This is a genomic window from Allobosea sp. (assembly GCF_035944895.1).
Taxonomy (GTDB): Bacteria; Pseudomonadota; Alphaproteobacteria; order Rhizobiales; family Beijerinckiaceae; genus Allobosea.
The window spans coordinates 1,237,220-1,292,042 of record NZ_DASZAT010000005.1 but is presented as its reverse complement, the minus strand read 5'-3'; the positions used below and the strand labels follow the sequence as shown (position 1 = coordinate 1,292,042).

At 67.4% G+C, this 54,823-nt stretch carries 56 protein-coding genes (2 of these 56 cut by a window edge); 33 read left to right on the top strand and 23 right to left on the bottom strand.

From position 1 onward, the window contains the following. Both VGV58_RS08495 and VGV58_RS08490 read left to right on the top strand, forming a co-directional pair. On the top strand, positions 1–213 hold the 3' end of the coding sequence (locus VGV58_RS08495) for a UDP-glucose dehydrogenase family protein (protein WP_326873531.1). Its footprint begins 1,092 nt before the window's first position; only the last 213 of its 1,305 coding nucleotides appear in the window; the start codon falls outside the window, past its left edge; it ends in the stop codon at positions 211–213. Positions 214–334: 121 nt separating this feature from the next. Then, positions 335–1,126, top strand: coding sequence for a DUF2076 domain-containing protein (locus VGV58_RS08490; protein ID WP_326873530.1), 792 nt, complete (start codon positions 335–337; stop codon positions 1,124–1,126). Between the two features lie 108 nt (positions 1,127–1,234). Here VGV58_RS08490 and VGV58_RS08485 read toward each other — a convergent pair whose 3' ends face one another. After that, positions 1,235–1,630 (bottom strand): nuclear transport factor 2 family protein, encoded by a 396-nt coding sequence (locus VGV58_RS08485; RefSeq protein WP_326873529.1) that lies wholly within the window; start codon positions 1,628–1,630, stop codon positions 1,235–1,237. 112 nt (positions 1,631–1,742) lie between these two features. Between VGV58_RS08485 and VGV58_RS08480 the strand changes: the two genes are divergently transcribed. Next, positions 1,743–2,735: a LysR family transcriptional regulator gene (locus VGV58_RS08480; RefSeq protein ID WP_326873528.1), complete on the top strand. Its 993-nt coding sequence runs from the start codon at positions 1,743–1,745 to the stop codon at positions 2,733–2,735. A gap of 82 nt (positions 2,736–2,817) precedes the next feature. Here the strand turns inward: VGV58_RS08480 and VGV58_RS08475 are convergent, their stop codons facing one another. Together VGV58_RS08475 and VGV58_RS08470 are read right to left on the bottom strand one after the other, a co-directional pair. Further along, complete coding sequence (locus VGV58_RS08475) at positions 2,818–3,630, bottom strand: L,D-transpeptidase (protein ID WP_414643904.1); 813 nt, start codon at positions 3,628–3,630, stop codon at positions 2,818–2,820. A gap of 168 nt (positions 3,631–3,798) precedes the next feature. Further along, on the bottom strand, positions 3,799–5,223 hold the full coding sequence (locus VGV58_RS08470) for a lipopolysaccharide biosynthesis protein (protein ID WP_326873527.1): 1,425 nt from the start codon (positions 5,221–5,223) through the stop codon (positions 3,799–3,801). A gap of 137 nt (positions 5,224–5,360) precedes the next feature. Here VGV58_RS08470 and VGV58_RS08465 point away from each other — a divergent pair, with 137 nt between their 5' ends. The 4 genes from VGV58_RS08465 (at position 5,361) to VGV58_RS08450 (ending at position 8,329) form a co-directional block, all read left to right on the top strand. Then, the gene (locus VGV58_RS08465; RefSeq protein ID WP_326873526.1) at positions 5,361–6,125 is read left to right on the top strand and encodes a sulfite exporter TauE/SafE family protein; all 765 of its coding nucleotides are present in this window, start codon (positions 5,361–5,363) and stop codon (positions 6,123–6,125) included. 65 nt (positions 6,126–6,190) lie between these two features. Then, positions 6,191–6,691: a GNAT family N-acetyltransferase gene (locus VGV58_RS08460; protein ID WP_326873525.1), complete on the top strand. Its 501-nt coding sequence runs from the start codon at positions 6,191–6,193 to the stop codon at positions 6,689–6,691. Then, positions 6,688–7,530, top strand: coding sequence for a DMT family transporter (locus tag VGV58_RS08455; protein WP_326873524.1), 843 nt, complete (start codon positions 6,688–6,690; stop codon positions 7,528–7,530). The genes VGV58_RS08460 and VGV58_RS08455 overlap by 4 nt, the downstream gene beginning before the upstream one ends. Positions 7,531–7,636: 106 nt before the next feature. Then, positions 7,637–8,329: a DUF930 domain-containing protein gene (locus VGV58_RS08450; protein ID WP_326873523.1), complete on the top strand. Its 693-nt coding sequence runs from the start codon at positions 7,637–7,639 to the stop codon at positions 8,327–8,329. 16 nt (positions 8,330–8,345) lie between these two features. Here the strand turns inward: VGV58_RS08450 and VGV58_RS08445 are convergent, their stop codons facing one another. Further along, positions 8,346–8,723 carry a VOC family protein gene (locus tag VGV58_RS08445; protein ID WP_326873522.1) on the bottom strand — a complete coding sequence of 126 codons (378 nt, stop codon included), beginning with the start codon at positions 8,721–8,723 and terminating at the stop codon, positions 8,346–8,348. 17 nt (positions 8,724–8,740) lie between these two features. Continuing rightward, on the bottom strand, positions 8,741–9,241 hold the full coding sequence (locus VGV58_RS08440; RefSeq protein ID WP_326873521.1) for a hypothetical protein: 501 nt from the start codon (positions 9,239–9,241) through the stop codon (positions 8,741–8,743). 84 nt (positions 9,242–9,325) lie between these two features. On the opposite strand from VGV58_RS08440, the gene VGV58_RS08435 reads away from it, so the two are divergent. Then, a complete protein-coding gene (locus VGV58_RS08435; protein ID WP_326873520.1) occupies positions 9,326–10,165 on the top strand; it encodes an AraC family transcriptional regulator in 840 nt (279 codons plus the stop codon). On the opposite strand, the gene VGV58_RS08430 is transcribed toward VGV58_RS08435, so the two are convergent. The 3 genes from VGV58_RS08430 to VGV58_RS08420 all read right to left on the bottom strand — a co-directional run bounded on the left by VGV58_RS08430 (position 10,144) and on the right by VGV58_RS08420 (position 11,617). Then, positions 10,144–10,563 (bottom strand): DUF1801 domain-containing protein, encoded by a 420-nt coding sequence (locus VGV58_RS08430; protein ID WP_326873519.1) that lies wholly within the window; start codon positions 10,561–10,563, stop codon positions 10,144–10,146. The two genes, VGV58_RS08435 and VGV58_RS08430, sit on opposite strands and share 22 nt — an antisense overlap. Positions 10,564–10,599: 36 nt before the next feature. Beyond that, a complete protein-coding gene (locus tag VGV58_RS08425; RefSeq protein ID WP_326873518.1) occupies positions 10,600–11,085 on the bottom strand; it encodes a PaaI family thioesterase in 486 nt (161 codons plus the stop codon). Positions 11,086–11,161: 76 nt separating this feature from the next. Then, positions 11,162–11,617 (bottom strand): MarR family winged helix-turn-helix transcriptional regulator, encoded by a 456-nt coding sequence (locus VGV58_RS08420; protein WP_326873517.1) that lies wholly within the window; start codon positions 11,615–11,617, stop codon positions 11,162–11,164. Positions 11,618–11,834: 217 nt separating this feature from the next. Here VGV58_RS08420 and groES point away from each other — a divergent pair, with 217 nt between their 5' ends. The 4 genes from groES to VGV58_RS08400 all read left to right on the top strand — a co-directional run bounded on the left by groES (position 11,835) and on the right by VGV58_RS08400 (position 16,656). Next, complete coding sequence (groES, locus tag VGV58_RS08415) at positions 11,835–12,122, top strand: co-chaperone GroES (RefSeq protein WP_137883337.1); 288 nt, start codon at positions 11,835–11,837, stop codon at positions 12,120–12,122. Between the two features lie 47 nt (positions 12,123–12,169). Beyond that, positions 12,170–13,807 (top strand): chaperonin GroEL, encoded by a 1,638-nt coding sequence (gene groL, locus VGV58_RS08410; protein ID WP_326873516.1) that lies wholly within the window; start codon positions 12,170–12,172, stop codon positions 13,805–13,807. A 183-nt stretch (positions 13,808–13,990) separates the two neighbouring features. Next, complete coding sequence (locus tag VGV58_RS08405; RefSeq protein ID WP_326873515.1) at positions 13,991–14,374, top strand: DoxX family protein; 384 nt, start codon at positions 13,991–13,993, stop codon at positions 14,372–14,374. A 392-nt stretch (positions 14,375–14,766) separates the two neighbouring features. Beyond that, complete coding sequence (locus tag VGV58_RS08400) at positions 14,767–16,656, top strand: ABC transporter ATP-binding protein/permease (protein WP_326873514.1); 1,890 nt, start codon at positions 14,767–14,769, stop codon at positions 16,654–16,656. 168 nt (positions 16,657–16,824) lie between these two features. On the opposite strand, the gene VGV58_RS08395 is transcribed toward VGV58_RS08400, so the two are convergent. The 5 genes from VGV58_RS08395 to VGV58_RS08375 form a co-directional block, all read right to left on the bottom strand. Continuing rightward, complete coding sequence (locus VGV58_RS08395; protein WP_326873513.1) at positions 16,825–17,307, bottom strand: META domain-containing protein; 483 nt, start codon at positions 17,305–17,307, stop codon at positions 16,825–16,827. Between the two features lie 176 nt (positions 17,308–17,483). Continuing rightward, a complete protein-coding gene (hisG, locus tag VGV58_RS08390; RefSeq protein WP_326873512.1) occupies positions 17,484–18,473 on the bottom strand; it encodes an ATP phosphoribosyltransferase in 990 nt (329 codons plus the stop codon). Further along, positions 18,470–19,576 carry an ATP phosphoribosyltransferase regulatory subunit gene (locus VGV58_RS08385; RefSeq protein ID WP_326873511.1) on the bottom strand — a complete coding sequence of 369 codons (1,107 nt, stop codon included), beginning with the start codon at positions 19,574–19,576 and terminating at the stop codon, positions 18,470–18,472. Before VGV58_RS08385 ends, hisG begins: the two co-directional genes overlap by 4 nt. Positions 19,577–19,668: 92 nt before the next feature. Continuing rightward, entirely contained in the window at positions 19,669–21,297 is a 1,629-nt protein-coding gene (gene hisS / locus VGV58_RS08380; protein WP_326873510.1) for a histidine--tRNA ligase, read from the bottom strand. 104 nt (positions 21,298–21,401) lie between these two features. Continuing rightward, on the bottom strand, positions 21,402–22,307 hold the full coding sequence (locus VGV58_RS08375; protein ID WP_326873509.1) for a LysR family transcriptional regulator: 906 nt from the start codon (positions 22,305–22,307) through the stop codon (positions 21,402–21,404). Positions 22,308–22,474: 167 nt separating this feature from the next. On the opposite strand from VGV58_RS08375, the gene VGV58_RS08370 reads away from it, so the two are divergent. The 5 genes from VGV58_RS08370 (at position 22,475) to VGV58_RS08350 (ending at position 28,019) form a co-directional block, all read left to right on the top strand. Beyond that, complete coding sequence (locus VGV58_RS08370) at positions 22,475–23,911, top strand: FAD-linked oxidase C-terminal domain-containing protein (RefSeq protein WP_326873508.1); 1,437 nt, start codon at positions 22,475–22,477, stop codon at positions 23,909–23,911. A 59-nt stretch (positions 23,912–23,970) separates the two neighbouring features. Then, positions 23,971–24,255 carry a GIY-YIG nuclease family protein gene (locus tag VGV58_RS08365; RefSeq protein ID WP_092163337.1) on the top strand — a complete coding sequence of 95 codons (285 nt, stop codon included), beginning with the start codon at positions 23,971–23,973 and terminating at the stop codon, positions 24,253–24,255. A gap of 69 nt (positions 24,256–24,324) precedes the next feature. After that, complete coding sequence (locus tag VGV58_RS08360; RefSeq protein WP_326873594.1) at positions 24,325–25,512, top strand: FAD-binding protein; 1,188 nt, start codon at positions 24,325–24,327, stop codon at positions 25,510–25,512. A gap of 9 nt (positions 25,513–25,521) precedes the next feature. Next, on the top strand, positions 25,522–26,889 hold the full coding sequence (gene glcF / locus VGV58_RS08355; RefSeq protein WP_326873506.1) for a glycolate oxidase subunit GlcF: 1,368 nt from the start codon (positions 25,522–25,524) through the stop codon (positions 26,887–26,889). 200 nt (positions 26,890–27,089) lie between these two features. Next, on the top strand, positions 27,090–28,019 hold the full coding sequence (locus VGV58_RS08350) for an SMP-30/gluconolactonase/LRE family protein (RefSeq protein ID WP_326873505.1): 930 nt from the start codon (positions 27,090–27,092) through the stop codon (positions 28,017–28,019). A 3-nt stretch (positions 28,020–28,022) separates the two neighbouring features. Here VGV58_RS08350 and VGV58_RS08345 read toward each other — a convergent pair whose 3' ends face one another. The 4 genes from VGV58_RS08345 to VGV58_RS08330 form a co-directional block, all read right to left on the bottom strand. Next, the gene (locus VGV58_RS08345; RefSeq protein ID WP_326873504.1) at positions 28,023–29,096 is read right to left on the bottom strand and encodes an AbrB family transcriptional regulator; all 1,074 of its coding nucleotides are present in this window, start codon (positions 29,094–29,096) and stop codon (positions 28,023–28,025) included. 165 nt (positions 29,097–29,261) lie between these two features. Next, the gene (locus tag VGV58_RS08340) at positions 29,262–30,452 is read right to left on the bottom strand and encodes a pyridoxal phosphate-dependent aminotransferase (protein WP_326873503.1); all 1,191 of its coding nucleotides are present in this window, start codon (positions 30,450–30,452) and stop codon (positions 29,262–29,264) included. A gap of 152 nt (positions 30,453–30,604) precedes the next feature. Continuing rightward, complete coding sequence (gene mscL / locus VGV58_RS08335; protein WP_326873502.1) at positions 30,605–31,024, bottom strand: large conductance mechanosensitive channel protein MscL; 420 nt, start codon at positions 31,022–31,024, stop codon at positions 30,605–30,607. 232 nt (positions 31,025–31,256) lie between these two features. Continuing rightward, a complete protein-coding gene (locus tag VGV58_RS08330; RefSeq protein ID WP_326873501.1) occupies positions 31,257–32,270 on the bottom strand; it encodes a zinc-binding alcohol dehydrogenase family protein in 1,014 nt (337 codons plus the stop codon). Between the two features lie 96 nt (positions 32,271–32,366). Here VGV58_RS08330 and VGV58_RS08325 point away from each other — a divergent pair, with 96 nt between their 5' ends. Both VGV58_RS08325 and VGV58_RS08320 read left to right on the top strand, forming a co-directional pair. Beyond that, on the top strand, positions 32,367–32,723 hold the full coding sequence (locus VGV58_RS08325) for a winged helix-turn-helix transcriptional regulator (protein WP_326873500.1): 357 nt from the start codon (positions 32,367–32,369) through the stop codon (positions 32,721–32,723). A 78-nt stretch (positions 32,724–32,801) separates the two neighbouring features. Continuing rightward, complete coding sequence (locus VGV58_RS08320; RefSeq protein ID WP_326873499.1) at positions 32,802–36,377, top strand: hybrid sensor histidine kinase/response regulator; 3,576 nt, start codon at positions 32,802–32,804, stop codon at positions 36,375–36,377. Positions 36,378–36,535: 158 nt separating this feature from the next. On the opposite strand, the gene VGV58_RS08315 is transcribed toward VGV58_RS08320, so the two are convergent. Then, positions 36,536–37,120 (bottom strand): thioesterase family protein, encoded by a 585-nt coding sequence (locus tag VGV58_RS08315; RefSeq protein WP_326873498.1) that lies wholly within the window; start codon positions 37,118–37,120, stop codon positions 36,536–36,538. A 289-nt stretch (positions 37,121–37,409) separates the two neighbouring features. On the opposite strand from VGV58_RS08315, the gene VGV58_RS08310 reads away from it, so the two are divergent. The 4 genes from VGV58_RS08310 to VGV58_RS08295 all read left to right on the top strand — a co-directional run bounded on the left by VGV58_RS08310 (position 37,410) and on the right by VGV58_RS08295 (position 40,037). After that, positions 37,410–37,874: an Lrp/AsnC family transcriptional regulator gene (locus VGV58_RS08310; protein WP_193219601.1), complete on the top strand. Its 465-nt coding sequence runs from the start codon at positions 37,410–37,412 to the stop codon at positions 37,872–37,874. Between the two features lie 62 nt (positions 37,875–37,936). Then, a complete protein-coding gene (locus VGV58_RS08305; protein WP_326873497.1) occupies positions 37,937–38,194 on the top strand; it encodes an exodeoxyribonuclease VII small subunit in 258 nt (85 codons plus the stop codon). Positions 38,195–38,217: 23 nt separating this feature from the next. Next, a complete protein-coding gene (locus tag VGV58_RS08300; RefSeq protein WP_326873496.1) occupies positions 38,218–39,471 on the top strand; it encodes a YcxB family protein in 1,254 nt (417 codons plus the stop codon). Next, positions 39,468–40,037 (top strand): hypothetical protein, encoded by a 570-nt coding sequence (locus tag VGV58_RS08295; RefSeq protein ID WP_326873495.1) that lies wholly within the window; start codon positions 39,468–39,470, stop codon positions 40,035–40,037. Before VGV58_RS08300 ends, VGV58_RS08295 begins: the two co-directional genes overlap by 4 nt. Here the strand turns inward: VGV58_RS08295 and VGV58_RS08290 are convergent. After that, entirely contained in the window at positions 40,021–40,941 is a 921-nt protein-coding gene (locus VGV58_RS08290) for a LysR family transcriptional regulator (protein ID WP_326873494.1), read from the bottom strand. The two genes, VGV58_RS08295 and VGV58_RS08290, sit on opposite strands and share 17 nt — an antisense overlap. A gap of 44 nt (positions 40,942–40,985) precedes the next feature. On the opposite strand from VGV58_RS08290, the gene VGV58_RS08285 reads away from it, so the two are divergent. Beyond that, a complete protein-coding gene (locus VGV58_RS08285; RefSeq protein WP_326873493.1) occupies positions 40,986–41,576 on the top strand; it encodes an NAD(P)H-dependent oxidoreductase in 591 nt (196 codons plus the stop codon). A 20-nt stretch (positions 41,577–41,596) separates the two neighbouring features. Here the strand turns inward: VGV58_RS08285 and VGV58_RS08280 are convergent, their stop codons facing one another. Both VGV58_RS08280 and VGV58_RS08275 read right to left on the bottom strand, forming a co-directional pair. Beyond that, positions 41,597–42,187, bottom strand: coding sequence for a biotin transporter BioY (locus VGV58_RS08280; protein WP_326873492.1), 591 nt, complete (start codon positions 42,185–42,187; stop codon positions 41,597–41,599). Positions 42,188–42,352: 165 nt separating this feature from the next. Further along, positions 42,353–43,021 carry a GntR family transcriptional regulator gene (locus VGV58_RS08275; protein ID WP_326873491.1) on the bottom strand — a complete coding sequence of 223 codons (669 nt, stop codon included), beginning with the start codon at positions 43,019–43,021 and terminating at the stop codon, positions 42,353–42,355. A gap of 112 nt (positions 43,022–43,133) precedes the next feature. Here VGV58_RS08275 and VGV58_RS08270 point away from each other — a divergent pair, with 112 nt between their 5' ends. The 4 genes from VGV58_RS08270 to VGV58_RS08255 all read left to right on the top strand — a co-directional run bounded on the left by VGV58_RS08270 (position 43,134) and on the right by VGV58_RS08255 (position 46,848). After that, a complete protein-coding gene (locus VGV58_RS08270) occupies positions 43,134–44,054 on the top strand; it encodes a pirin family protein (RefSeq protein WP_326873490.1) in 921 nt (306 codons plus the stop codon). A gap of 10 nt (positions 44,055–44,064) precedes the next feature. Further along, the gene (locus VGV58_RS08265; RefSeq protein WP_326873489.1) at positions 44,065–45,006 is read left to right on the top strand and encodes a DMT family transporter; all 942 of its coding nucleotides are present in this window, start codon (positions 44,065–44,067) and stop codon (positions 45,004–45,006) included. A gap of 67 nt (positions 45,007–45,073) precedes the next feature. Next, complete coding sequence (locus VGV58_RS08260) at positions 45,074–46,369, top strand: SDR family oxidoreductase (protein ID WP_326873488.1); 1,296 nt, start codon at positions 45,074–45,076, stop codon at positions 46,367–46,369. After that, positions 46,369–46,848 carry a DUF2269 family protein gene (locus VGV58_RS08255; protein WP_326873487.1) on the top strand — a complete coding sequence of 160 codons (480 nt, stop codon included), beginning with the start codon at positions 46,369–46,371 and terminating at the stop codon, positions 46,846–46,848. Before VGV58_RS08260 ends, VGV58_RS08255 begins: the two co-directional genes overlap by 1 nt. A 14-nt stretch (positions 46,849–46,862) precedes the next feature. On the opposite strand, the gene VGV58_RS08250 is transcribed toward VGV58_RS08255, so the two are convergent. Beyond that, a complete protein-coding gene (locus tag VGV58_RS08250; protein ID WP_326873486.1) occupies positions 46,863–48,092 on the bottom strand; it encodes an MFS transporter in 1,230 nt (409 codons plus the stop codon). Positions 48,093–48,275: 183 nt separating this feature from the next. On the opposite strand from VGV58_RS08250, the gene dxs reads away from it, so the two are divergent. Both dxs and VGV58_RS08240 read left to right on the top strand, forming a co-directional pair. Then, positions 48,276–50,186 carry a 1-deoxy-D-xylulose-5-phosphate synthase gene (gene dxs, locus VGV58_RS08245; protein ID WP_326873485.1) on the top strand — a complete coding sequence of 637 codons (1,911 nt, stop codon included), beginning with the start codon at positions 48,276–48,278 and terminating at the stop codon, positions 50,184–50,186. Between the two features lie 3 nt (positions 50,187–50,189). Then, positions 50,190–50,936 (top strand): TlyA family RNA methyltransferase, encoded by a 747-nt coding sequence (locus VGV58_RS08240; RefSeq protein WP_326873484.1) that lies wholly within the window; start codon positions 50,190–50,192, stop codon positions 50,934–50,936. Here VGV58_RS08240 and VGV58_RS08235 read toward each other — a convergent pair. Next, positions 50,933–51,418, bottom strand: a complete 486-nt coding sequence (locus VGV58_RS08235; protein WP_326873483.1) for a hypothetical protein — start codon at positions 51,416–51,418, stop codon at positions 50,933–50,935. The two genes, VGV58_RS08240 and VGV58_RS08235, sit on opposite strands and share 4 nt — an antisense overlap. 87 nt (positions 51,419–51,505) lie before the next feature. On the opposite strand from VGV58_RS08235, the gene VGV58_RS08230 reads away from it, so the two are divergent. From VGV58_RS08230 to VGV58_RS08220, 3 genes are all read left to right on the top strand, one after another. Beyond that, on the top strand, positions 51,506–52,264 hold the full coding sequence (locus tag VGV58_RS08230) for an SOS response-associated peptidase (protein ID WP_326873482.1): 759 nt from the start codon (positions 51,506–51,508) through the stop codon (positions 52,262–52,264). A gap of 62 nt (positions 52,265–52,326) precedes the next feature. Then, positions 52,327–53,934, top strand: a complete 1,608-nt coding sequence (locus VGV58_RS08225) for a gamma-glutamyltransferase family protein (RefSeq protein ID WP_326873481.1) — start codon at positions 52,327–52,329, stop codon at positions 53,932–53,934. A gap of 116 nt (positions 53,935–54,050) precedes the next feature. Beyond that, positions 54,051–54,823 carry the 5' portion of an AGE family epimerase/isomerase gene (locus VGV58_RS08220; RefSeq protein ID WP_326873480.1) on the top strand. The gene runs 373 nt beyond the window's last position, so only the first 773 of its 1,146 coding nucleotides appear in the window; its start codon is at positions 54,051–54,053; the stop codon falls past the right edge of the window.

The following is a 54,823-nucleotide window of genomic DNA, read 5'->3' as shown; positions in this document are numbered from 1 at the left end:
CCAGAGATCGCCTATGCACCCGACGCCTATTCCTGCCTCGACGGGGCGGATGCGCTGGTGATCGTCACGGAATGGGATGCCTTCCGAGCGCTCGATCTCGACCGGGTCAAGGCGGCGCTGCGGCATCCCGTCGTGATCGACCTGCGCAACATCTACCGCTCCAGCGAGATGCGCGAGCGCGGCTTCACCTATGTCAATGTCGGCAACGCCTGAAGTGCCCCGCCTGCCGACGCGACAGAAAGGCGCCAGGTCGTCGCCTTGATAGCGTCATAAGCCGTCACCACCTTTCGGGACGACAGGGCGACCGCCCTGTCCAACATGAGAGGAGATGACGATGACGCCGCAAGAACGCGACGTGATCGCCGGGATTTTCGATCGCCTGCGCCAGGCGGAAAACCAGCCGCGCGACCCCGAGGCTGAGCGCTACATCGCCGACCGGCTGCGCGAGCAGCCCTATGCCGTCTATGCGATGGCGCAGTCGGTCTATGTGCAGGAACAGGCCCTCACCAGCCTGCAGGGCCAGATCGACCAGTTGCAGGCCGAGGTCGAGCGCCTGCGCAGCCAGCCGCCCGCTCCGGCCCCTGCCCCGGCGCAGCAGTCCGGTGGCTTCCTGTCGGGCATTTTCGGCGGCGGCAACCAGCCGGCTCGCCCGGGCTCGGTGCCGTCCTTCCCGCAGCGCGCCGCGCCGCAGCCGGCCTCGCCGCCCTGGGGCGGCCAGGCCGCTGCGCCTCAGCAGGGCATGGGTGCGGCCCCTGCCCCCGGCCCCTGGCAGAACCAGGCGGCCCAGCAGCCTCCGGCCCGCGGCGGCGGCTTCATGGCGAGCGCGCTGACGACGGCGGCCGGCGTGGCCGGCGGCATGGTCGCCGGCAACATGCTGATGAACGCGCTCGGCGGCAACAAGAGTGCGGCGAGCGCGAGCGAGGCCAAGCCGGCCGAGGCCAGCACGGCCGAGAACAAGGACGCCTCGCAGAACAACGAGGCCTCGAAGGATACGCAGACGGCTGCCGACCAGCAGCCGGCGGCGGAGCCGCAGCAGGCCTATCAGGAGCCGAGCTACCAGGACGCCAATTACGATGATGGCAGCTACGATGACGGCTCTGGCGGCGGCGACGACGACTGGGCCTGAGCGCCGCTCAGCTCCTTGAAACGACGAGGCCCGCCTGGCGACAGGCGGGCCTCTTGTTTTAGAGAACGGCGGCGGTCGAGATACCGGTGGCGGCCAGTAGCCGAGCTTTCACGCTAGGGTCTCGGCGACGAAGACCTTCTGGACGATCCGCCAGCGGCCGCCGAGATAGAAGCACGACAGCAGGTCGGTCGCCTCGCGGGCCGGGATTCGCACGCGCAGCTTGAGCAGCGCCATGTCACGGGTGATGGCAATGGAGAGGATCTGGTCGGCGCGCACCGCGCCGGCGTCCCGCGGCGAGGTCAGGCTCCGGACCAGATCGAGCCAGGCGGCGACTGGCGTGACCACCACACTGTCGCCATCGCCGCGCCGCGTCACCGAGGCAGCCGGATCGAAGATGGTGGCTAAAGCGTCGGCGTCCATCGCGTAGACCGCGTCGAAATAGGTTTTCGCCAGGGCGACCAATCCATCTATGTTTGTCGTCGAGGGTGTGTCTTGCGACGTCATTATGATTTCCTTCAAATTTAGTACTCAACAGAGTATAGCCTTGAGAAACCACGGTATTTAACCCGCACGCGCTAATCAGTCTTTTAAGCTGAACTAAGCAATCGAGACTCCCATGAACATGTCCCTTTTGTCTGCCGGAGACTTCAACCAGCTCCGCGCCTTCGTAGCGGTCGCCGGTTCACTGAACTTCAGCCGGGCGGCCGAGAACGTCGGTGTGTCGTCCTCGGCGCTGAGCCAGATGGTCCGCGCGCTCGAGGAACGGGTCGGGCTCAGCCTGTTCAACCGCACCACCCGCAGCGTCTCGCTTACCGAGGCGGGGGCCAAGCTGTATGAACGGGTGCGGCCCGCCGTCGAGGAGCTGGCGGAGGCGCTGGGCGAGACCCGCGAGCGCCGCGCCAATCCCGCCGGAACCGTGCGGATACACTGCTTCCCGGGGGCAGCGGACCTCTATTTGACCCCGATCCTGCGGGCGTTCAGCGATGCCTATCCGCAGATCGCGCTCGACATCACCTTCGACGATGCCGTCGTGAACATCGTGGCGGAAGGCTATGACGTCGCCATCCGGCTCGGGGAGGTGATCGACAAGGACCTCATCGCAGTAAAGCTCGGCCCGGAGCTGCGCCAGACCGCGGTGGCCTCGCCCGACTATCTCGCGCGGCACGGGACCCCGGCCCATCCGCGCGACCTTCTCGCCCATCGCTGCATCGGTTGGCGCTGGCTGGGGCAGAAGACGCCGTACAAATGGGAGTTCATGGAAAACGGCAAATGGTTCGAGGTCGCCGTCGATGGTCCCTTGATCTCCAACAGGAAGGACTTCGGGGTACAGGCGGCAGTCGACGGCGTCGGCATCGCCTTCGTCAGCCAGCAACTGATCGCGCTGCACATAGCCGAAGGCCGCCTCGTCCCACTGCTCGAGGCCTGGTCTGCGCCCTTCCCCGGCTACTATCTCTGCTATCCGGCCCAGCGGCAAATGGCGCCGTCGCTCCGCGCCGTGATCGACGCCATCCGCGGCGGCCTGCGCGCGACGAGCGCGGCCGGAGCGGCGGTCGGCACGGCCATGGCGGCGATGCCGACGGCGCAGGCGGCAGATACGGTTGTGCCCTAGCGAGCACTGCCCAGTCCCTTGAAACGACGAGGCCCGCCTGGCGACAGGCGGGCCTTTTTCGTCGGGCAGCGTGCGATCCGTCTCAGATCACGAAGACCTTGGCGCCGACGCGGACGCGCTCGTAGAGGTCGATCACGTCCTCGTTGTTCATGCGGATGCAGCCGGAGGAGACCGCCTGGCCGATCGTGTTCGGCTCGTTGGTGCCGTGGATGCGGTAGAGCGAGGAGCCGAGATACATGGCGCGGGCGCCAAGCGGGTTCTCCGGCCCGCCCGCCATGAAGCGCGGCAGATCGGGCCGGCGCTTCAGCATCTCGGCCGGCGGCGTCCAGCTCGGCCATTCCGCCTTGCGGGTGACCGCCTTCATGCCGGCCCATTCAAAACCGGGCCGGCCGACGCCGATGCCATAGCGCAGAGCGCGGCCGCCGGGCTGGACCAGGAAGAGGAAGCGGCGCGGCGTATCGATCACGATGGTGCCGGGCTTGTGCGGGCCGTCATAGGCCACTTCCTGCTTCTGGAAGCGCGGATCGAGGGTGCGCGCGATCGGCCGTTCGGCCGGGATCGGCTCGCCGAGCGCGGCGGAGCGGCGCTCGCGGCGCGGCTCCATCGGATCGCCCTGGATCGGCACCGGGGCCTCATAGTCGGAGAGCCGGCGCATGGCCGGCTGCTGGCCGTAGGCGCCGCGCTGCGGCCGGTTGTAGACCGCCCCGCCCCGGCCGTAATCGGTCGGGTCCTGGCCGGTCATCATCATCTCGATGAAGCCGCCGCCATATTGGCCGCGGCCGGCCGAATGCGTGACCATCGGATCGGCCGGGCGCCAATAGGTCTCGGCATTGGCCTCAGCCGACAGCAGCACGCCGCCGAGCACGGCAAGAGGAACAAGATAGAGCGAACGCATGACGCAACTCTCTTTACGCAACAGGCAGGAAGCGTGAGGCGATGCGTTGAAATGAATGGTGAATCGTTGACTCTATCGGCCCCGGAACCGGCCTGATCGCTCGAATTCCCGGAGTTAACCTTAGCGATCCCCGAGCAAACGCGGTAAACGCAAGGTTCACGCCCCTCGTTAGCGTCGGCTCTTGCGCATGGCGAGCCAGAGCCGCAGCAGCGTCCGGCAGCGGGCCACATCGAAGGCGAGCATCAGCCCGCCATAGACGGCAAGGCCAAGCGCGCCCTGCAGCAGCAGTTCGAGCAGCGGATTGAAGCGGCCGGAGAGTGGCCAGACCACCACCGCCATCGCGACGACCGCCGCGACGATGATGCCGATCTCCCGCCAGTTCGGGGAGACCGGGAGCGAGCGCAAGCCGACCCAGCCGGTGATGGCGAGAACCATGAGGAAGCTGAGAGTCTGGCCGAGCGCATAGCGTTCCGGGCCGAGCGCGCCGGCGGCGAAGACCAGAGCGAGGTTGACAAGGAGGCCTGCAAGGGCCGCCAGCGTCACCACACCGGTGCGCTTGCCGAGCAGAAAGACCGGGTAGATCCCGGCGGCGAAGATCGCGAGCGCGACGAGCCCCGGTAGCAATAGCCGCAGATAGCCCGCGAAATGGCCGTGGAACTTCGCCGGTACCAGCAAGGCCTCGAAGGCCGGCAGCACCAGGAAGAGGCCCGCGGCCACCGGCAGCGACACCATCAGCACGATCACCAGATTGGCGGCGATGCGCTTCTGCGCCGCGCGCTCACCCTTGGTCTCGTCGAGCCGCAGCACCTCGCGCAGCATGACGATCTCCAGCGTCGAGGCGAGCATGCCGAACAGGCGCAGGCCCATATCGGCGGCAAGCGAGAAATAGCCGGCCTCGGCGAAGCCGTTGCTGTCGGCGAGCAGCGAGCGGTTGAGCAGCGGGATCAGCGAATAGATCGCGTTGGCGCCGACGATCGGCAGCGCATAGCGCGCGAAGTCGAGCGCGAGGTCCCGCCGCGCCGCCGACCAGGAGAGCGGCCCGTCCGCCAGCGCGCGCCGCACCGCCAGCAAGGCCGCCATGGCGCTGAGGACGCCACCGAACATCACGATTGTCGCATCGCGCGTCCACCAGGCGCCGCCGACCATTAGCAGCAGGGCGAGCACATTCTTGATGATGATCAGGCGGGCATAGGCCGCATCGAGGAAGCGGGCCCGGGCGATGGCGCCGTGATAGTCGAACAGGCCAGCGCAGATGCCGCCCAGCACCGAGCCGGCGACGAGCATGACCGGCAGGCCGAAATCGACGCCGGCGACGACCGCCGCGACCAGGAGGCCGCACAAAGCGAGCGTGATCCCGGCGCTCAGCACATCGAGGGTCGCCCTGATCTGCGGCTGTTCCTCCCGGCTCTTCTGCGAGTAGAAACGGACTGCCGAGAGCCTGATCCAGTCGAGCAGCGCGGTGTTGAGCAGCACGAGCATCGCCGCGCCGATGGCGTAGCGGCCGAATTCAGCGGGCCCGAGGAAATAGGCGATGAGCAGCCCGAGGACGAAGTTCAGCCCGGCATTGATCACGAAGGGCAGGAGTACGGTCATGACGCCATCGCGAAGGGGCAAGCCGACTCAGCACCGGCCGCGCATGGCTGCGCTGATTCCGCCTAACCGCCAAACCGCGCCTGTCCAAGCGGAAACTGGTGGCGTGCCGCCCTGCAGCATCAAGACAGGCTGAGCCGATGCCGGGCGATCCGATGTTCTATCTCGTCGGCTGGACCACCACCCTGCTGATGGGCATCGGCAAGGGCGCCTTCGGCGGCGGGCTCGCCATCCTCGGCGTGCCGCTACTGGCGCTGGTCGTCGATCCCCTGCAGGGCGCGATCATGGTGGCGGTGCTGATCGCCGCGATGGACCTCTTCGCCATCGGCAGCTTCGGCGCCTCGACCTGGTCGAAGCCGGACCTCGCCTGGCTGATCCCCGGCCTGATCGCCGGCATCGCGATCGGCTATGCCGTGTTCCTGATCGTCGATGCGCGCATCGTCACGCTGATCATCGGCGTCATCACCCTCGCCTTCACCGCGCACTGGTTCCTGCGCGGCCGGACCGCGCCCGCCGGCCAGCTTCCGGTCTCGCCGTCCTTGGCCTTGCTGGCCGGCACGGCCTCGGGCTTCACCACCTTCGTCGCCCACGCGGGCGGGCCGCCGGTCGCGATGTACCTCTTGGCGCGCGGTCTCTCCAAGACCGCCTTCGTCGGCACGACCATCGCCTTCTTCATGCTCGGCAACCTCTTGAAGCTGCCGCCCTATCTCGCGCTCGGCCTGAAGCAGCCACAGGTGCTCTGGGCTGCGCTCGCACTGCTGCCGGCCGCGCCGATCGGCGTCTGGATCGGGCGCTGGCTGCATGAGCGGCTCGACCAGAAGCGGCTGTTCTTCGCCTGCTATCTGCTGCTTGCCGCGGCCGCGCTGAAGCTGACATCCGACGCGGCCCTCGCATTGCTGCGGTAACGGCATGGCAGGAGCGCGAGCCGCCCATCTTTGCAGCAGGCCGGATTGGCCCTAAGCGATCGATCATGACCGCCCTGCCCGCCCTTCGCGACGCCACCGACGCCGATTCGGAGCCGCTCGCCACCCTGATCGCCGCGACCTTCGCCGAATATCCGAACTGCTTCTTCGACTGGTCGGAATTCCCGGAGCTGCGCCACCCCGCCAGCCACTATGCGCAAAAAGGCGGCAGGCTCTGGGTCGCGGATGGGCCGGACGGACGGATCGCCGGCTCGATCGCCGTCGTGCCGGTGCCGGACCAGAATGCCGTCGAGCTGTTCAAGGTCTATGCCGATCCGAGCCAGCGCGGCAGCGGGCTGGCGCAGGCGCTGTTCGCCCGCACGCTCGCTTTCGCTGAGGCCGGCGGCTATGGCGAGATGATGCTGTGGTCGGACAGCAAGTTCGCCCGCGGCCACCGCTTCTACGAGAAGCTCGGCTTCGTGCGCTGGCCGGGCGAGCGCTATCTCGCCGACGTCTCCTCGACCTGGGAATACCATTTCCGCAAGCCGCTCGTCCCGGCACAACCATGAACCTCAACACTGCGCTGCGGGCGGTTCTCGGCATTGCCCTGCTCACCGCGATGGACGCGGTGATCAAGGCGCAGATGCAGCAACACCCGTTCCTGCTGGCGCTGTTCATGCGCTTCGCAGCGGGCGCCGTCTGCGCGATCATCGTCGTCGCTGTCCTGCGGCCGAAGCGACCGACGCGGACGAGCCTGATCGGCAACAGCGCCCGCATCCCGCTGGTCATCGTCACCGCCGGAAGCTTCTTCTATTCGATCTCGGTGCTGCCGCTGGCGGAGGCGCTGACGCTCTCCTTCCTGGCCCCGGTCTTCGTCGCCCTGCTCGGGGCGCTGATCCTGAAGGAACGGCTCGACGGGCGCATCCTGCAGGCGCTTGGCTTCGGCCTCGCCGGCATGCTGGTGATGGTCTGGCCGCGCCTGCAGGGCGGTGTCACCGGCGCCGAGCTCGGCGTCGCCGCAGCGCTGGTCTCGGCGATCTCCTATGCCTTCAACCTGATCCTGCTGCGCACGATCGCGGTGAAGGAGCATCCGGCGATCATCGTGCTGTTCCAGAATGCCGGGCCGGCGCTCTGCCTGGCCTGGCCGGCCTATTATGTCTTCCAGCCGATGAGCACGGGCGACCTGCTCACCTATCTCTGCGGCGGCGCGCTCGGCGTTGCCGGGCATCTGTCGCTGACCTCGGCCTTCGCCCGCGCGCCCGCCTCGCGGCTGGCGCCGATCGAGTACACGGCGCTGGTGTGGGCGAGCCTGCTCGGCTGGTTCGTCTTCGGCGAAATGCCGCTCTGGACCACCTATGCCGGCGCTGCCCTGATCGTCGCCGGCGCCTTCGCTGTCAGCCGACGCTGATCTTCGCCGCAAATTCGCCGACTTGGTCGGCTTCTGCACGGGGCAATGCGAGGGGAGAGACCGCCCGTCATGCTTGCCTTCCGCTCCGACCGCGATTGACCCCTGCATGCAGCGCGCCGGCACCGTTGCTCGCGTCCTGCGCGAACCCGGCCTTCCCGCCGCGCTCTGCTTCCATCTTCTGTTCGGCCTCCTGCTCGCCATCCGGACACTCAGCAGCTTCACGCCGCCGGCCGAGACGAGTATCGAGGTCGAGCTGATCGCTCCGGAAGCGCTGACGCCGACGCCGCCCGCGCCTGTCCAGGCGCCCGCTCCTCCGCCGGCAGCCGAGATCGCGTCACCTCTACAACCGCCCCCCGCCACCGCACAGCCGGAGAAGCCCGCCACCCCGCCCGTTCCACCGCCGGCCGAACCGCCAGCGATGATCACCGCCCGGACACTGCATTCCGACAGCGTACTGGCCAATCCGCGCAGCCGTGGAGCGCGTGAGGCGCTGAAGACGCTCGAGGCGAGCGAGCGCATCGAGCAGCTCTGCAATCTCGAGGCGATGAGCCAGATCCATGCCTGGAAGGCGGAGTTCGAGCCGGACCGCGTCGTCGCCTTCGCCATGGCCAGCACCAAGCTGACGAAGACCGCTCTCGAAGCGGAAGGCGCCGCCTTCCGCAGCCGCAAGCAATGGTATGGCCTGCGCTTCCGCTGCGAGATGGCGGCGAACGGCAAGGTCGCCGGCTTCCAGTTCCGCGTCGGCGAGGCGATCCCGCGCAGCGAATGGGCGGCGCACGACCTGCCGCCCGAACATTGACGCTGCCGCAACGGCCTCAGGCCGGCTTGCTGCAATAGGCCTCCAGCCGATAGCCGTCGGGATCGACGATGAAGGCGGCGTAGTAGTCGGGGCCATAGGAGTCGCGCAGGCCCGGCTTGCCGTTGTCGCTGCCACCTGCTGCGAGCGCAGCCTCATGGAAGGAATCTACGCTCTGGCGTGTCGGTGCGACGAAACAGAAATGCAGGTTGGAATCGCGGTCCGGCGGCACCGGCGCCGAGACTGCGCCGATCCACAGGCCGACGCTCCCTTTGCCGTAGCCGAGCGAGCTTTCATCGCTGCTCAGACAGTCATAGCCGAGCGCACCGAGCGCACCGTCGTAGAAGCGCTTGCTGCGGGCGATGTCGCGAACGCCGATGGAAATGTGGTCGAACATGATGGTCCTCCTTGTCATCAGGCTTTGATGCGCTTGGCACAGAAATCGGCCTGAACCTGCCAGCTCGCGCCATCGTCACGCGAGCGGTCGCCGATCCAGTGGAATGAATCCGGCGTGATCTCGGTGAAGCGCCAGCGGATCGCGGTGCCGTCATCGAGCTTGCCGTGCTGGACGATGTCCTTGCCTTCGGCCCGGCCAAGCTGGTGCGTGTAGTACTGCTTGAGCGGATCGCTCCAGAGGATGTGCCAGGCGCCCTGGCCGGGGTCGTAGATGCGTAGCGTCGTGCCGTGGAAGAAGCCCGGCAGCGACCAGACATCCTGTACGGCGCGGCCGCCGAGGACCCAGCCGAAATGGATCTCGCCTTTGGCCTCATGGCGCTGGCCGTCGTCGGTGTGCATCACCGCATCCATGGTCCAAGCGCCGACGAACTGTCCGTAGAGGGTCATCTTGTCGGCGTATTCAGGCGCCGGCCCGGCAGCGATGAGGACATCGGCCAGCCTTGATGGCGCTGCTGTCATGATCGGGCTCCGTCTGGATCAAGTTGCACCCAGCTAGACCCGGAGCTTCGGGCCGCGCTTGGGAAAAACTGCTAAACTCAGAACATGACCGCGACCGCCCATATCCTGGCGTCAGGCCCCGGCTGGCGAGTCACAGACATCGTCTGCACCGCGGGCCCGGACGATCGCGCCTTCGAGGAAGCGCACCCGCAGCACTGCATCGCCATCGTCCGCAGCGGCTCGTTCCGCTATCGCTCGAAACAGGGCAGCGCGGTGCTGGCGCCGGGCTCGCTGCTGCTCGGCAATCGCGGCGCCTGCTTCGAATGCGGCCATGAGCATGCAGCCGGCGACCGCTGCCTCGCCTTCCAGTTCGAGCCGGCCTGGCTCGAAGGCGTCGTAACGGCCGTGCCGGGCGCCCGCCAGATCAGTTTCGCACAGGCGCATCTACCTGCCCTCGCGCTGCTCGCGGGTGTTATCGCCGAAGCGGAGATCGCCGCGGACGAGCCCGAAAGGCTGGAGGAAACCGCACTGCGCCTCGCCGGCGCCGTAACGAGCGTGCTTTCGGGCGCAAAGCCGGGGAGCGCGACGCCAAGCACCCGTGACCAGCACCGGATCACACGGGCGCTACGCCATATCGAGACGCATTGCGAAGACGCTCTCTCGATCGATGAACTCGCCCGGCACGCGGCGATGAGCCCGTATCATTTCCTGCGCACCTTCCGGGCGCTGGTCGGGATGACACCACATCAATATGTGCTGCGCACCCGCCTGCACCGCGCGGCGCTGCTGCTACGTCGGACCGACCTGTCCGTCGCCGGCATCGCCTTCGATTGCGGTTTCGGCGACCTCTCGACCTTCAACCGGCGCTTCAAGCGTGTGATGGGATTGAATCCGAGCGAGTATCGAGCGCCTGAGCGGCCCCGTCAGCGCTTTGCCCAGCGGTGATAGGTCAGCGCGAGTGCGATGCAATGCGCCAGCGGCTCGGCCGGCGGCTCCGTCCCGACCGCGAAGATCAGCGCCCTGTTGCCGTCATAGCTGAACTGCCCGGAGTAATGGCGCCGATACGTCTCGACCAGGCTGGTCTGGCAGTGGACATAGAGCGCGTAATGCGTCGACGAGCCTTTCAGCGCGCCAGCCCGCACGGTCGTCCCGGTCCTCGGCCGCCTGGGCAGCCAGGCAGGCTCGCCCCATTTCAGCGTCTCCGTGAGCGGCCCAATTTCCGGACTTCCGGCGGCGACATCGAGGATCATCTGCCGCAGTCGCAGCAGGGAGAGCCGAAGTGGCCCCGGCAGCGCGCGAAACCTCGCTTCGACGGCCGCGTCGGAAAATGGCGCAAATGTCACGAGCCGCTCCTGCCCCCAGCAGGTGCGGCGCCCCGATCAGCGCCCCGCCCCCACCTTCGCGCCGAAGATCATGCAGGTCTCCGTCCCGTGCGCCAACAGCTTGCCTGCTGCGTCGATCAGCTTGCCCTCGCTGGTCGCGACCGAACCGCCGCGATGAATCAGCCTGCCCTCGCAATGCACCGGGCCGCTGGCGGGCATGACCGGGCGGACATAGTTCAGCTTCATCTCCAGCGTGGTGTAGCCCTCGCCGACCCGCAGCGTCGAATGCACGGCGCAGGCCATGGCGGAATCGAGGATCGTCGCGGTCCAGCCGCCATGGATCGTCCCGAGCGGATTGAAGAAGCGCGGCGAGGGCGTGCCGACGAAGACCACCCGGCCCTCCTCGACCTCGGCGATATCGAAATCCATGGCATCGGCGAAGGGCGGGCCGGGATGGCGTCCCTCGACGATCCCGCGCAGGAAGGATGCGCCGTCCTCCGCCAGCAGGACATCACGGCTGACGACACCGACCTCACGGGACATCACAGAGCTCCATCTCTATCGTGTAGATGCACGATAGAGATGGAATTGGATAGCGGTCAACCCGGCCGATGCAGGGTCAGCCGACTTCCCTCGCCGCCCGTCTGATCGTCCGGAGATTGTCGCGCGTCTGGCTCCAGCGCTCCTGGCCGAGCCCGCCCTCGATCCGGTCCTGTGCCGCGCGCCAATAGGGGATCGCCGCCTCGATCGCGGCGCGGCCCTTGTCGGTGACGGCATAGGTCAGCGCCCTGCCCTTGCAGTCGACCGGCTCGATCAGCTTCTCAGCGGCAAGCAGTTGCAGGTTGCGCGTCAGCGAGGTCCGCTCCAGCGCGAAGCGGTCGGCGAGCTCGGTGACCGAGCGCCAGGCACCGGTCGAGAGCGCCGAGAGAAGCACAAACTGGGTGATCTTCAGGCCGCTCGGCCGCATCGCCTCGTCATAGGCGCGGGTCACGGCCCGTGCGGTCATGCGCACATGCAGCACCACGCAGGAACGGGCGATATCGTCGAGCTGGAGATCGGGCACGGGCGTCGTCATCTCGCCACGATAACCGGTTTAACGTGCCGTCGCAGCAGCGCAGATCGGCGGCCGGTGGTCGCATTCACCTTTTGCGCAGCGGATTCCTTGACTCCTGCAGACCCCGCGCCTATCTCCGCGACGTCCGTTAGCACTCACTTGCTGAGACTGCTAACAGACCCCATTCACGGGCCGCCTGCGAGCCCGTCCAGAATAAGACCGAGAGGAAGACAGAACCATGAAGTTCCGTCCGCTGCATGACCGCGTTGTGGTCCGTCGCCTTGATGGCGAAGAGAAGACCAAGGGTGGCATCATCATCCCCGACACCGCCAAGGAAAAGCCCCAGGAGGGCGAGGTCGTCGCCGTTGGCGCCGGCGCCCGCGACGACGCCGGCAAGCTGGTTGCGCTCGATGTCAAGAAGGGCGATCGCGTCCTCTTCGGCAAGTGGAGCGGCACCGAGGTCAAGATCGACGGCCAGGATCTCCTGATCATGAAGGAATCCGACATCATGGGCATCGTCGGCTGAGCAGCCAGGCGCCCACCCGTCCGTAGAGTTCAATCAGGAGTAGTCTCATGGCTGCCAAAGAAGTTCGCTTTTCCACCGACGCCCGCGACAAGATGCTGCGCGGCGTGGACATCCTCGCCAATGCCGTGAAGGTCACGCTGGGTCCGAAGGGCCGCAACGTCGTGATCGAGAAGTCGTTCGGCGCCCCGCGCATCACCAAGGACGGCGTCACCGTCGCCAAGGAGATCGAGCTCGCCGACAAGTTCGAGAACATGGGCGCTCAGATGGTCCGCGAAGTCGCTTCGCGCCAGAACGACCATGCCGGCGACGGCACCACCACCGCCACCGTGCTCGCCCAGGCGATCGTCCGTGAAGGCGCCAAGTCGGTTGCGGCCGGCATGAACCCGATGGACCTGAAGCGCGGCATCGACCTCGCTGTCGAGGCCATCGTCGCCGACCTCAAGAAGAACTCCAAGAAGGTCACCTCGAACGCGGAAGTCGCTCAGGTCGGCACCATCTCGGCGAACGGCGACGAGTCGGTCGGCAAGATGATCTCGACCGCCATGCAGAAGGTCGGCAACGAGGGTGTCATCACCGTCGAGGAAGCCAAGACCGCCGACACCGAGCTCGACGTCGTCGAGGGCATGCAGTTCGACCGTGGCTATCTCTCGCCCTACTTCATCACCAACGCCGAGAAGATGGTCGCCGAGCTCGAGGACCCCTACATCCTCATCTTCGAGAAGAAGCTGTCGTCGCTCCAGGCGATGCTGCCGATCCTCGAGGCCGTCGTCCAGACCGGCAAGCCGCTCCTGATCATCGCCGAGGACGTCGAGGGCGAGGCTCTCGCCACGCTCGTCGTCAACAAGCTCCGTGGCGGCCTGAAGGTCGCGGCCGTCAAGGCTCCGGGCTTCGGTGACCGCCGCAAGGCCATGCTCGAGGACATCTCGATCCTGACCGCCGGCCAGATGATCTCGGAAGACCTCGGCATCAAGCTCGAGACCGTGACGCTCAACATGCTCGGCCGCGCCAAGAAGGTGCGCATCGAGAAGGAGAACACCACGATCATCGACGGCGCCGGCAAGAAGAAGGACATCGAGGGCCGCGTCGCGCAGATCAAGGCGCAGATCGAGGAGACCACCTCGGACTACGACCGCGAGAAGCTCCAGGAGCGTCTGGCCAAGCTCGCCGGCGGCGTCGCGGTCATCCGCGTCGGCGGCGCGACCGAGGTCGAGGTCAAGGAGAAGAAGGATCGCGTTGACGATGCCCTGAACGCCACCCGCGCTGCGGTGGAAGAAGGCATCCTGCCGGGCGGCGGCGTCGCCCTGCTGCGCGCCCTGAACTCGGTCAAGTCGATCAAGACCCAGAACGACGACCAGAAGACCGGCGTCGAGATCGTCCGCAAGGCGATCGCCGCCCCGGCCCGCCAGATCGTCGACAACGCCGGCGATGACGGCGCGGTCGTGATCGGCAAGCTGCTGGAGTCGAAGGACTACGCCTGGGGCTACAACGCCCAGAGCGGCGAGTACGGCGACCTGGTCAAGGCCGGCATCATCGACCCGACCAAGGTCGTGCGCACGGCGATCCAGGATGCGGCTTCGATCGCCGGCCTGCTGATCACCACCGAGGCGATGATCGCCGAGACGCCGAAGAAGGACGCCCCGATGCCCCCGATGGGCGGCGGCGGCATGGGCGGCATGGACTTCTGATAAAGAAGTCCGAGCTCTCCAGCTCGATCGATACGGAAGGCCCGGCGCAAGCTGGGCCTTTTCGTTTGCCGGCGCGCTTTGCACAGGCATCTGCGGCGACACGCTTGCGTCGACTTTGGTTGTAAGCCCTAGATCGCTGATGGTGCGGCATCCTGCCGCGCCCATGCTCTCGAGGGTCCTTTCATGAACAACCCTGCTTTGGGCGATGCCGCCAAGCTGGTCGGCCGCATCCTGCTCGCCCTGATGTTCGTGCTCGCCGGCTGGTCCAAGATTACCGGCTATGCCGGCACGCAAGGCTACATGGCCTCGGCCGGCGTGCCGGGGATCCTGCTGCCTGTTGTCATCATCGTCGAACTGCTCGGCGGCCTGATGATCGTCGTCGGCTACAAGACCCGGCTCGTCGCGCTGGTCCTGTGTGCCTTCACCATCGCTGCCTCGGTGCTGTTCCACATGAACTGGGCGCAACCGATGCAGCAGCTCCTGTTCATGAAGAATCTCTCGGTTGCCGGCGGCTTCCTCGTGCTGTTCGCGGCCGGCGCGGGTGCCTATTCGGTCGACCGGGAGTAAGGCCCATCACAAAACGCTGAAAAAGCGTGGCCCGGCCTTGAGCCGGGCCTTTTTTGTGCGCAGGGCTGATCTACAACGCTCTCTCCTACGCAGCGCGTCTCTCGCGCTGATTCCCCGACAAGGACGATGCCATGCGCCTGTTGAGTTTCGCCATCGCCGCGCTTGCCGCGATCGCGCTCGTGGTCGGCTTACAGGCAGGTAGTAGCAGCTCAACATCACCAGGTGTCATTGGCCTACTGCTGGCGATTCTTAATGGCGGTACGGTCCCAATCGCTATCCTCGGGTTTCTGCTCGCATTCGCCACCTTCCGCGCGACGACGATCCCGTTCTTCTTAAAGATATTCTCGGGCATTTTCGGCACGGAGTACGTCCTCTTCGGCGCCGGGACGCTAATGGCCAAAATCGGGCTCTGGCCCGCCGCCTGGCAGGCCATCGCGCCGCCGGCCAGCCTCGCTACGACGGTCGCCGTCTTCGGCATCCTGATCTATCTGGTGTCCTTCGTGCCGGTGGTGCAACGCATCGCCCGCATCGCCTCGCCCTATTTCGAATCCTCCGAGCCGCAGATCGCCAATCTCGGGCCGCTCGGCCGCTATCGCATGCGGCTCGGCACCTTCGCGGTCGCGCTCGTCGTCTTCCTGATCGTGCTCAACCAGGCGCAGGTCGGCATCTCCCTGCGCATCAACTTCTTCTACCGCGATTTCAACAACGCCCTGCAGGAGAAGAACGCGCCGGTCTTCTGGGAGCAGCTCGTCAACGTCTTCTGCGTCTGGGCGGCGATCTCGGTGATCAGCTATCTGATCGAGACTGTCGCGCAGTCGGTGCTGCTGATCCGCTGGCGCGAATGGATGGCGGCCGAATACAACAAGCGCTGGCTCGGCAACGGCAATCATTACCGCATCTCGCTCGCCGGCACGGCCGACAACCCCGACCAGCGCATCTCGGAAGATACCCGCTCCTTCCTGAACCAGACCTACAGCTTCTCGCTGACGCTGATCACCCAGGTTTCGACACTGGTGTCATTCTCGATCGTGCTGTGGTCCATTCCCGTGGCCATCACGGTGCCCGGGACCGACATCGTCATCCCCGGCTTCATCTTCTGGGCGACGCTGATCTATGCCGCGATCGCAACATGGGTCACCCATCTGATCGGCAAGCCGCTGATCTCGCTGGAGTTCGAGCAAGAGCGGCGCGAGGCGAATTTCCGCTTCGCCCTCGCCCGCCTGCGCGAATACTCCGAGCAGATCGCGTTGATGCGCGGCGAGACTGCGGAGCGACGCCATCTCGGCGAGACCTTCGGCGGCATCGTCGAGAACTTCTACCGGCTGCTCTGGCGCAAGCTGAAACTGACGACCTTCACCCTGTCCTACAACCAGGCCAACGTCGTCATCCCTTACGTCTTGCTCGCGCCCTACTATTTCGGCGGCCAGATCGCCTTCGGCGTGCTGACGCAGGTCGCCTCGGCCTTCGGCCGGGTCGAGACGGCGATGTCGTTCTTCATCAACAGCTACCAGTCGATCGCCTCCTATCTCGCCTCGATCAACCGCCTCACCACCTTCGAACAAGCGATCGTCAAGGCGGAAGCCCAGGGCGCCGGCGGTGAAGGCGCGGCGATCGAAATCGTCGAGAAGCCGGTGAAGGACGCGACGATCGAGACGCTCGCGCTCAACCTGCCGAACGGGCAGCCGATCGTGCAGGCCTCCAACCTGACGCTGCCTGCCGGGCATTCGACACTGGTCATGGGCCCCTCGGGCTCAGGCAAGTCGACCCTGTTCCGGGCGCTTGCCGGAATCTGGCCGTTCGGCGAAGGCAAGGTCGCGACGCCGGAAGGGCAGCGCATGCTGGTGCTGCCGCAGCGCCCCTATCTGCCGCAGGGCTCGCTACGCGCCGCGCTCGCCTATCCGTCCGAACCGGACGCCTTCAGCGATGCCGACATCCATGCGGCGATGGAGAAGGTCAAGCTCGGCCATCTCGCCGACCGGCTCGACGAGGTCGATCTCTGGGGCCAACGCCTTTCCGGTGGCGAGCAGCAGCGGCTCGCCGTGGCTCGCGCCCTGCTGACCAAGCCGGACTGGCTCTTCCTCGACGAGGCGACAGCCTCGCTCGACGAGAAACTGGAAGGCGAGATCTACGCGGTAATCCGGCACGAGCTGCCGCAAACCAGCATCGTCTCGATCGGCCATCGCTCGACACTGCGGGACATGCACGACCAGCTGATCGCGATGGAGAAGAATGCGGATGGCACCTTCAGCCCGAAGGCGAAGGCCATGGCGGAAACGGGCTGAGCGCCACTGGTCCCCTCTCCCCTTGCGGGAGAGGGTTAGGGTGAGGGGTCTCGCGACGCTGGTCGCAAGCGTCGCTCGGCCGAACGCCAGACCATCGAGACCTGAGCGACCCCTCATCCGGCCCTTCGGGCCATCTGCTCCCGCAGAGGGAGAACAAACAGGCGCCCGTCAGATACCGCGGTCGAAGCGGATTTCGCCGGCGCCCGTCTTGATGACGAGGCGGCCCTCGGCCATGTCCCATTGTCTGGCGGTGCGCAGTGCCATCAGATAGCTGCGCTCGAAATCCGCCGCGCTCTTGTCGCAGGCCATCTTGGTCACCGCGATCGGGCCGACGGCGAAGGCCTGCTGCCGCAGCGGATAGGCCGAGGCCGAGAAGGTGTTGCAGCCGGCAAAGCCGGTGCCGCGCAGATTGGAGTCGACCTTCAGCGTCGCCCGGAAACCGTTGATCGGCTTGCCGTTCATCTGGACCGCCGTCCAGGACGCGTCGAGCGGGAAGTTCTTCTCCTGCTTCGGCGGCGGAGCTTCCCCTCCCGGCTGCTCACTACGAGACGGCATCTGCTGACGACGCTGGGCGAGCGCATCGGTCACCAGCATCGGCGACAGGGAGAGAGCGAGGGCGGCCAGGAGGCCGAGGCGCGACTGCGTATTCAACTGGTCCAGACCCCGATTGGAAAGAGCGCGACGGCTCGTAGGAGAACCCGATACTTTCCACTGCACCGATCGCGGTGGCGAGCGCAAGCCTCGATCGCACCGCTTTTGGTACGACTTGCACTGAAATCGCCTCGCCCGGGTAAATTACCCGGACATTGCGTCGGGAATCCGGCGCGTCAGATCCGCGCCAGCAGCCGCTCGATCAGCGGATTGGAGCGGCGGAAGACATAGTCGAGCGCCCGTACGGTGATGTCGTCGGCGCCGGCCCTGCTCAATTCCTCGACCAGCGGGAACACGGCCTTGCGCGGGCAGTGCAAGGTGACGACGCCGTCGCCGCCGGCCGTGCCGAAGGGCAGGCGCGCGCCGAGCCGGTGCGCGATCTCGCCGAGCCGCTGCGGCGAGACGGCGTTGAGGACCGCACGGACCTCGCGCAGCGACCGCGCCTCCTCCTCCGCCGCGATGCGCGACAGGATGGCGCCGGCAGCGTCCCGCGCCTGCTTGCCCCAGGGCGCACGCACGGAGGCGACGAGATTGGCCTCCGAAGCCAGGATCACGCCGTCGTCCAGCACCTTCAGCGCATTCGCCGTCAGCGTCGCGCCGGTGGTGGTGATATCGACGACGATCTCGGCGGTGCCTGCGGCCGGAGCGCCCTCGGTCGCGCCCAGGCTCTCGACGATACGGTAATCGGCGAGGCCATGATTGGCGAAGAAGCGGCGCGTGAGGTTCACATATTTGGTGGCGACGCGCAGCTTGCGGCCGGTGCGGGCACGCATGGTCGCAGCGACGTCGTCGAGGTCCGCCATGGTGCGCACATCGATCCAGGCCTGCGGCACGGCGACGACGACATTGGCCTGGCCGAAGCCGAGCGGCGCGAGCAGCACCATGCTGGCATCGGCATCGGCGACCTGCTCGCGCACCAGGTCCTCGCCGGTGATGCCGAGATGGGCGGCACCGGAGGAGAGCTGAGCCACAATCTCGGAGGCCGAGAGATAGGCGACCTCGGCCCCGCCGAGCCCGGCGATCTGGCCGCGATATTCGCGCTGGCCGCGCGCCTGCACGAAAGAAAGGCCGGCGCGGCCAAAGAAGGCGGTGGCGTTCTCCTGCAGTCGCCCTTTCGAGGGAACCGCGAGAACCAGAGGCGCGTCGTTCGTCATGGTCTCGCTCATGCCTTGCCTCCCGCGAGACGGTCGAGCCAGAGCGAGGCGCCGACGGCCGGCACCGGCGCAGGCGCACCGAGACGCTGGAGCACGCCGTCATAGCGGCCGCCGCCGGCGATCGGCTTCAGGTCCGGCCGGGCCGGGTCGTGCAATTCGAAGATGAAGCCGGTGTAGTAGTCGAGATTGCGGGCAAAGCCGGCCGAGAACGAGATGCTGGCGACATCGACGCCGCGCGCAGCAAGGAAGCCGGTGCGTTCGTCGAAGGCGTCGAGCGCGGCGGACAGGTCGAGCCCGGCCTCGCCGGCGAGCTTGCGCAGGGCCGCGGAGGCGCCGTCGGGATCGCCGCCGATCGCCAGCGCATGCGCGATCACGCCGCTCGCCTCGCCATTGACCGGATTGTCACGCTCGGCCGCCCGCGCCAGGAAGCGCTCGGCAATGTCGCCGGCCGAACGGCCGCCGACGGTCGAGATGCCGGCGATCGAGAGCACGTCCTCGACGAAGGCGCGCGCCGCCTTGGGGTCCTGGCCTTCCAGCGCCTTGAGCAGGCCGGCATGAGCGTGCTCGACTTCATTGGTAGGCGGCTCGAGCGCGGCGACGGCATCGGCGCCCTTGCCCTGCGCGACGGCGCGCATCAGCCGACGACGGGCCGCCTGCGGCACACCGAGACTGTCGAGCAGCGCCGTGAGCAGCGCGACATCGCCCATCAGCAGGCGCGGCCGGCTCAGGCCGAGCGCCGCAGCGGATTCGACGGTCAGCGCCATGATCTCGGCATCGGCGGCAGCGAAATCGGTGCGGCCGAAGGATTCGAGGCCGGCCTGGGCGAATTCGCTCGGCTCGTTGGCGCCGCGCATGCGGAAGACCGGTCCGGCATAGGCGTAGGAGGCCGGCTCGCCGGCATGGGCGGCGATATGCGCCAGCGCCACCGGGATGGTGTACTCGGGCCGCAGGCACCATTCGCGCCCGTCATCGTCCTGCGTCAGGAAGATGCGGCGGCGGATATCCTCGCCGGAAAGATCGAGGAAGGGCTCGACGGGCTGCAGGATCGCCGGCTCGGCGCGCGAAAAGCCCTCGCGCTCGAACGGCGCGATCACGGTCTCGAGCTTTGAGCGCATGGCCGGCACTTTACAAAAACCCTGTTGCGGCGCCGTCCTAGCAGGGACGCCGGCGATTTTCGACGGTTTTTAGGGAATTGGGTGAACGGGAATCAGGCGTACCGCCCCAGGACCCGCTTCACCCCCTCGACCAGCTCGCCCACCGGCACGGAGAACTGCGCCTGCGCCTGCCGCTCCTTGTGCTCGGCCGAGTCCTTCACGTCGCGGCCCGCCGCGGCGAGTTCCGCGCCGAGGATCAGGTCCTTGATCACCACGGTGCCGGCCTCGCGCTCCGAGGAGCCTTGAATGACTGCGCAGGCGGCGCCGCGCCGGTCGGCATATTTCATCTGGGCGTTGAAGCCGGACGAGCCGAGATAGAGGTCGGCGCGGCAAAGCGCCCTGCCCTCGCCATCCTTGGCCTGGCGCAGCTGCGCGACGAAAGCCTGGTAGGCCGGCATGAACTCCGGTGACTTGTTGTCCATCGCGGTGACCACGACGAGCGGCAGTTCGTTCTTCTGGTCGACGATCGGCGACTTCACCGCCTTCAGCGCCGAATAGAGCCGGGAGACGCCGATCGAGAAACCGGTCGCTGGCACGGGCTCGGGCCGGAAGCGGCCGACGAGGCCGTCATAGCGCCCGCCGCCGGCGACCGAGCCGAAGCGCACGACCTGCCCGTCCTCATTGGTGACCGGGAAGGTCAGCTCCACCTCGTAAACCGGACCTGTATAGTATTCGAGGCCGCGGACGACGGAGGGGTCGATGCGGATGCGGCCCGGCCCATAGTCGGAAGCGCGAAGAAGCTGCGCGATTTGCGCCAGTTCTTCGACCCCCTCCATCCCTCTCGCTGAACCGGCAACAGCGTCGCGCGCGAAGGAAAGAGTCATGTCATCCGAAGGCCATGTCTCTTCACCCGGCGGGTCACCCGCCGGTGCCGATTCCCCTCTACGTTTGGACGCCTCCCGCAAATCCGGTGTGCTCTCGCGAAAGGCAACTTGCCCTGTCAAAAGAAGGATACGGCTGGCTTGCTCGTCATTCAGCCCCGCGCCCTTCGTGAAATCTCCGCTCTCGTCCTTGCGGCCTTCGCCGAGCAGCAGGCGCACGCCTTCCGGCCCGAACTTGTCGAGCTTGTCGATCGCCCGCAGCACGGTCAGCCGGCGGCCGGCATTCTCCTCGCCGCCGAGGCCGATCGCCTCCATCACCCCGTCGAGCACCTTGCGGTTATTGACCTTGACGACATAGTCGCCGCGCTTGATGCCGAGCTTCTCCATCGTGTCGGCGGCGAGCATGCAGATCTCGGCATCGCCGGCGACTGTGCCGCTCCCGACGATATCGGCGTCGAACTGCATGAACTGGCGGAAGCGCCCCGGGCCCGGCTTCTCGTTGCGGAAGACATAGCCGGCGCGATAGCTGCGATAGGGTTTTGGCAGCGCGTCGAAATTCTCGGCGACATAGCGGGCGAGCGGCGCCGTCAGGTCATAGCGCAGCGACAGCCACTGCTCGTCATCGTCCTGGAAGGAGAAGACGCCCTCGTTCGGCCGGTCCTGGTCCGGCAGGAACTTGCCGAGCGCATCGGTGTATTCGACGAAGGGCGTCTCGACCGGGTCGAAGCCGTAGAGCGAGAAGCTCTCGCGGATCACGGCGAGCATGCGCTCGGTGGCGGCGACATCGGCCGGACCGCGATCGACGAAACCGCGCGGCTGGCGGGCCTTCAGCTTGGCAGGGGCGGACTTGTCGGCGGACATGGCAGAGGAGCTCTGTAGGTAAATGCCTATTGATGTTCGAGCGGGTTAGCCCGCTGAGCCGTCAGGGGCAAGCACGGCAGCGCAATCCGGCTAGGCGCAGGCGGCTAAAGCGCCAACCCCTCATCCCAATATGGCGTCGCCCCGTAGAGCTCGGCGAGATAGTCGACGAAGGCGCGTACCTTGTGCTCCATGTGCCGGCGGCTCGGATAGACCGCGTAGACCGCAACGCGCTTGCCGACCGAATAGTCCGGCAGCACCCGCGCCAGAGCGCCCGATTTCAGCTCCGGCCCGACATCCCAGGTCGAGCGCAGGGCGATGCCGACGCCGGCCAGCAGCGCCTCACGTACGACTTCGCTGGAATTGGTCCGCAGCTGGCCGTTGATCTTGACCGTCACTTGGCCTTCCGGTCCGTCGAGACGCCATTGGTCGGCATTGTGGGCGATGAGGGTGTGGCGCGCGAGGTCTTCGATCGTCTCGGGGACGCCACGGGCGGAGAGATAGCCCGGCGTCGCGCAGAGCACGCGGTGGTTCGGCGCCAGCCGCTTCGCCACCAGGCTGGAATCGCGCAGGTCGGCGATCCGGATCGCGACGTCGAAGCCATCAGCGACGATGTCGACGAAGGCGTCGCTGAGAATCAGCTCGACATTCACCGCCGGATTGCGATCGAGGAAGGGCTTGAGATGCGGCGCGACATGCATCCGCCCGAACGAGGTCGGCGCCGAGACGCGCAGGGTGCCGCGAGCCTGCCCCGCACCGCTGGCGACCCAGGCCTCCGCCTCTTCGATCGAGCCGAGGATCGAGACGACGCGCTCATAGAAGCCCTGGCCGGCCTCCGTCAGCGAAAGCTGGCGGGTGGTGCGCTGGAGCAGGCGCACGCCGAGACGGTCCTCCAGGCGCCGGATGCGCTTGGAGATAACGGCCGGCGAGAGATTGAGCTCGCGCGCGGCGGCGGACATGCTCCTGGCCGTGACGACATGGGCGAAGACGTCGAGGTCGCCGAACCGATCCATCCGTCCCCACCTTTTCTGTTTTGGAAACAATCATGCACGTTACTCGCGCTGCGTCCCCTGTGGAAGTATTCTAGAGTCGCGCCGAGGCGCCCGGCCCTATCCTGCGAGACGCGGCCCTCGGCCGCTCTTCGGGATGGGCGCTGGCAAGGCATGGAGGACCGAGTTTCATGAGTGCGATCGCGTTTCCGGCGCCCGATGCCGGCATCCTCGCCCGCCGCGACGCCATCCTCGCCGGCCTCAGGCCGCTGGTCGCGCCGGATGCGCTGATCACCTCCGAGGACGAGCGGCGCCCTTACGAGACCGACGCGCTGACCGCCTATCGCCGCATGCCGCTCGCCGTGGTGCTGCCATCGACCACGCGGGAGGTCGCGGCGGTCCTGCGCTATTGCTCCGAACAGGGCGTGCCGGTGGTGCCGCGCGGCGCCGGCACCTCGCTCGCCGGCGGCGCGATCCCGCAGGAGGACGCGGTGGTGATCGGCGTCTCCAAGATGAACCGCATCCTGGAGATCGACTATGCCAACCGGGTGGCGAAGGTGCAGGCCGGCGTCACCAATCTCGCCGTCAGCGGCGCGGTCTCGGCCGACGGCTTCTTCTACGCGCCCGACCCGTCCTCGCAGCTCGCCTGCTCGATCGGCGGCAATATCGGCATGAACTCCGGCGGCGCGCATTGCCTGAAATACGGCGTCACCACCAACAACATCCTCGGCGTCACGCTGGTGATGCTGGACGGCAGCATCGTCGAAATTGGAGGTAGCCACCTCGATTCGCCCGGCTACGACCTGCTCGGCCTGATCAATGGCTCCGAGGGCCAGCTCGGTATCGTCACCGAGGCGACGGTGCGCATCCTGCGCCAGGCGGAAGGCGCGCGCCCCGTGCTGTTCGGCTTCCCGACCAGCGTCGAGGCCGGCGCAGCGGTCGCCGCCATCATCGGCGCCGGCATCATTCCGGTGGCGATGGAGTTCATGGACAAGCCGGCGATCGAGATCTGCGAGGCCTTCGCCCATGCCGGCTATCCGATGGATTGCGGCGCGCTGCTGATCATCGAGGTCGAGGGCTCCGAGGCCGAGATGGACGCCCAGCTCGCCCGCATCGTTGCGATCGCCAGGGAGCATGGCGTCGGCACGGTCAAGGAGAGCAAGTCGGCGATGGAGACGGCGGCGATCTGGAAGGGCCGCAAGTCCGCCTTCGGCGCGACCGGCCGCATCGCCGACTATATCTGCATGGACGGCACGATCCCGACCGGGCAACTGCCCTTCGTGCTCGAGCGCATGGACGAGATCATCAAGGGCTATGGCCTGCGCGTCGCCAATGTCTTCCATGCCGGCGACGGCAACCTCCACCCGCTGATCCTCTACAACTGCAACGACCCGATCGAGGCGCAGAAGGCCGAAGATGCCGGCAACGACATCCTCAAGCTCTGCGTCGAGGTCGGCGGCTGCCTGACCGGCGAGCACGGCGTCGGCATCGAGAAGCGCGACCTGATGACGGTGCAGTTCAACGAGGTCGATCTGCACCAGCAGCAGCGGGTCAGGGCGGTGTTCGATCCGCGCTGGTTGATGAATCCGGCGAAAGTGTTTCCCTTGGAAGGGCGGATCGCTGCGTGAGCTTTGTCATTCCGGGGCTCGCGCAGCGAGAACCCGGAACCCACGACCGGGTGAGCGGGATGGCGTATTTCGTCTACCTCATGGCGAGCAAACGAAGCGGTACGCTCTACCTGGGCATCACCAACGATCTGGCGAGACGTGCCCATGAGCACAAATCGAAACGGAACATCGGATTCACGAGCCGCTACGGGGTCGACAGGCTGGTCTGGTACGAGCAGTTCGAGGATGTCAGGGATGCGATCGACCGGGAGAAGGTCCTGAAGAAATGGCGCAGAGCCTGGAAGATCAAGCTCATCGAAGACATGAATCCGGAATGGAAGGATTTCTATGAAGGCCTGTCCTGACCGACGATACCCAGTCGTGGGTTCCGGGTTCTTCGCGATGCGAAGCCCCGGAATGACAGAGGTGGGCTTCTGATGCTCCACACTCCCACCACAGAGGCGCAGGCCTGCGCCGTCGTTGCCTCGATCGTCGAGGCGCGCGTTCCGCTCGCCATCCGCGGCGGCGGCACCCGTTCCGGCCTCGGCCGGCCGGACAACGCCGTCAGCACGATCTCCAGCGCCGAGCTCACCGGCATCACCCTGTACGAGCCTTCCGAGATGGTGATCGGCGCAAAAGCCGGCACGCCGCTGAAGCTGATCGAGGAGACGCTGGCAAGCCGGGGCCAGATGCTGCCCTTCGAGCCGATGGACCACCGCGCCCTGTTCGGCTCGGAAGGCGAGCCGACGATCGGCGCGATCGCGGCCGGCAACATCTCCGGCCCGCGCCGGATCAATGCCGGCGCCGCCCGCGACTCCCTGATCGGCATCAAGCTGATCAATGGCCGCGGCGAGCTGGTGAAATCCGGCGGGCGGGTGATGAAGAACGTCACCGGCCTCGACCTGGTCAAGCTCGTCTCCGGCAGCTTCGGCACGCTCGGCTTCCTGACCGAGGTGACCTTCCGCGTGCTGCCGCGACCCGAGCGCATCGTCACCTTGATCTGGGAAGATCTACCCGACGAGGCGGCAGTCGCGCTGCTCTCGGGCGCACTCGGCTCGCCCTTCGAGCCGATGGCGGCAGCGCATCTGCCGGCCGGGATCGGCGCAGAGCAGGCACGCACCTTGCTCAGGCTGGAGAACTTCTCGGCCTCGATCAGCTATCGCGCGGCCGAACTCGCCCGCCTGCTGAAGGGCCATGGCCGACCCGAGTTGATCGAGGGCCGCGCTTCGGACGCGCTCTGGCATAAGGTCAGGGATGCGACCTTCTTTGCCGGCACGCAGGAGGCCGTCTGGCGGCTTTCGCTCACACCGACCAACGGACCGAAGGCGACCGACGCGATCGCGCGCACGGTGCCGGGTGCGCGCTGGTTCTACGATTGGGGCGGCGGCCTGGTCTGGCTCGCCGTGCCGGACGACGGTGACGCTGGAGCAGCGGCGATCCGCGCGGCGCTGAAGCCGCTCGGCGGCCATGCGACGCTGGTGCGGGCGCCCGATGCGGTGCGGGCAGCGGTTCCCGTCTTCGAGCCGCTTTCCGAGCCGCTGATGCGGGTGACCGCCGGCATCAAGAAGAGCTTCGATCCGGAGGGCGTGTTCGAGCCCGGCCGGATGTATGCGGGCATTTGAGAAGCGACCATGCAGACCAACTTCACGCCCGAGCTTCTCGCCTCCGATCCGCGCCTCCCGGCGTCGGAGAAGATCCTGCGCACCTGCGTGCATTGCGGCTTCTGTACCGCGACCTGCCCGACTTATCTCCTGCTCGGCGACGAGCTCGATTCGCCGCGCGGGCGCATCTACCAGATCAAGGACATGCTGGAGAGCGGCAAGCCGGCGACGCCGGATGTGGTCAAGCATGTCGACCGCTGCCTCTCCTGCCTGTCCTGCATGACGACCTGCCCCTCGGGCGTGAACTACATGCACCTGGTCGACCATGCCCGCGCCCATATCGAGGAGACCTATGAGCGCCCCGTCGCCGACCGGACGCTGCGGGCCATTCTCTCGGCGATCCTGCCCTATCCGGGGCGTTTCCGCCTGGCCATGCTGGCGGCGAGGCTCGGCAAGCCGCTCGCCGGAGCGCTCGGCGCCCTGCCCGTCATCGGCGCGCGCCTGAAGGCGATGCTGGCGCTGGCGCCCTGGAACCTGCCCGACCGCTCGGCGATGGAGGGGCCCGCCTCCTTCCCGGCCGAAGGAGAGCGGAAGCGACGCGTCGCCATTCTGTCAGGTTGCGCCCAGCCGGTGCTCGACCCCGGCATCAACGAGGCAACGATCCGCCTGCTGACCCGCCACGGCGTCGAGGTGGTGCTGCCCAAGGGCGAGGGCTGCTGTGGCGCGCTCGTCCACCATATGGGCCGCGAGCATGACGCGCTTGGCTTCGCCCGCGCCAATATCGACGCCTGGATGGCCGAGATCGAAGGCGCAGGGCTCGACGCCATCCTGATCACGGCGTCGGGCTGCGGCACCACGATCAAGGACTATGGCTTCATGTTCCGCGACGACGCGGCCTATGCACAGAAGGCGGCGACGGTTGCCGGCCTCGCCAAGGACGTGACCGAGTTCGTCGAGACACTGGAGATCGCTCCCACCCGGAGCTTCGACCTCACCGTCGCCTACCATTCCGCCTGCTCGATGCAGCATGGCCAGCAGCTCAAGGACGGGCCGAAGCGCCTGCTGGCGCGGGCTGGTTTCCGCGTGAAGGAGGTGCCGGAAGGCCATATCTGCTGCGGCTCGGCCGGCGTCTACAACATCCTGCAGCCGGAGATCGCCGGGCAGCTGCGCGAGCGCAAGGTCGGCAACATCCAGCGCACCAAGCCGGACCTCGTCGCCACCGGCAATATCGGCTGCATCACCCAGATCGCGAAGGGCTTTGCCGATCGCGGCGCGACGACGCCGATCCTGCACACCGCCGAACTGCTCGACTGGGCAACCGGCGGGCCCTTGCCTGCGAGGCTGGCCCAGGCGGGGATCGGGGAGGCGGTGGCACCGGAACTGGTCGCGGCGGAATGACGACGCGCGTCATGCTCGGGCTTGCCCCGAGCATCTCAGGCCGGATGAGGCTCCAGCCGGCGCCTTCTCGTCCCGATATTCTCGGGTCTGCGCTTCGCTGCGCCCGAGAATGACGCCCGGACATGCTGCCCCTGTGCCTCGTGCGATTGCCTCGGTCCTTCCAATCGCCGATCTTGCCGCTCCGCTAAGGGAGGATCGCCATGACGTTCGGCTTCATCGAGGGTTTTCGCGTCGAGGTGCTCGACCCGCGCTTCCACCGGATCGTGCCCGGCTCGGCCCGGATGGAGCGGCTGTGGACCGGGGCGCGCTGGTCGGAAGGCCCCGCCTGGTTCCCGGCGCACCAGACGCTGGTCTGGTCCGACATCCCCAACAACCGGATGCTGCGCTACGACGCCCTCACCGGCCAGGTCGGCACCTTCCGCCAGCCGGCGCGCAACTCGAACGGCAACACCGTCGACCGGCAAGGCCGGCTCGTGACCTGCGAGCATGGCGGGCGGCAGGTGACGCGCACCGAGCATGACGGCTCCGTCACCGTGCTGGCGAGCCATTATCAGGGCAAGCGCCTGAACTCGCCCAATGACGTGGTGGTGAAGTCGGATGGCTCGATCTGGTTCACCGACCCCGATTACGGCATCCTCACCGACTATGAGGGCGACAAGGCGCAGAGCGAGATCGGCCGCTGCAATGTCTACCGCATCGATCCGCAGAGCGGCGCGGTGACCATCGCCGCCGACGACTTCGTCAAGCCGAACGGGCTCGCCTTCTCTCCCGACGAGAGCGCCCTCTACATCGCCGACACCGGCGCGAGCCATGATCCGGAGAACGGGCCGCGCCATATCCGCAAGGTCGCGGTCACCGGCGATGGCGCCAAGCTCGGCGTCTCCTCGGTCTTCGCCACCTGCACGGCCGGGCTGTTCGACGGCTTCCGCTTCGACGTCGAGGGCCGGCTCTGGAGCAGCGCCGCCGACGGCCTCCACGTCTACGCCCCGGACGGCACGCTGATCGGCAAGGTTCTGGTGCCGGAGGTGGTCGCCAATCTCTGCTTCGGCGGGCCGAAGCGGAACCGCCTGTTCATCTGCGGAACCACGTCGCTCTATTCGCTGATGACCCACACCAACGGCGTCGGCTGAGCGTCAGCCCGCATCCTCGCGCTTCTCCGGCTTCACCCAGCCGACGAGGAAGGGCATCAGCAGCCCGAGCAGCATGAAGCGCACCAGATGGTGCGCGCCGACATAGAGCGGGTCGAGCCCCATGGCGAAGGCGAGCATAGCCATCGCCTCGAGCCCGCCGGGCGCGAAGGCGGCCATGGCGCTGGCATAGGGCACGCCGGCGAGCCAGGCCGCCGGCCAGGCGAAGGCGAAGGCGACCGCCATCGAGACGACGAAGCCGCCGATCGCGAGAGGGAACAGCGCCGCAATCTCACCCCGCTTCAGGTTCGAGACGCGCCCGCCCATGGCCGCGCCGAGCATGATCATCACCGCAATCGCGATCTCCGGCGGCATGGTGCCGTGGACGAGACCCGTGCCGTGCAACACGGCGCTCGCCAGCGTCGCGCCGAGGATGAAGGGCGCGGTGACGCCGATGCGCTCGAAGATCAGCCCTGTCACCAGCCCGCTGCCGAGGAGCAGCGCCAGGTCGCCGACGCTCGCGACCGCGACCGGAGGCGGCAGGGAGAGCGGGGTGCTGCCGCTGCTCAGCTTCATGATGCTGGGCAGCACCGCGACCAGGACGAGGATGCGGAAGAGCTGGATCGCGGCGATGCGGCCGATATTGGCGCCCTTGTCCTGCGCCACCGAGATCACGGCGGAGAGCGCTCCCGGTGCGGCGGCGAGCAGCGAATCGATCCAGCTCCAGCGCGCGACGAAGCGCAGATAGGCGCCGGTCGCCAACATGATGGCGAGGAGGCCGACGACCAGCACCAGCAGCGAACCCGGATAGCGCGCCGTCGCAGCGAGCGCCTCGGGCGTCGCGGCCGAACCGATCAGCGCGCCGGACATCACCATGGTCGAATCGAACCAGGGGCGGCGCAGGTCCGGCAGCGGCCGGGTGATGCCGAAGATCGAGACCACCAGCATCGAGCCCGAGAGCCAGGCCGCCGGAACACCGAGCAAGGTGAACAGGGTGCCGCCGACCGCCGCGCAGGCGATCACCGCCGCTTCACGCGACAGGGTGCGCAGATGGTAGGGGATGTAGCTCGGGACAGGCATGAGGCTCGCGATGCGCCGTCAGGACGCATCGGGCATCAATGAAGGCGGCTGACGCTCAGGTCAAACGCCCCTGGCGCAAGCGGGGCATGACGGTCTGGTCTAGTGCCACGGAAGCCCTCTCCCGCCGCAGGCGGGGAAGGGAATCCCGTCGCGTTGGTCTCGAACTCAGCCCGCCAGCGCCTTCTGCAATCGCGCCACCGCCTCGTGGAGGTCCGAAGCCTTGCGGGCGAAGCAGAACCGGAGACCGGTCTCGCCGCCGGGTCCGAAGGCCGTGCCCGGCGCCAGGCCGACATTGGCCGTATCGACCAGGTCGATCGCCAGCTTGCGGGAATCGGTCCAGCCGTCGACGCTGAAGAACTGGTAGAAGGCCCCGTCCGGCGCTTGCAGGTTGACCCGGTTGGTCGCCTTCAGCCCTTCCGCGACGATGCGGCGGCCTTCGGTGGCGCGGGCGATCTGCTCGGCGACGAAGGGCTCGCCCTCCTCCAGCGCCGCGATGGCGGCGCGCTGGACGAAGACCGGCGAGCCGGAGGTCGAATACTGGATCAGGTTCTCGACGATCTGGCCGAAGGCCGGCGGCACCTCGATCCAGCCGACACGCCAGCCTGTCATCGCCCAGTTCTTCGAGAAGGTCTGGACGAAGAGGACGCGGTCCTCCTGCTCCATCACGTCATGGAAGGAAGCGGCACGCGGCGAGCCGTCATAGACGAAGCGGGCATAGATCTCGTCGGCGATGATCCAGATGCCATGCTTGCGGGCGATGGCGAGGATGGCGGCGAGCTCATCGCGCGTCGCGGTCCAGCCGGTCGGGTTGGCCGGCGAGTTGATGACGAAGGCGCGGGTGCGCGGCGAGATCGCCGCTTCCAGCTTTGCGAGGTCGAGCGTGAAGCGCCCGTCCTTGAACTGCATGGGAACGCAGACCGGATTGGCGCCGGCGACGCCCATGGCGGCGGCGAAGTTCGGCCAGGCCGGGGTCGGGATGATCAGCTCGTCGCCGACGCCCGCGATCAGCCGGACCGCGATCTGGACCGACTGCATGCCGGAGCCGGTGACATAGAAGCGGTCCATGGCGAAGGGGCGGCCATAGAGCGCGCTGTGATAGCGTGCCAGCGCCTCGCGCAGCTCGGGGATGCCGCGCTGCCAGGTGTAGAAGGTCTCGCCATCGGCCAGCGACTTGTTGGCGGCGCGGACGATGAACTCGGGCGTCGGCAGATCGCCCTCGCCGACCCAGAGCGGAATCAGCCCGGGCTTGAGCCGGCCATGATTGACGACCTCGACGATGCCGCTCTCGGGGGCGTTGCGCGCCTCGGGGCGCAGGTCGGCGATCAGGCTGGTGCCGGCCGGTGCGTGCATGTTCATGGGCGATCCTTCAGGCGATCCGTCGCGAGAGACATGCAGGCCAATCTAACGCAGATCGCGCCCTGGCGGCATGAATTGACGAGATCGACCCGATCGGTCGCGGTGATGGATCGCGAGGCGTGCCGGCGACCCGGCACGCCTCGAAAAGTGCGTCAGGCCTTCTGCTTCAGCAGGTCGCGGATCTCGCCGAGCAGGACGACATCCTGCGCGGGGGCCGGTGGCTCGGCCGGAGCAGCAGCGGCTTCCTTGCGCTTGAGCCGGTTGATGCCCTTGACGACCATGAACAGCACGAAGGCGATGATCATGAAATTGACGGCGATGGTGAGGAAGTTGCCGTAGGCCAGGACGGCGCCCTGCTTCTTGGCATCGACAAGAACGGGCGAGGTGACGGCGCTGTTGAGGCCGATGAAGTAGTTGGAGAAGTCGACGCTGCCGATGGCGCCGATCAGCGGCATGATGATGTCGCCGACGAGCGATTCGACGATCTTGCCGAAAGCCGCGCCGATGATCACGCCGATGGCGAGATCGACGACATTGCCCTTGAGGGCAAACTCCTTGAATTCCTTGATCATGGTGCGCGCCTTTCCGAATGCTTGGCCACTCCTCGGCATCACGCTGTGCAATGCCGCCTCCCTGCGCAAGCTAGACCACCGGCGCAGGCGCTGGAAACAGCTTTCCAGCCGTTTTCCTTGGCCTTTCCCACGGAAAAGGCGCCTTCCGGGCCCTGATCATCCAGCTTGCGAAGATCAGGCGACTGCGAACGCTGCGGCAGCAGCCGGCGGCGGCCGTCTGTGCGCTGGCTCCTCAGAAGCCTTCGAGAACGATCTTGCCTCTGGCCTTGCCGCTTTCGAGCAAGGCATGGGCTCGCCTGAGATTGGCCGCATCGATCCGGCCGAAATGCTCGCCGAGCGTGGTCCGGAGCTTTCCGGAATCGATCAGGGCGCCGACCTCGTTCAGCAATTCGTGCTGCCTGATCATGTCGGCCGTGCCGAAGATGGAGCGCGTGAACATCAGCTCCCAGTGCAGCGAGACGCTCTTGCGCTTGAGCTTCGTCACATCGATCGGAGCGGGATCGTCGATCAGGCCGAAGCGGCCTTGCGGCGCGATCAACTCGACGATCTCGTCGAAATGCCGGTCGGTCTGGGTGGTCGAGAAGACGAAGGCCGGCGCGCCGATGCCGAGTGCCGCGACCTGGGCCGCCAAGGGCCTGGTGTGATCGACGACATGGTCGGCGCCGAGCTCCCTGACCCAGGCCTGCGTTTCCGGCCGCGAGGCGGTCGCGATCACCGTGACGTCGCCGAGCTGTTTGGCGAGCTGGATCGCGATCGAGCCGACGCCGCCGGCACCGCCGATGATCAGCAATGCATTCGCCGCGCCCGGAACGGGCTTGCGGATGTCGAGCCGGTCGAACAGCGCCTCCCAGGCGGTGATCGCGGTCAGCGGCAGCGCCGCCGCCTCCGCGATTGAGAGCGAGGCCGGCCGGCGCCCGACGATGCGCTCATCGACCAGATGGTATTCGGCATTCGTACCCGAACGGCCGATGGCACCGGCGTAGAAGACCTTGTCTCCCGGCTGGAACAGCGTGGCGTCGGCACCGACCGCCTCGACGGTGCCGGCGGCATCCCAGCCGAGGACTTTCACGCCGCCCGCCTCGGGCTGCGAGCGCAGGCGCATCTTGGCGTCGACCGGATTGACCGAGACCGCCTCGACCCTGACGAGCAGGTCACGGCCGGCCGCCCCCGGCTTGTCGAGGGTGAGGTCGAGCAGCGCCTCGGGATGCTCGATGGGATGGGATGCGCGGTAGCCGACGGCCTTCATCGGAATCTCTCCTGTTGCAGGCCGAGACATACTGTTAGGCTCGGTGGCTGCAATACGCACAAATCGGACCAGTAGTATCACAATGGATACTGTCAGATGATCAAGACGAAGAAGCGCTATGACTGCGCCGCCGGCTGCCCGGTCGAGGTGACGCTCGACCTGATCGACGGCAAGTGGAAGGGCGTGATCGTCTACCACCTGCTCTCCGGCACGCTGCGCTTCAACGAGATCCGCCGGAAGCTGCCGAGCGCTACGCAGCGCATGCTGACCCGGCAGTTGCGCGAGCTGGAGGAGTGTGGGCTCGTCCTGCGTACGGTCTATGCGCAGGTTCCGCCGCGGGTCGACTATGCCCTGACCGAGGAAGGCCGCTCGCTCGAAGAGATCGTCCGCGCCATGCATGCCTGGGGCGAGCGCCGGCTGGAACGGCTGGCGCAGGTACCGACAGCCGCCTGAGGACAGGCCGAAAGGCCGATGGCGGCGATCGCGCCACAACGATAGATTTGCCGGTGATCGCCGTTGCAAGGAGGCCCGATGCTCCCGGCCTGGTCCGTCGTCCTGAGCGCGCTCGGCTATCTCTGCGTGCTGTTCGCGATCGCCCATCTCGCGGACACGACCGGACGTCGCCTGATGAGTGGGCGGGCGCGCACCACGATCTACGCGCTGGCGCTCGGGGTCTACTGCACCTCCTGGACCTTCTACGGTTCGGTCGGCTTCGCCAACCGGGCGGGCTTCGACTTCCTCGGCATCTATGTCGGCCCGGCGCTGGTGATCGGGCTCGGGCATCGCTTCGTCGCCCGGATCGTCGCCATCGCCAAGTCGCAGAACATCACCTCGATCGCCGATTTCGTCGGCGCGCGCTACGGCAAGAGCGAGCGCGTCGCGGCGCTGGTCTGCATCGTCGCGGTGATCGGCGCACTGCCCTATATCGCCCTGCAATTGAAGGCGGTGGCGAACTCGCTCTCGGTGTTCTTCGCCGCGGCCGGCGGGCCGCCGCCGATGACCGACATCCCGATCCTGAGCGACCTCGCCTTCCTCGTCGCGCTGGTGCTCGCCGGCTTCGCCTGCGCCTTCGGCACCCGCCATATCGACGCGACCGAACACCAGGACGGACTGGTGCTGGCGATCGCGGCGGAGTCGCTGGTCAAGCTCGTCGCCTTCCTGGCGCTCGGCGTCTTCGTGGTCTACGGCCTGTTCGACGGCGCCGGCGACCTCTTCGCCCAGGCAGCGCGGGCCGCCGGCGACATGCCGCCGATCTGGGAGCGGACATCGAGCTGGCCGATGTTCCTGACGCTGACGGCGCTGTCCTCCTGCGCCGCGCTCTTGCTGGCACGGCAATTCCACATGGCGATCGTCGAGAACCGCGACGTCCGCGACGTGCGCCGTGCCGCCTGGATGTTCCCGCTCTACCTCGTGCTGATCAACCTGTTCGTGCTGCCCCTGGCGGCCGCGGGCGAGATTCTCCTGCCCGGCACGGCGATCGACCGCGACATGACCGTGCTGCTGCTGCCGCTGGAGAAGCAAGCCGGCCTGATCGCTCTCTTCGTCTTCATCGGCGGGCTCTCGGCGGGCACCGCGATGGTGATCGTCGCCTCGGTCGCGCTGGCGATCATGATCTCGAACCATCTCGTCACGCCGCTGCTGCTGCGCGGGCGCGGCGTCAACGTCGATCCCGAGCAGGCAGCCGCGCTGCTCGAAGGCGGCCAGGGCCGCAGCGGCCCGACCGGCGGCGATCTCGGATCGCAGGTCGTGCATATCAGGCGCCTCGCCATCGTCGCCGTGATCCTGCTCGGCTACGCCTATTACCGCGCGGCCGGCGAGGCGGCGCTGGTCTCGATCGGCCTACTCTCCTTCGCCGCCACGGCGCAGATCGCGCCTGCCTTCTTCGGCGGACTGATCTGGCGGCGCGGCACTGCGCTCGGCGCCGCCGCCGGCCTGACGGTGGGTCTGCTGACCTGGCTCTATACCTTGCTGATGCCGAGCCTCGCACTGCCCGGCGGCTATTGGGCGGGAATCGTCGCGCACGGACCGCTCGGCATCGCCTCCTTGCGGCCGGAGGCGCTGTTCGGCCTGCCGCTGCCGCCCCTGCCCCATGGCGTGCTCTGGAGCCTCGGCATCAACCTCGTCTGCTATGTCGGCTTCTCGTTCATCCGTCCGGCAAGCGCGATGGAGCGGCTGCAGGCCAATGCCTTCGTCGAATCGGACCGGGCGACCATGGCCCAGTCCTTCTCGCTCTGGCGCTCCAGCGTCACCGAGGCGGAGCTGCAATCGACGATCGGGCGTTATCTCGGCCTGGAGCGGACACAGCGCGCCTTCGAAGGCTTCGCCCATTCGCGCGGCGAGGTCCTGAACGGCACCCGCGAGGCCGACATCCACATGCTGCGCTTCGGCGAGCACCTGCTCTCCTCCGCGATCGGCGCCGCCTCCTCCCGCCTCGTGCTGTCGCTGCTCTTGAAGCGGCGCAACCTCTCGACCGAGGCCGCCTTCAAGCTGCTCGACGATGCCTCGGCCGCCCTGCAATACAATCGCGACATCCTCCAGAACGGCCTCGACCATGCCGGCCAGGGCATCACCGTGCTCGACCGCGACCTCAGGCTGCTCGCCTGGAACAAGGCCTTCATCCAGCTCTACGACCTGCCGCCCTCGCTGGTGCGCTTCGGCACCGGGCTCGACGAGATCGTGCGCTACAACGCCCAGCGCGGTGCCTATGGCGCCGGCCGGCAGGACGAATTGATGGCGGCGCGGCTTGAGAGCTTCGTCAACGACCGCGAACCGGTCCGGCTCAAGCTCTACCCCTCGAAGAACGTCATCGAGATCCGCTCGAACCCGCTGCCCGATGGCGGCATCGTCACCACCTATACCGACATCACCGATGCGGTCGCGGCCGAGGAGGAGCTGGAGCGCACCAACGAGACGCTGGAAAAACGCGTCGCCGAGCGCACCGAGGAGATCAGGCACGTCAACACCGAGTTGCAGCGCGCCAAGGCCGAGGCTGACGAGGCCAACGCCTCGAAGACGCGCTTCCTCGCCGCCGCCAGCCACGATATTCTTCAGCCCCTGAATGCCGCCCGGCTTTACGCATCCGCCCTGGTAGAGCGCGATCGCAGCAGTGCGCAGCCCGACCTCGCGGAGAACATCGACGCTTCACTCGACGCGGTCGAGGAGATCCTGACCGCCCTGCTCGAGATATCCAGGCTCGACGGCGGCGCGCTCAAGCCGGAGATCAGCGCCTTCCGCCTCGACGAGCTGATGCGCCAGCTCCAGCGCGAATTCGAGCCGAGCGCCCAGGAAAAGGGGCTCCAGCTCGTCTTCGTGACGACAGCCGTGACCGTCCGTTCCGATCGGCGCCTGCTGCGCCGCCTGCTGCAGAACCTGGTCTCGAATGCGATCAAGTACACGCCAAGCGGCAAGGTGCTGGTCGGCTGCCGCCGGCGCGACGGGCAGGTCGCGATCGAGGTGCTCGATACCGGCCTCGGCATCCCCACGAGCAAGCAGAAGACCGTGTTCCGCGAGTTCCAGCGTCTCGACCAGGGCGCCAAGGTGGCGCGCGGCCTCGGCCTCGGCCTCTCGATCGTCGAGCGGATCGCGCGCACCCTCGACCACAAGCTTGCCCTCGCCTCGACGCCTGGGCGCGGCACGCGCTTCTCGATCCTGGTGCCGCGGGCCGCCCCGCTGCCGGCGATGGCGACGACGGCCGCCACGCGCGGTACGCCATCGAGCAGCCAGCTCGCGGGCCTCAAACTACTCGCCATCGACAACGAGCCGACGATCCTCGATGGCATGCGCCTCTTGCTTGGCGGCTGGGGCTGCAAGGTCGAGACCGCAGGTGGTCTCGACGAAGCCTCATCGCTCATCGCCGCCGCCGGCGCGCCGGATGTGCTGATCGCCGACTACCATCTCGACCATGGCGAGAACGGCATCGCGGTGATCTCGGCGCTGCGGCAGCAGGTCGGCGGGCTGCCGGCGATCCTGCTGACGGCGGATCGCTCGCCCGAGGTGCGCGAGGAAGCCGCGGCGCTCGACATCCATGTGCTCAACAAGCCGCTGAAGCCGGGGGCATTGCGGGCGCTGCTGGCGCAATGGCGCGCGACAAGGCTGGCGGCGGAGTAAGAAAACCGCGAGGGTTTTCCACGAGTATCCTTGTCATCCCGGACAAGCGGCGAAGCCGCGCCGATCCGGGATCCATTCCTGAGCCTTTCCGACAGACGTTCCGGAATGGGTCCCGGGTCTCCCTGCGGTCGCCCGGGACGACTCGGAACAGGGAAGGCCTATTCCGGCACGGGCTCGGCAATTGCCTGTCCTGTCGCCCCAGCCTGCCGCAACGCGTCCTCGGCGGCGAGAAAGGCCGCGACCTCGGGGCTCGGCTCCGGGCTTTCCACGGCGACGCCCATTTCTGCGAACAGGCGCTCGGCCGGCACATAGGCCCTGCCCTTGCGATCATAGAGCGCCGCCCGCACCAGCGCGACCGCGGCGACGATCTCGCTGCCGTCGCGCCCGTCCGCCAGAACACGGTGCTGGATCACCACCCAACCCTCGCTCCAGCACAGCAAGCGCGTCTCCAGCCTGAGCGCCCGGAACAGGCGGACCTCGCGGCGGAAGCGGATTGTGCCGCAATTGACCACCGGCACCCAGCCATGGCGCAGGATCGCGCGCCACAGGCCGCTGCGCAGCATCAGGTCGGCACGGCCGAGATCCATCAGCCCCCAATAGCGCGCATTGTTCATGTGCAGGCTGGTGTCGAGATCGTGGAACCAGACCCGGAAAGGCAGGATCGAGGCCTCGAAAGGCGGCTTCAGCTTCGGCTGGAAGGGCCGCGTCAGCAGCAGCCAGATGAGGCGGAACCAGAGATTCATCGGCAGCGTCCCGGATGGAATAGTTCAGTTGTAAACTATTTTAACGCCACGGCCAGACCCGCCTATCCGGTCGATCTGAACGCCCCGCCTCATCTCGACCCAGACTGGAAAAATGCGAATGCTGCGCCGCACGATCCTGCGACTCAAGACGCCGCGATAGCGTCGCCATGCGGATTTGGCAGGATCACGCGCAAGATCATGCTTGCCAAGCGCGCTTTTTCCGCAGAAGCATCTGCGCTTTCCGGTGACCGCGTCAGACGGCACCCGCCCACGGGACGACGCTCCAGCGATGCAGATCGAACTCGATTCCCGCGACAAGACGATCCTGCGCATCCTCCAGAAGGATGGCCGGATCACCAATTCGGACCTCGCCGACAAGGTCCATCTCTCGCCCTCCGCCTGCCTGCGCCGTGTGCGCCAGCTTGAGGAGAGCGGGCTGATCCGCGGCTATGTGATGATGCTCGACGAGCGCATCGCCGGCTTCCCCGGCACCGCCTTCGTCTTCGTCACGCTCGACCAGCAGGGCCGCGCCTCGCTGGAGAGCTTCGAGAAGGCGGTGCAGGACCTGCCGGAGATCCTCGAATGCCATCTGCTCGCCGGCGCGCACGACTATCTGATGCGGGTGATCTATCGCGACAGCGCCGATTTCGAGCGCATCCACACCGACATCATCACGCAATTGCCTGGTGTCACCCGGGTTCAGTCGACGCTGACGCTGCGCACGATCAAGAAGACCTCGGCCCTGCCGATGTGAGAGCCGGGGTTGCGAGAGCGGGCCTCAGCGCCGATAACGAGCCCCCAACAGGAATCGTGCCCGTGACCGACGCCAAGACCAATGCCGATGTCGCCGGCCTGCCCTTCGAGGCGGCCCTGAAGGAGCTGGAAGGCATCGTCGCCCGGCTCGAACGCGGCGATGTCGCGCTGGAAGAATCGATCGACATCTACACGCGCGGCGAGGCGCTGAAGGCGCGCTGCGACGCGCTGCTGAAGCAGGCGGAGACGCGGATCGAGAAGATCACGCTCGGCGCCGACGGCAAGCCGACAGGGACCCAGCCGCTCGACGTCGGGAACTAGGAGCGCAGCCGGCGCGCCGCGAGATGCGAACCACGCCCTCCATAGCGAGCCGGCCTCTCGCAGCCCCGCCGCCCTTCGAGCTCGCGATCGCGCTCACCGGCGAGGACCGCGTCGCAGCCGCGATGCATCTCTACCGCGACCTGATCGCGACGCGGCGCCGCAACGTCCTGATCGTCACCGGCATCGCCCTGCTCCTGATCACGGTCGGACAGCTATCGACCTCATGGGGTGGGCGCGGCCGCGGCGACTTCGCCCTGATGGGGCGCAATTTCCTCGATGCGTTGAGCGGCCCGACCGGCATCCTCCTGGCGACCTTCGCGCTGGCGGGCGGCATCGCCTACGCGTTCTTCGGCATCTCCACACGCCGTCGCTTGCGACGCTGGTATCGGAACGAGGGCCTCGCGACCGCGATACCTTGCAGCTATCGCCTTCATGAAGCCGGCCTCGACGGCAGCGAGCCGGACCACCGCAGCCATATCCCCGCCTGGCGCCTGCGCCAGCTGGCCGATGGCCCCGAGCACTTCTTCATCGAGATCGAAGGGGTCGACGATCTCGTCGCGCTGCCAAGGCGAGACCTATCGGCCGAACAGCAGGCGCATCTTCGGGACTGGGCGCGGTTCTGCATCGGCCAGGCGAAGCCTTCGGATACCGACGCAGCGGAGCAATCAGCAACGGAACCGGCCGACGAAGCGCCTCTCGATCTGCGCTTTCGCCTGACGCCCGAGGATCGCACGGCGATGGCCCTCCGCCAGCAGGAGCGGTTCTGGCCGCGCAGCCGCCTACTGCGCCGGACGGCATTCGGCCTCGTCTTCGCGCTGCTGCTGGTGCCGGCGGTGATGCTGTTGCTGTGGAGCATCGATCCCGATCGCGTGCCCGTCGCATTCGCCCTGCCGCTTTTCGCCGAAATGGCGGTGAAGACGTTCTGGCCGATCACGGCCGGGCTCTGCGGCCTGGTCCTGCTCGGCCATTTCGCGACGCCGTTGTTCATGCGCCTCAATGCCAAAAGCCTCGGCAAGACCCTGCATCGACGGGCCAGCGACGATGAGGTCCGGGTCCTGATCTCGCCGGAGGGCGTCACGAGCCGGCAACGCGGCATCGAGAGCCGATATGACTGGGCGGCGTTCACCGGCATCGAGCGGCGCGGCGAGCACATCTTCGCCATCCTGCGCCGCGGCGATCCACTGCTGCTGCCGGCGCGCGTCCTCAATTCCGACCAGATGCAGCTCTTCGATCGGCTGGCGGCCACGCATATCGGCCGACCCGGAGAGGCCGCATGACCGGACGCCGCGATATTGCGCTGTGCATCGCCCTGCTCGGCGTTGCGCTTCTTGCCGGACATGCGAGCGCCGAGCCGCTGCCATTGCCGGACGGGCTGATGGTCGATCTGCCCGGGGGCTGGCGGGTCGACGGCGCCGTCGAGGGCGAAACCGGAAAAGACGGGCGCACCCGCATTCAACTCGTCTGCGAAACGCCGGCCTGCAAGCGCACGCAGGAAACCTGCACGGTCCTGATGCGAGCCCAGCCCGTCGCCGGCACGGATGACGCCGCCCGGCTCACCTCGCTCTATGCCGCGCCTATGGACCGCTATTTCCGCATCCGCGCCGTGCTGCGCAGCACCAGCAAGGACGCGCAGGTGCTGCAGCCACTCGGGCGCGTTTCGCTCGGGCCGCGCGACTGGTGGGTGATCGAGACCGACGCCCGCCACAACTACAAGTCCGGGCTGTTCGCCGAAACCGTGATCGACGGGCGCTATCTCGGCGTGATCTGCAAGACCTGCGAGACCGGCAGCGAGCGCCATCAGGCCGGCCGCGCCATCATGGCGAGCATCAGGCCGGCGGACTGACTGCGGCCGCTTCGCCGAGCACGGCTTCGATCAGTCGCGCAATGTGCTGCACTGCCGCGTCGCTCTCGCTGCGCCGATGCCAGGCGAGATGCAGGGGGAAGCCCTCGACCGCGACCGGCGGCTCGAAGGTGACGAAGCGATCAGCTTCCTCCGGTGGCAAGGTCCGGCTCGGCAGCAACGCGATCAGTTCGGAGCTCAGCAACAACGGCGGCACGCTGAGGAAGCTCGGCACGACGAGGCCGATATGGCGCTTGCGGCCGAGCCGGGCGAGCGCTTCGTCGAGCGGACCATGCGTCTCGCCGCGGCCTGAGACCAGCACATGCGGGAAGGCGAGCCAGCGATCGAGATCGAAGCCGGCGGCCGCTGGATGATCCCGGCGCATCGCCACGACATAGCGTTCGCGCAATAGCTCCCGGCGGGCAAAATCGGCATCGATCGTCGGGAAGACCGAAATGGCGAGATCGGCTCGCCCTTGCGCCAATGCCTCCAGCGTCGCCTGCGCGCCCTGCCAAGGCAGGACGGCTAGCGTCAGGCCAGGTGCAGTCTGTCGGAGCTGCTCATAGATCCGGCCCGTCACCAAGGCCGGCGGCAGCTCGGCCGTGATCAGCCGGACAGTCTGCGTCAGGCTTTTCAGGTCGGGCTCGGGCGCGTCGAGCAGCGCACTCACCTGCCCCAGGATGTCGCGCAGCGGCTGCTGCAAGGCCTGCGCCTTCGCGGTCAGGCGCATCCGGCCCCGGCCCCGCAGCAGCAGCGGATCATTGAAGAGGTGGCGGCAACGCTCAAGCGCGCTCGACGCCGCCGGCTGCGACAGGCCGACCCGCTCGGCCGCGCGCGAGACATGCGCCTCATCGAGCAGGGCGTCGAGCACGACGAGCAGGTTGAGATCGACGCCACGTAAATTCATGGAATCGATAATATGATATATCGATCATCCATTGGAGTAATTTCTTGAGCACCCGCATCTTCCTCCTCGAACCGAAGGAGGTCGCCATGACACAGACGCTGATCCTGCTCTTCCACCCCGATTTTCAGAACTCGCGCGCCAACCGGGCGCTGGCGGAAGCGGCTGGCAGCCGGCCCAGTACTGAGGTCGTCGACATGCAGGCGCTCTATCCGGATGGGCGCATCGACGCCGAGACGGAGGCTGCCCGGCTGCTTTCCGCCGAGCGCATCGTCCTGCAGTTCCCGGTGCAGTGGTATTCGACGCCGCCGCTGCTCAAGGCCTGGCAGGACACGGTGCTGACCCGGATGTTCTACATCCATTACGAGGCGGAAGGAGCGAAGCTCGCCGGCCGGCCGCTCCTGATCGCCGCGAGCGCCGGCAACATTCCCGAGGCCTACGTGCCGAGCGGCGCGAACCTGTTCTCGCTGGGCGATCTGCTGAAGCCATTGCAGGCGACTGTGCATCGCTGCGCCCTCGCCTGGCAGGAGCCATTCCTGATCTATGATGCGCGCCGGGCCGATGCCGAGGCGCTGGAGGCGGCCGCCGATCACTATGTCGCGCGGCTCGCCCAGCTCGAAACCCGGCAGGCCGCCTGACCGGCCGGGGGAGTGTCAGCTCAAACCTGTTCGGCGTCGACCTTGCGGCGCGTGAGCGCCATCAGGATCGCAGCGCCCAGTCCCGACTTGACCAGCGAGCCGAGCAGGAAGGGCACGACGCCGACGAGCATGGCCTTCTCCGCGCCGATCAGGGTGGCAAGCCAGAGGCCGCCTAACGCAAGGCAAAGCGCATGGCCGAGCAGCATCGCGGCAAAGGCGAGAGCCGGCCGGCTGCCGTTCCAGCCGCGCTCGGCGAGCCAGCCGACCAGAGCGACGACGAGAGGGAACGAAGCGAGGTATCCGGCGGTCGGGCCCATGAAGGGGGCGAGGCCGCTGCTGCCATTGGCGAGCACGGGCAGGCCGAGCGCCGCTTCGACGAGCCAGGCGAGGACGGTGAGCGCACCGAGCCGCCAGCCATAGAGCGCGCCGATCAGGATCACCGCCAGCGTCTGCATGGTCATCGGCACCGGCAGCATCGGCACGCTGATCTGCGAGGCGATCGCCAGCACCAGCGTGCCGAGCAGGACGGCAGCAGCCTTGATGTAGGCCGGACGCGCCTGCAGGCCGAGCGGGCTGAAGCGGGCAGGCGTGACGTAGCTGAGGTCGCTCATGAGATCGTCTCCATCGATTCCATAATTATAGATAATTTTTGACATTGATCTATCATAGAGTCCACAGCCGCACCCGGAATGCAAGCGCGTCCGGCGCGATCACCCGTGAGCGCATCGCTGCACAGCCCTGCTGCGATCCTGCCCGCCGACCTGTCGGCCCCGGCCTCAGCCCTGGATCGCGAAGACGTCTCGCGTTCCGCCGGCAGCCGTCCGCACTGGTTTTGAGCCGATCCACTGGACATGGCGGGCCAGGATGGCGGCCGCCTCATCCACCTGTCCGGCGCGCAGCGCGGCGAGGATGGCGCGGTGATCGTGATCGGTGCGCGCTTCCCAGTCCGAGCGCCAGGCCGAGAACAGGAAGCGCGCGCTGGCGGCATGGAGATCGTCGATCGCCGCCAGCAGGCGCGGCATGGCGCAGGGCGTCACGATCAGGCGGTGGAAACGGCGATTCGCCTCTTCCCAGGCGCGAACATCCGGCGAGTTGTCGCCGGCGCGGGTTGCCTCCTCGGCCTCGTCGAGAATGGCGCGTGTCAGATGCGGGCCGGCATGGCGCAGCGCCAGCACCTCCAGCGCCGCGCGCATCTCGGCGACTTCGCGAACCTCGCGCAGGTCAAAGGCGGCGACGCGCACGCCGCGGCGCGGCTCGCTGACGGCAAGTCCCTGCGCTTCCAGCCGCTGGAAGGCCTCACGCACCGGGACGTGGCTGGCGCCAAACTCGACCGCGACATGATCCTGCCGCAGCCGCGCGCCCGGCTCGATCTGCCCGGAGATGATCCGCTCGGCGAGGACGCGGCTGATGCGGACCGGCAGGGTCTCTGATTTCTCTTTGGCCATCAATTATCGATAATTTCTCGCCGCGGCCGCGTCGAGCCCATGCGGCCGATCGTGCCCTTGCCGTACACAGCATCCGGGGCCAGTCTCCGCTCCTTCACAGGAGGACATCGCCATGTCGCAACTGCCCGATCATGACCCGGTCGCGGGCGATACCCGCTCCTGCGAAGCGCTCGAACAGGTGATCGTGCCGCGTGCGCATGATCTCGGCGGCTTCTCGGTTCGCCGGGCTTTGCCCTCGATCGGCCGCAAGATGGTCGGCCCCTTCATCTTCTTCGACCAGATGGGCCCAGCCGAATTCTTGCTCGGCGAGGGCATCGATGTCCGCCCGCATCCACATATCGGGTTGTCCACCGTCACCTATCTGTTCGACGGCGAGATCATGCACCGCGATTCGCTCGGCACGGCCCTGCCGATCCGGCCGGGCGCGGTGAATCTGATGACCGCCGGGCGCGGCATCGTCCATTCCGAACGCACCGCCCCCGAAGAGCGCATGAAGGCGCCCAAGCTCTACGGCATCCAGACCTGGCTCGCTCTGCCGAAGACGCATGAGGAGATCGCGCCCGAGTTCATCCATCACGCCGCGCCCGAATTGCCGCGCATCGTCGGCGAGGGAAAACGCGTCAGCCTGATCATGGGCTCGGCCTTCGGCGAGACCTCGCCGGTGAAGTTCCCTTGGGACACACTCTATGCCGAAGCGGTGCTGGCGCCGGGCGCGATCCTGCCGCTCGACCCCGACTATCACGAGCGCGCCGTCTACATCGTCTCCGGCAAGGTCGACATCGCCGGCGACGAGTTCGGCGCCGGCCAATTGCTGATCTTCAAGCCGGGCGACCGGATCTCGATCCTCGCCGTCGACCAGAGCCGGCTGATGCTGATCGGCGGCGAGCCGATGGATGGGCCGCGCCATATCTGGTGGAACTTCGTCTCGTCCTCGAACGAGCGCATCGACCAGGCCAAGCAGGAATGGAAGACCGGCCGCTTCGACACCGTGCCCGGCGACGAGGAGGAGTTCATCCCGCTGCCGGAGCGGTGAGCGCACCACCATGCCTGCCGAAGGCTCCGGTCGCTCCTCCGCCGCGCCTGACGCGGCGGATGGCACGCGTTCCTCGCGCAAGCGGCTGATCGGTTTTACCTGGGCGGTGTTGACCGTCCTGATCTTCGCCGGCTGGTTCGTGGTGACGCGCTTCAGCGTCACCCGCATCCTCACTGTCTGGGACCTGACGGCGCTGCGCTATGGCATCGGCGCGATCCTGCTGGCGCCGGTGCTGTTGCGCGCCCTGCCCCCAAAGGCCTGGCGTAACGGCTTCATCTTCTCGGCGCTCTGGGGCGCGCCCTTCGCGGCCCTGGTCGCGCTCGGCGTGCAGATGACCTCGGCCGGGCGCGCCGCCTCGGTGACGCCGACCCTGATGCCGGTCTTCGCCGGGCTACTTGGCTGGCTGCTGCTGCGCCAGCCGCCCGGCTGGATCAGGCTTGCAGGATACGCCGCGATAGCGGCCGGCCTCTGCGGCTTGATCCTCACCGCTGCCGGTGGACAGGGCGCGCCGAGCCTGCTCGGTCTCGGGTTCCTCGCGCTGGCCGCGGCGATGTGGGCCGGCTACACGCTGCTTCTGCGCGGCAGCGGCCTCAATCCGCTGCAGTCTGCGGCGCTGATCTGCTTCTGGTCGGGCCTGATCTACGTTCCGCTCTATCTCGTCCTCGGCATCGGCCATCTCGGGCAGGCTCCGACAGCCGAGATCGCGGTGCAGGGCTTCTATCAGGGCGTGCTGATGAGCATCGTCGCGCTGATCAGCTTCAACCGCGCCGTGACGCTGCTCGGCGCCTCGGCCGCCGCCGCAATGATCGCGCTGGTGCCGGTCATCGCCTCACTGCTCGCCATCGTCTTCCTCGGCGAAGTCCCGACAATGGCGGAAGGGATCTCGATCGCGTTCATCGTCGCAGGTGTCCTGCTGGTGACCCGGCCGGCGCCTGCTCGCCGACGCGAGTAACGCTCCGTTGTCCCGGACATGCGAGAGAATTCAGCCTGGTCCCACGCCGATGATATCAACCCATCCCATGCGCATCCTGCTCCTCGGCGCCTACGGTTTCATCGGTCTGGCCATCGCCCGTCGGCTTCAGCAAGCGGGACACCACATCGTCGGCTTCGGCCGCGACCTCGATCTGGGCAGGCGGCTCGCGCCCGATCTCGCCTGGACAGGGGCAGATCTGGCGACGCTGGTCGATGAAGCAGCCTGGCAGCCCTATCTCGACGGCATCGACGCAGTCGTGAACGCCGCCGGCGCCCTGCAGGACGGCGCACGCGACAAGCTCGCAGCAAGCCAGGAGCGTGCCATTTCCGCCTTGATCGCGGCCTGCGAGGCGCGCGGGATTCGCACCTTCATCCAGATATCCGCGCCAGGGGCCGATCCTGCCGCGCAGATCGCCTTCCTGCGGACCAAGGGCGCGGCCGACGACGCCTTGCGACGCAGCACGCTCGACTGGACCATCCTGAAGCCCGGCCTCGTGATCGGCGCCAACGCCTATGGCAGCACGGCCTTGCTGCGGATGATTGCCGCCCTGCCCCTCGTGCAATTACTCGCCTTCGGCACAAGCAAGGTGCAAGTCGTCGCGCTCGGTGAGGTGGCGGACGCTGTTTGCAGTTGCCTGGCCGGAGAGGTTCCGAAGCGCGCCACATTCGACCTCGTTGCGGCAGAGCCGCACACGCTGCGCGATCTCGTCCTGAAGCTGCGGCGCTGGCTGGGGCTGCCCGCGCCCATCGCGATATGCGACCTTCCCACGCCGATCGGACGCGGCCTGGCGCAGCTTGCCGATCTCGCCGGCTGGTTCGGCTGGCGCTCGCCGCTCCGCAGCTCTGCGCTCGACGTCCTGTCCCAGGGTGTCGCTGGTGATCCCGAACCGTGGCGCGCAGCGACCGGGCGCGATCTGGCCGAACTGGATGCCATCCTGAACCAGCTGCCCTCCACGCGCCAGGAACGGATTTTTGCCAGGAGCCAGCTGGTCCTGCCCGCCCTCGTTCTGACCCTGGCCTTGTTCTGGCTGCTGTCGGGCTTGATCGGCCTGTGGCAGTGGCGCGAAGCGGTTGCGGTCTTGCCACCGTCGGTATCGCGCGAGCTGGCAGCGAGTTTCGTGATCCTGGGCTCGCTGGCGGACATCGCGATCGGGATCGGCTTTCTGTTCCGGCGTTGGCTGGTTCGCGCGGCGCTCGGCGCGGTCGCTGTATCGCTGGCCTACCTCGTGGCCGGAACCGTGCTGACGCCATCGCTCTGGGCCGACCCGCTGGGGCCATTCGTCAAGATTCTTCCTGCCACAGCCTTGGCGGTCGCAGTGATGGCGATCGCCGGGGAGCGCTGATGGACTGGCTTCTGTTCCTGCGCTGGCTCCATGTCCTCGGCGCCACGGTCTTGCTCGGCACCGGCGCTGGCATCGCGTTCTTCATGGTGATGGCGCATCGGACCCGCGATCCGACCCTGATCGCTCATGTCGCCGGCACCGTCGTGGTCGCGGATTGGCTCTTCACGGCATCGGCCGTGCTGTTGCAGCCGGTGACCGGCTATTTGCTGGCACGCGAGATCGGCTGGCCGCTGTCCGAAGGCTGGATCGCGCTCTCTCTGGCGCTCTACATCCTGACCGGCTGCTTCTGGCTGCCGGTGGTCTGGATTCAGCATCGGCTTCGCCGGCTCGCAGCGGACGCGGCGAAGAATGCCGCGCCCCTCCCCGCGCGCTATTTCCAACTTTACCGAATCTGGTTCGCTTGCGGCTTTCCGGCCTTCCTCTCCGTCCTGACGATCATCTGGCTGATGCTGGCCCGCCCGTCTTTCACGCTGTGGTGAGCTCGCCCGCCTTCTCAGGCGAGCTCTGAAATGTCGCGCAGGCGCGGCACCCGCGAAAAGCCGATGACGAGCAGCTGGATCAGGAAGCCTGCCGTCGCGAGCTGCAGGCAAGCGGCGATGCCGAGATGCGCCGCCACAAAGGCACCGATCGCAGCCCCCACCGGGCGCGCGCCGAAGGTCGCCGTCATGATCAGGGCGGAGACGCGGCCGAGCATCGCATTGGGCGTCACCGCCTGGCGCAATGTCATCGTCGAGATTGTCCAGATGATCGGCCCGACACCGAACAGGAAGAAGCTCGCCCCGACGAGATAGACAAACGGGAACCAGAGCGTCGCGAGCATCACACCGGCCGCACAGAGGCCGGCGAACGGGCCGAGCAGAACCAGAGTCCCGAAGGAGACCCGGCGGGAGATCTGCGGCGCCAGCGCGGCACCGACGATCATACCCGCACCATAGATGCCGAGGGTGATGCCGACCTGCATCGCGCTGAGGCCGAGATTCTGGACGGCATAGGCGACATAGACCGCCTGGAAGATGAACCAGGAGATGTTGAAGAAGACCGCCGTCATCAGGATCGGCCTGAGCAGATCATGGCCGGCGACGAAACGCGCGCCCTCCTTGAGATCATGCAGCAAGTCGCGCCGTGGACCGGACGGCGCCTCGTCCTTCGGCAGGCCGGCCAGCAGCAGCGCGGCAAAGATGGAGAGCCCGGCCGCCAGCCCATAGGCCGTCGAGATGCCGATCCAGCCGACAAGCGCGCCGCCGAGCGCCGGACCGCCGGCATAGGCGGCGCTGCGCGCCAGCTCCAGCCAGCGATTGGCCTCAGCGAGCCGCGCGCGCGGCACCACCGATGGCACGAAGGCCGGCGCGGCGACGCTGTAGCAAACCGTGCCGACGGCGCCGAGCGCGCCGAGAAGACCCAGCCAGGTCAGGTTGAGGCTGCCTAAAGCGAGTAGCAGCGGGATCGCCAGCAGCGACACCGCGCGCAGCACCTCGGTGCCGACCATGAGCCGGCGCCGCGAGGCGCGATCGACCATCAGGCCGGCGGGGATCGAGAGCAGGAGAAAGGGCAAGGTCTGCGCCGTCTGCAGCCAGCCGGTCTCGGCCGGCCCCGCCGCGAGCAGCAGAACGGCGGCCAAAGGCGCCGCAGCCAAGGCGATCTGCTCCGAGAACTGGGCAAAGAGATTGGACCAACCGATGCGGCGAAATGCCGTCGGCAAGGGGGTGATATCGGCCGGTTGCATGACCTTCATGTCCTCGGAAGCAGTTGTGAGGACACCAAAAAGCCTTGCCGGCATGGGAGCCACCCGTTTCGTGGCAAGGCAGGACGCTCGCGCTGATGACGGGCGGGATTTCCAACTCCGGTTTGCCAGCGCGCCACGCAGGCTCTATTTCCAGATCATCCCAGCGAAGGATCCGACAGCCTCGTGCCTCGCCCCAACACGCCCCTCCTCGACCAGGTGCCCGATCCGGCCGCTCTGCGCCGGCTCGACGATGCGCAATTGCGCCAGCTCGCCGACGAGCTCCGGGCCGAAACGATCGACGCCGTCTCGGTCACCGGCGGCCATCTCGGCGCCGGCCTCGGCGTGGTCGAGCTCACCGTCGCCCTGCACCATGTCTTCGACACGCCGCGCGACCGGGTGATCTGGGATGTCGGCCACCAGGCCTATCCGCACAAGATCCTGACCGGCCGCCGCTCGGAGATCCGCACGCTGCGCCAGCCGGGCGGGCTCTCAGGCTTCACCCGGCGCGCGGAGAGCGAATACGACCCGTTCGGCGCCGCCCATTCCTCGACCTCGATCTCGGCCGGGCTCGGCATGGCGGTCGGACGCGATCTCGCCGGCGGGAAGAACAACGTCATCGCCGTGATCGGCGACGGCGCGATGTCGGCCGGCATGGCCTATGAAGCCATGAACAATGCCGGCGCGACCGGCTCGCGCCTGATCGTCATCCTCAACGACAACGACATGTCGATCGCCCCGCCGGTCGGCGCGATGTCGGCCTATCTTGCCCGCCTCGTCTCCGGCCGGACCTATCGCTCGCTGCGCGAGGTCGCCAAGTACCTGGCCGAGAGGCTGCCGCGCTTTTTCCACGAAAAGGCGAAGCGAACCGAGGAATACGCCCGCGGCTTCTGGACTGGTGGCACGCTGTTCGAGGAGCTCGGCTTCTACTATGTCGGCCCGATCGACGGGCACAATCTCGACCATCTCCTGCCGGTGCTGCGCAATGTCCGCGATGCCGAAACCGGGCCGATCCTCGTCCATGTCGTGACGCAGAAGGGCAAGGGCTATGCCCCGGCCGAGGCCAGCGCCGACAAATACCACGGCGTCGTCAAGTTCGACCCGGTCACCGGCCTGCAGGCCAAGGCGCCGGCGAATGCGCCGAGCTACACCAATGTCTTCGCCAATGCCCTGATCAAGGCGGCGCGCGAGGACGAGAAGATCGTCGCCGTCACCGCCGCCATGCCGTCCGGCACCGGGCTCGATGCCTTCGGCAAGGAATTCCCGGGCCGCACCTTCGATGTCGGCATCGCCGAGCAGCATGCGGTGACCTTCGCAGCAGGGCTTGCGACCGAGGGCTTCAAGCCGTTCTGCGCGATCTACTCGACCTTCCTGCAGCGCGCCTATGACCAGGTCGTGCACGACGTCGCCATCCAGAAGCTGCCGGTGCGCTTCGCGCTCGACCGGGCCGGCCTGGTCGGCGCCGATGGCGCGACCCATGCGGGGGCCTTCGACGTCGCCTATCTGGCCTGCCTGCCCGACATGGTGGTGATGGCAGCCGCCGACGAGGCCGAGCTGACCCATATGGTCGCGACCGCCGCCGCCTATGATGCGGGCCCGATCGCCTTCCGCTATCCGCGCGGTGAAGGCGTCGGGGTCGAGATGCCCCAGCACGGCGTGCCGCTCGAGATCGGCAAGGGCCGGATCGTCAAGCAGGGCACGCAGGTCGCCCTGCTCTCGCTCGGCACGCGCCTTGCCGAATGCCTGTCCGCCGCCGAGCAGCTCGGCCAGCGCGGGCTTTCGACCACGGTCGCCGATGCCCGCTTCGCCAAGCCGCTCGACGAGGACATGATCCTGCGCCTCACCAGGGAACACGAGGTGCTGGTAACGGTCGAGGAAGGTTCGGTCGGCGGCTTTGGCAGCCACGTCCTGCAATTGCTGGCACGCGAGGGCGCGCTCGATCGCGGCCTGAAGATCCGCAGCCTCGTGCTGCCCGACATCTTCCAGGACCACAACAAGCCCGAGGCGATGTACGCGCAAGCCGGGCTCGACGCCGCCGGGATCGTGCGCACCGTCGAGAAGGCGCTCGGCCCGGCCAGCGCCGTCCGCCGCGCCTGACATATGACCGCCGGGCTGCCGCGCCGGGTCCGCGCCGACCTGCTACTGATCGAGCGCGGCCTGTTCGAGAGCCGGGCGCGGGCGCAGGCGGCGATCGCCGCCGGCCTTGTCAGTGCCGACGGCGTTGTGCTGCGCAAAGCCTCGGAGACGGTTCCGGACACCGCGTCGATCGAAGCGCAGGCGGCGCATCCTTACGTCTCGCGTGGCGGGGTGAAGCTTTCTGCCGCGCTCGATGCCTTCGGCTTCGATCCCAATGGACTGACCTGCCTCGATGTCGGCGCCTCCACCGGCGGTTTCAGCGACGTGCTGCTCCGGCGTGGCGCGGCCCATGTCTACGCCGTCGATGTCGGCCAGGCGCAATTGCATGAGAGCCTGCACGGGAATCCGCGCCTGACCAGCCTGGAGCGTCAGGACATCCGCACGCTCGACCCCGGCCTGTTCGGTGAGGCGCCGGCGCTCGCCGTGATCGATGTCAGCTTCATCTCGCTGAAGCTGGTGCTGCCCGCGGTGGCGACGCTGCTGGCACCCCAGGCCCGGCTGGTCGCGCTGGTGAAGCCGCAATTCGAAACGAAGCGTTCGGCGCTGAAGAAGGGCGTTCTGCGCGACGAAGCGCTGCAGCAGCAGATCTGCGCGGAGATATCGGACGTCGCCGTCGGTCTCGGCTTCGCGGTCAGCGGGCTCATCCCCTCCCCGATCGAGGGCGGTGACGGCAACCGCGAATTCCTGCTCGGCGGCGAGCGCGCAGCTTAACCCGCCATCACGGCGTCGACATCGGCCTGCACGGCATTTGGGTCGATATAGGCCGCTTCGCCCCGGCCGTTGGCGTTGATGAAGGCGGTGGCGCGCGCGATCAGGCGGCGCAGCGACAGGCTGGCGACGTCGACGATCAGCCCCGGGTCTTCCTCGGCCGGCATCTCGTCGAGCAGTGCCGTCGCCGTATAGATCAGGCGATCCATGGCGGTGCAGAGCGCATCGAAGCTCTGCGCCTCGCGCTGCCCAAGCCCATGATAGGCCGCCATCGCCTCGCCGGCGCAACGCAGCGGCGAGGTGGCGAAATGCTCGACATAGCCGACGGCGCGCCAGGCCTTGAGATCGCCGACGATCTCGCGGTCGATCGGCACCATCTCCAGCAGCATCAGCGCCTCGCTGTGCCGGTTGAGATAGTCCGTCGAAAGCTGCGGAGCTGTCCAATCCGCCGCGGTCGGTGATGTCTCGGTCGCGGAAGCAGACATGAAGAGGCCCCGAAGCGGCGCGACTATGCTGTGCCAACCGCAAACAAAGTCTTGATCCGGTCACGATAAGGCGAAAGTGATCGGGAGATGTGTGGTCGCTATGCCGTTATCTTGCCGCCTGAGGCGATGCGCGAAGCCTTCGCCTATCGCGAGCAGCCGAATTTCCCGCCGCGTTACAACATCGCGCCGACGCAGCCGGTGCCGGTGGTGCGCCTCGACGAGGGTCGGCGCCAGTTCATCCTGATGCGCTGGGGCTTCATCCCAGGCTGGGTCAAGGATCCCAAGGACTACCCCTTGGTCATCAATGTCCGCAGCGAGAGCGCCAGCGAGAAACCGTCCTTCCGCGCCGCTCTCACCCGCCGGCGCTGCCTGATGCCGGCGGACGGCTTCTATGAATGGCACCGCCTCGGCGAAGGCCGCCAGCAGGAGAACCGGCCCTATCTCTTCCGCAGGCCGGATCGCGGCATCTTCGCTTTCGGGGCACTGTGGGAGACCTGGCACAGCCAGGATGGCTCCGAGATCGACACGGTCGCGATCGTCACCGGCCCGGCGAACGGGCAGATGGCGGCGATCCATCACCGCTCGCCGGTCGTCGTGCCGCCCGAGGCGTTCGACGCCTGGCTCGATCCTTCGGCGGAGCCTGCCGCCGTGCAGAGCCTGATGCGGCCGCCGCCTGACGATTTCTTCGAGATGTTCCGGCTCGGCGCCGGCGTGAACAAGGTCGCCAATGACGGGCCGGAGGTACAGGAGCCGTTCGATCCGGCTTCGGAACCGGTCCCTGCTCCAAAGCCCGCCATGCGTTCCCGTCGGGGCGGCCCCGACGATGCACAGGGCAGCCTGTTCTAGCGCTGGCCATAGCGGCGCGCTTACTCTGGTCCCAAACGAGACCAATAGAGGGAACTCACGAGATGGATGGCCGCCGCCCGACGATGAGTTCCCTGCACGGCATGGTCGCCGCCGCGCACCCGCTGGCGGCACAGGCCGGCGCCCGCATTCTCAGCCAGGGCGGCAACGTCTTCGACGCGGTCGGCGCGGTCGCGTCCGCGCTCAATGTGGTCGAGCCGTTCATGTCGAGCCTTGCCGGCATGGGCTCGGCGATCATGTGGGTCGCGGCCGAGAAACGCGTCCGCGTCCTCGATTTCGTGCCGCCCGTGCCGGAGAGCTTTCCGCTCGAACGCTTCACGCAGCGCTCCGAGCTCGAGCGCGGGGCGCTCGCCGTCGCTCCCCCCGGCAATCTCGCCGGCTGGTGCGAACTCAACCGCGCCTATGGCCGCCTTTCGCTGGAACAGATCTTCGCGCCGGCGATCGCGCTCGCGCAGGATGGCTTCCCCATCGCTGCGTTCGGCGTGATCGAGTTCAACGAGCAGGAGCCGCTGCTGCGCGAGCAGCCCAAGCTCTACGAACACTGGGCGCGGAACTATCTGCGCGAGGGCGGGACGAGCGTCGCGCTGGGGCAGATCCTGCGCCAGCCGGAGCTCGCGGCGACCTTGCGCGACATCGGCGCAAAGGGACCGGGCCATCTCTACCAGGGCGCGCTCGGCGAGACGATCACCAACCATATCAAGGCGCTGGGCGGCACGCTGACCATGGCCGACCTCGCCAAGGTCGCGCCGAACTGGCGCGAGCCGCTCGCCGCCGCCTATCGCGGCCGGCAGGTGCATGTGCCGCCTCCCGCCTGCGAGGGCTTCCAGTTCCTTTTGACCCTGCGCATCCTCGACGGCTTCGATCTCGGCAAGCTTGAGCGCAACGGCACCGAGCATCTCGACATCGTCTACCGCGCCATCCGCCTCGCTGCCGGCGTCCGGATCGCCCACAACAATCCGAAGCCTGAGAAGCTCGCCGAGATCCTGTCCGACGCCTTCGTCGAGCGGCTGCGGGCGCGGGTCCGCGACGGCAAGCCGATCGATGGCCCGACCGAGCAATGGATGCCGCAGGCACCGGCCGGCGAAGACCCCGGCCACACCACCTCCTTCTCGATCGCCGACCGCGAGGGCAACCTGATCTGCGTGACGCAGAGCATCGGCAGCCCGTTCGGCAGCGGCGTCGTGGTGCCCGGCACCGGGATCTGCCTCAACAACTTCCTCTACTGGGCCGATGTCCAGCCCAGCAGCCCGAACCGCTCGCTGCCCGGCTCGGAGCTGCCGATGTGCATGTCACCGACGCTCTCGACCAGGGACGGCGCGCCGGTGCTCGCGCTCGGCACGCCCGGCAGCTACGGCATCATGCAGACGCAGGTTCAGGCCATGGTCCAGCATGTCGATTTCGGCCTGCCGCTGCAGGATGCGATCGAGGCCCCGCGCGCAAGGCTCTGGGACGGACGCGAAGTCGAGGTCGAGAATCGGGTGGCGCCGGCGACGATCGCGGCACTCGCCGAGCTCGGGCACGGCATCTTCGCCAATGAGGGCGGCTGGACGATGCGCGTTGGCGGGATGCAGGCGGTGTCGCGCGATCCGGCGACAGGGCGGCTCACAGGCGCCTGCGATCCGCGCCGGGACGGCTACGTCGCGACGCCCTGAGCGTCACTTCCCTGAGCTCGCGATTTCAAGTTCGAGTATCAACCTGAAATCGCGCCGGCCTTTTGAGAACGCCCCAGCGCCGCGTGCAATCGCGCGTGCAGCTCCGAGATGGAAGCATGTCGAATCCCGTCCCCGACGATCTCCAGTCCTGGCTGACGACTGCATTGCTGCCGGGCTGGATCGCCCGCGCCTTCGATCCGGCACGGCCCGGTTTCGTCGAATATCTCGAGCCGGATGGAACGCCCGAGGCCAGCGATCTGCGTACGACGCTGGTCACGGCACGGCTGACCTATGTCTTCAGCCACGCGCATCTGCTGGGGGTTCCAGGGGCGCTTGCCGCCGCGCGCCACGGCCTCGCCTTCCTGACTCACGTCTGCCGGGGCGCCGACGGGCGTTTCGTCCATTCCTGCACGACGCATGGCGAGGTCGTCGACGGCAAGACCGACTTCTACGATCTCGCCTTCGTGCTGTTCGCGCTCGGCTGGTTCGCGAAGGCGACCGGCGAGACGAACGTGCTGACGATCGCTGGCGAGGTGATGGACTTCCTCGACAGCGAGCTGGCGCATCCGGCCGGCGGCTTTGGCGAGGATACGCTGGGCACCCAGCCACGGCGCCAGAACCCGCATATGCACCTGCTCGAGGCCTGCCACGCCCTGGCGGCAGTATCGCCCGACCCACGCTGGCTGGCGACGGCCAACGGGCTCGTGCAGTTGATGCGAGGGCGGATGCTCGACGCCGACGGTACGCTCGGCGAGTTTTTCGACGAGGGCTGGACTGCCTTCCCCGGCCCGCGCGGGCTGATCCGCGAGCCCGGTCATCATTTCGAGTGGACCTGGCTGCTCTATCACCACGAGCGGTTGACCGGTTCGAGCGGTGCTCGCGAAACGGC

What these genes read in the sequence shown, in the direction of transcription:
- VGV58_RS08485 (WP_326873529.1), bottom strand. Translation starts at nt 1,630, where the DNA reads ATGACGTCGCAAGACACACCCTCGACGACAAACATAGATGGATTGGTC.
- VGV58_RS08275 (WP_326873491.1), bottom strand. Translation starts at nt 43,021, where the DNA reads ATGGCCAAAGAGAAATCAGAGACCCTGCCGGTCCGCATCAGCCGCGTC.
- VGV58_RS08425 (WP_326873518.1), bottom strand. Translation starts at nt 11,085, where the DNA reads ATGTCCCGTGAGGTCGGTGTCGTCAGCCGTGATGTCCTGCTGGCGGAG.
- VGV58_RS08235 (WP_326873483.1), bottom strand. Translation starts at nt 51,418, where the DNA reads ATGTCTGCTTCCGCGACCGAGACATCACCGACCGCGGCGGATTGGACA.
- VGV58_RS08435 (WP_326873520.1), top strand. Translation starts at nt 9,326, where the DNA reads ATGACCGCGACCGCCCATATCCTGGCGTCAGGCCCCGGCTGGCGAGTC.
- VGV58_RS08320 (WP_326873499.1), top strand. Translation starts at nt 32,802, where the DNA reads ATGCTCCCGGCCTGGTCCGTCGTCCTGAGCGCGCTCGGCTATCTCTGC.
- mscL (WP_326873502.1), bottom strand. Translation starts at nt 31,024, where the DNA reads ATGATCAAGGAATTCAAGGAGTTTGCCCTCAAGGGCAATGTCGTCGAT.
- VGV58_RS08255 (WP_326873487.1), top strand. Translation starts at nt 46,369, where the DNA reads ATGGACTGGCTTCTGTTCCTGCGCTGGCTCCATGTCCTCGGCGCCACG.
- VGV58_RS08225 (WP_326873481.1), top strand. Translation starts at nt 52,327, where the DNA reads ATGGATGGCCGCCGCCCGACGATGAGTTCCCTGCACGGCATGGTCGCC.
- VGV58_RS08420 (WP_326873517.1), bottom strand. Translation starts at nt 11,617, where the DNA reads ATGACGACGCCCGTGCCCGATCTCCAGCTCGACGATATCGCCCGTTCC.
- VGV58_RS08240 (WP_326873484.1), top strand. Translation starts at nt 50,190, where the DNA reads ATGACCGCCGGGCTGCCGCGCCGGGTCCGCGCCGACCTGCTACTGATC.
- VGV58_RS08265 (WP_326873489.1), top strand. Translation starts at nt 44,065, where the DNA reads ATGCCTGCCGAAGGCTCCGGTCGCTCCTCCGCCGCGCCTGACGCGGCG.
- VGV58_RS08300 (WP_326873496.1), top strand. Translation starts at nt 38,218, where the DNA reads ATGCGAACCACGCCCTCCATAGCGAGCCGGCCTCTCGCAGCCCCGCCG.
- VGV58_RS08460 (WP_326873525.1), top strand. Translation starts at nt 6,191, where the DNA reads ATGACCGCCCTGCCCGCCCTTCGCGACGCCACCGACGCCGATTCGGAG.
- VGV58_RS08465 (WP_326873526.1), top strand. Translation starts at nt 5,361, where the DNA reads ATGCCGGGCGATCCGATGTTCTATCTCGTCGGCTGGACCACCACCCTG.
- VGV58_RS08370 (WP_326873508.1), top strand. Translation starts at nt 22,475, where the DNA reads ATGAGTGCGATCGCGTTTCCGGCGCCCGATGCCGGCATCCTCGCCCGC.
- VGV58_RS08475 (WP_414643904.1), bottom strand. Translation starts at nt 3,630, where the DNA reads ATGCGTTCGCTCTATCTTGTTCCTCTTGCCGTGCTCGGCGGCGTGCTG.
- VGV58_RS08490 (WP_326873530.1), top strand. Translation starts at nt 335, where the DNA reads ATGACGCCGCAAGAACGCGACGTGATCGCCGGGATTTTCGATCGCCTG.
- VGV58_RS08315 (WP_326873498.1), bottom strand. Translation starts at nt 37,120, where the DNA reads ATGAATCTCTGGTTCCGCCTCATCTGGCTGCTGCTGACGCGGCCCTTC.
- VGV58_RS08440 (WP_326873521.1), bottom strand. Translation starts at nt 9,241, where the DNA reads ATGACAGCAGCGCCATCAAGGCTGGCCGATGTCCTCATCGCTGCCGGG.
- VGV58_RS08295 (WP_326873495.1), top strand. Translation starts at nt 39,468, where the DNA reads ATGACCGGACGCCGCGATATTGCGCTGTGCATCGCCCTGCTCGGCGTT.
- VGV58_RS08325 (WP_326873500.1), top strand. Translation starts at nt 32,367, where the DNA reads ATGATCAAGACGAAGAAGCGCTATGACTGCGCCGCCGGCTGCCCGGTC.
- VGV58_RS08280 (WP_326873492.1), bottom strand. Translation starts at nt 42,187, where the DNA reads ATGAGCGACCTCAGCTACGTCACGCCTGCCCGCTTCAGCCCGCTCGGC.
- VGV58_RS08480 (WP_326873528.1), top strand. Translation starts at nt 1,743, where the DNA reads ATGAACATGTCCCTTTTGTCTGCCGGAGACTTCAACCAGCTCCGCGCC.
- VGV58_RS08260 (WP_326873488.1), top strand. Translation starts at nt 45,074, where the DNA reads ATGCGCATCCTGCTCCTCGGCGCCTACGGTTTCATCGGTCTGGCCATC.
- VGV58_RS08450 (WP_326873523.1), top strand. Translation starts at nt 7,637, where the DNA reads ATGCAGCGCGCCGGCACCGTTGCTCGCGTCCTGCGCGAACCCGGCCTT.
- VGV58_RS08350 (WP_326873505.1), top strand. Translation starts at nt 27,090, where the DNA reads ATGACGTTCGGCTTCATCGAGGGTTTTCGCGTCGAGGTGCTCGACCCG.
- VGV58_RS08340 (WP_326873503.1), bottom strand. Translation starts at nt 30,452, where the DNA reads ATGAACATGCACGCACCGGCCGGCACCAGCCTGATCGCCGACCTGCGC.
- VGV58_RS08290 (WP_326873494.1), bottom strand. Translation starts at nt 40,941, where the DNA reads ATGAATTTACGTGGCGTCGATCTCAACCTGCTCGTCGTGCTCGACGCC.
- VGV58_RS08310 (WP_193219601.1), top strand. Translation starts at nt 37,410, where the DNA reads ATGCAGATCGAACTCGATTCCCGCGACAAGACGATCCTGCGCATCCTC.
- VGV58_RS08385 (WP_326873511.1), bottom strand. Translation starts at nt 19,576, where the DNA reads ATGCGCTCAAAGCTCGAGACCGTGATCGCGCCGTTCGAGCGCGAGGGC.
- groES (WP_137883337.1), top strand. Translation starts at nt 11,835, where the DNA reads ATGAAGTTCCGTCCGCTGCATGACCGCGTTGTGGTCCGTCGCCTTGAT.
- VGV58_RS08455 (WP_326873524.1), top strand. Translation starts at nt 6,688, where the DNA reads ATGAACCTCAACACTGCGCTGCGGGCGGTTCTCGGCATTGCCCTGCTC.
- VGV58_RS08375 (WP_326873509.1), bottom strand. Translation starts at nt 22,307, where the DNA reads ATGGATCGGTTCGGCGACCTCGACGTCTTCGCCCATGTCGTCACGGCC.
- VGV58_RS08365 (WP_092163337.1), top strand. Translation starts at nt 23,971, where the DNA reads ATGGCGTATTTCGTCTACCTCATGGCGAGCAAACGAAGCGGTACGCTC.
- groL (WP_326873516.1), top strand. Translation starts at nt 12,170, where the DNA reads ATGGCTGCCAAAGAAGTTCGCTTTTCCACCGACGCCCGCGACAAGATG.
- VGV58_RS08250 (WP_326873486.1), bottom strand. Translation starts at nt 48,092, where the DNA reads ATGCAACCGGCCGATATCACCCCCTTGCCGACGGCATTTCGCCGCATC.
- VGV58_RS08470 (WP_326873527.1), bottom strand. Translation starts at nt 5,223, where the DNA reads ATGACCGTACTCCTGCCCTTCGTGATCAATGCCGGGCTGAACTTCGTC.
- VGV58_RS08405 (WP_326873515.1), top strand. Translation starts at nt 13,991, where the DNA reads ATGAACAACCCTGCTTTGGGCGATGCCGCCAAGCTGGTCGGCCGCATC.
- VGV58_RS08345 (WP_326873504.1), bottom strand. Translation starts at nt 29,096, where the DNA reads ATGCCTGTCCCGAGCTACATCCCCTACCATCTGCGCACCCTGTCGCGT.
- VGV58_RS08400 (WP_326873514.1), top strand. Translation starts at nt 14,767, where the DNA reads ATGGCCAAAATCGGGCTCTGGCCCGCCGCCTGGCAGGCCATCGCGCCG.
- glcF (WP_326873506.1), top strand. Translation starts at nt 25,522, where the DNA reads ATGCAGACCAACTTCACGCCCGAGCTTCTCGCCTCCGATCCGCGCCTC.
- hisS (WP_326873510.1), bottom strand. Translation starts at nt 21,297, where the DNA reads ATGTCCGCCGACAAGTCCGCCCCTGCCAAGCTGAAGGCCCGCCAGCCG.
- VGV58_RS08445 (WP_326873522.1), bottom strand. Translation starts at nt 8,723, where the DNA reads ATGTTCGACCACATTTCCATCGGCGTTCGCGACATCGCCCGCAGCAAG.
- VGV58_RS08330 (WP_326873501.1), bottom strand. Translation starts at nt 32,270, where the DNA reads ATGAAGGCCGTCGGCTACCGCGCATCCCATCCCATCGAGCATCCCGAG.
- VGV58_RS08270 (WP_326873490.1), top strand. Translation starts at nt 43,134, where the DNA reads ATGTCGCAACTGCCCGATCATGACCCGGTCGCGGGCGATACCCGCTCC.
- VGV58_RS08230 (WP_326873482.1), top strand. Translation starts at nt 51,506, where the DNA reads ATGTGTGGTCGCTATGCCGTTATCTTGCCGCCTGAGGCGATGCGCGAA.
- hisG (WP_326873512.1), bottom strand. Translation starts at nt 18,473, where the DNA reads ATGAGCGAGACCATGACGAACGACGCGCCTCTGGTTCTCGCGGTTCCC.